The sequence below is a fragment of the Variovorax sp. MSC1_012 genome, from assembly GCF_023667525.1.
GTDB classification, from domain to species: Bacteria; Pseudomonadota; Gammaproteobacteria; order Burkholderiales; family Burkholderiaceae_C; genus Variovorax; species Variovorax beijingensis_B.
This window is the reverse complement of sequence record NZ_CM174443.1, coordinates 57,672-111,250: the sequence shown is the minus strand read 5'-3', so window position 1 is coordinate 111,250 and position 53,579 is coordinate 57,672. Positions and strand designations below refer to the sequence as shown.

Annotated in this window: 60 protein-coding genes (2 of these 60 cut by a window edge); 25 read left to right on the top strand and 35 right to left on the bottom strand. The window is 68.0% G+C overall.

What is annotated here, in order from left to right:
* The 11 genes from L1081_RS00580 to apbC all read right to left on the bottom strand — a co-directional run.
* Positions 1-1,250, bottom strand: partial view of a 4Fe-4S dicluster domain-containing protein gene (locus L1081_RS00580; protein WP_489414709.1) — the 5' portion only. The gene continues 889 nt to the left of window position 1, outside the view; the window shows 1,250 of its 2,139 coding nt (coding positions 1-1,250); its start codon is at positions 1,248-1,250; its stop codon lies off the left edge, out of view.
* Positions 1,174-1,827 carry a DUF3306 domain-containing protein gene (locus tag L1081_RS00575; protein ID WP_489414708.1) on the bottom strand — a complete coding sequence of 218 codons (654 nt, stop codon included), beginning with the start codon at positions 1,825-1,827 and terminating at the stop codon, positions 1,174-1,176. Before L1081_RS00575 ends, L1081_RS00580 begins: the two co-directional genes overlap by 77 nt.
* Complete coding sequence (locus L1081_RS00570) at positions 1,820-2,389, bottom strand: DUF3305 domain-containing protein (protein WP_489414707.1); 570 nt, start codon at positions 2,387-2,389, stop codon at positions 1,820-1,822. The genes L1081_RS00575 and L1081_RS00570 overlap by 8 nt, the downstream gene beginning before the upstream one ends.
* 19 nt (positions 2,390-2,408) lie before the next feature.
* Positions 2,409-3,194 (bottom strand): ATP-binding cassette domain-containing protein, encoded by a 786-nt coding sequence (locus L1081_RS00565; RefSeq protein ID WP_489414706.1) that lies wholly within the window; start codon positions 3,192-3,194, stop codon positions 2,409-2,411.
* Positions 3,191-3,940: a molybdate ABC transporter substrate-binding protein gene (gene modA / locus L1081_RS00560; RefSeq protein ID WP_489414705.1), complete on the bottom strand. Its 750-nt coding sequence runs from the start codon at positions 3,938-3,940 to the stop codon at positions 3,191-3,193. The genes L1081_RS00565 and modA overlap by 4 nt, the downstream gene beginning before the upstream one ends.
* Positions 3,941-3,968: 28 nt before the next feature.
* Entirely contained in the window at positions 3,969-4,652 is a 684-nt protein-coding gene (modB, locus tag L1081_RS00555; protein WP_489414704.1) for a molybdate ABC transporter permease subunit, read from the bottom strand.
* 111 nt (positions 4,653-4,763) lie between these two features.
* Positions 4,764-5,111: a winged helix-turn-helix domain-containing protein gene (locus tag L1081_RS00550; RefSeq protein WP_018906443.1), complete on the bottom strand. Its 348-nt coding sequence runs from the start codon at positions 5,109-5,111 to the stop codon at positions 4,764-4,766.
* 81 nt (positions 5,112-5,192) lie between these two features.
* Positions 5,193-8,066, bottom strand: coding sequence for a formate dehydrogenase subunit alpha (gene fdhF, locus L1081_RS00545; RefSeq protein ID WP_489414703.1), 2,874 nt, complete (start codon positions 8,064-8,066; stop codon positions 5,193-5,195).
* The gene (locus tag L1081_RS00540) at positions 8,063-9,808 is read right to left on the bottom strand and encodes an NAD(P)H-dependent oxidoreductase subunit E (RefSeq protein ID WP_489416842.1); all 1,746 of its coding nucleotides are present in this window, start codon (positions 9,806-9,808) and stop codon (positions 8,063-8,065) included. The genes fdhF and L1081_RS00540 overlap by 4 nt, the downstream gene beginning before the upstream one ends.
* Positions 9,809-10,049: 241 nt before the next feature.
* The gene (locus L1081_RS00535) at positions 10,050-10,994 is read right to left on the bottom strand and encodes a LysR substrate-binding domain-containing protein (RefSeq protein WP_489414702.1); all 945 of its coding nucleotides are present in this window, start codon (positions 10,992-10,994) and stop codon (positions 10,050-10,052) included.
* Positions 10,995-11,008: 14 nt separating this feature from the next.
* Positions 11,009-12,100: an iron-sulfur cluster carrier protein ApbC gene (gene apbC, locus L1081_RS00530; protein ID WP_489414701.1), complete on the bottom strand. Its 1,092-nt coding sequence runs from the start codon at positions 12,098-12,100 to the stop codon at positions 11,009-11,011.
* Positions 12,101-12,202: 102 nt separating this feature from the next.
* Between apbC and L1081_RS00525 the strand changes: the two genes are divergently transcribed.
* Positions 12,203-13,396 carry a patatin-like phospholipase family protein gene (locus tag L1081_RS00525; RefSeq protein WP_489414700.1) on the top strand — a complete coding sequence of 398 codons (1,194 nt, stop codon included), beginning with the start codon at positions 12,203-12,205 and terminating at the stop codon, positions 13,394-13,396.
* 6 nt (positions 13,397-13,402) lie between these two features.
* Here L1081_RS00525 and L1081_RS00520 read toward each other — a convergent pair whose 3' ends face one another.
* Positions 13,403-14,053: a TetR/AcrR family transcriptional regulator C-terminal domain-containing protein gene (locus L1081_RS00520; protein WP_489414699.1), complete on the bottom strand. Its 651-nt coding sequence runs from the start codon at positions 14,051-14,053 to the stop codon at positions 13,403-13,405.
* A gap of 77 nt (positions 14,054-14,130) precedes the next feature.
* On the opposite strand from L1081_RS00520, the gene L1081_RS00515 reads away from it, so the two are divergent.
* A complete protein-coding gene (locus L1081_RS00515) occupies positions 14,131-14,706 on the top strand; it encodes a redoxin domain-containing protein (RefSeq protein WP_489414698.1) in 576 nt (191 codons plus the stop codon).
* A 10-nt stretch (positions 14,707-14,716) separates the two neighbouring features.
* Here L1081_RS00515 and L1081_RS00510 read toward each other — a convergent pair whose 3' ends face one another.
* The 5 genes from L1081_RS00510 to L1081_RS00490 are packed head-to-tail and all read right to left on the bottom strand — an operon-like array spanning position 14,717 to position 18,402.
* Positions 14,717-15,505 (bottom strand): phytanoyl-CoA dioxygenase family protein, encoded by a 789-nt coding sequence (locus tag L1081_RS00510; protein ID WP_489414697.1) that lies wholly within the window; start codon positions 15,503-15,505, stop codon positions 14,717-14,719.
* Positions 15,506-15,511: 6 nt separating this feature from the next.
* Positions 15,512-15,868, bottom strand: coding sequence for a hypothetical protein (locus tag L1081_RS00505; protein ID WP_489414696.1), 357 nt, complete (start codon positions 15,866-15,868; stop codon positions 15,512-15,514).
* A 24-nt stretch (positions 15,869-15,892) separates the two neighbouring features.
* Positions 15,893-16,579, bottom strand: coding sequence for a DUF480 domain-containing protein (locus L1081_RS00500; protein WP_489414695.1), 687 nt, complete (start codon positions 16,577-16,579; stop codon positions 15,893-15,895).
* Positions 16,580-16,625: 46 nt separating this feature from the next.
* Positions 16,626-17,342: a phosphodiester glycosidase family protein gene (locus L1081_RS00495; RefSeq protein WP_489414694.1), complete on the bottom strand. Its 717-nt coding sequence runs from the start codon at positions 17,340-17,342 to the stop codon at positions 16,626-16,628.
* Positions 17,343-17,370: 28 nt separating this feature from the next.
* Positions 17,371-18,402, bottom strand: a complete 1,032-nt coding sequence (locus L1081_RS00490) for an isocitrate/isopropylmalate family dehydrogenase (RefSeq protein ID WP_489414693.1) — start codon at positions 18,400-18,402, stop codon at positions 17,371-17,373.
* Between the two features lie 252 nt (positions 18,403-18,654).
* Here L1081_RS00490 and metG point away from each other — a divergent pair, with 252 nt between their 5' ends.
* Entirely contained in the window at positions 18,655-20,751 is a 2,097-nt protein-coding gene (metG, locus tag L1081_RS00485; protein WP_489414692.1) for a methionine--tRNA ligase, read from the top strand.
* A 24-nt stretch (positions 20,752-20,775) separates the two neighbouring features.
* On the opposite strand, the gene L1081_RS00480 is transcribed toward metG, so the two are convergent.
* Positions 20,776-21,447 carry a GntR family transcriptional regulator gene (locus L1081_RS00480; protein ID WP_369663398.1) on the bottom strand — a complete coding sequence of 224 codons (672 nt, stop codon included), beginning with the start codon at positions 21,445-21,447 and terminating at the stop codon, positions 20,776-20,778.
* A gap of 58 nt (positions 21,448-21,505) precedes the next feature.
* Between L1081_RS00480 and L1081_RS00475 the strand changes: the two genes are divergently transcribed.
* The 5 genes from L1081_RS00475 to L1081_RS00455 all read left to right on the top strand — a co-directional run bounded on the left by L1081_RS00475 (position 21,506) and on the right by L1081_RS00455 (position 26,441).
* Entirely contained in the window at positions 21,506-22,261 is a 756-nt protein-coding gene (locus L1081_RS00475; protein WP_489414691.1) for an enoyl-CoA hydratase-related protein, read from the top strand.
* A gap of 44 nt (positions 22,262-22,305) precedes the next feature.
* Positions 22,306-23,280 carry a tripartite tricarboxylate transporter substrate-binding protein gene (locus L1081_RS00470; protein ID WP_489414690.1) on the top strand — a complete coding sequence of 325 codons (975 nt, stop codon included), beginning with the start codon at positions 22,306-22,308 and terminating at the stop codon, positions 23,278-23,280.
* A complete protein-coding gene (locus L1081_RS00465) occupies positions 23,277-24,449 on the top strand; it encodes a CoA transferase (protein WP_489414689.1) in 1,173 nt (390 codons plus the stop codon). Before L1081_RS00470 ends, L1081_RS00465 begins: the two co-directional genes overlap by 4 nt.
* A gap of 23 nt (positions 24,450-24,472) precedes the next feature.
* Positions 24,473-24,697, top strand: a complete 225-nt coding sequence (locus L1081_RS00460) for a hypothetical protein (protein WP_489414688.1) — start codon at positions 24,473-24,475, stop codon at positions 24,695-24,697.
* A gap of 70 nt (positions 24,698-24,767) precedes the next feature.
* Positions 24,768-26,441 carry a SulP family inorganic anion transporter gene (locus tag L1081_RS00455; RefSeq protein ID WP_489414687.1) on the top strand — a complete coding sequence of 558 codons (1,674 nt, stop codon included), beginning with the start codon at positions 24,768-24,770 and terminating at the stop codon, positions 26,439-26,441.
* Here the strand turns inward: L1081_RS00455 and L1081_RS00450 are convergent.
* Positions 26,438-26,920 carry an outer membrane protein assembly factor BamE gene (locus tag L1081_RS00450; RefSeq protein WP_489416841.1) on the bottom strand — a complete coding sequence of 161 codons (483 nt, stop codon included), beginning with the start codon at positions 26,918-26,920 and terminating at the stop codon, positions 26,438-26,440. The two genes, L1081_RS00455 and L1081_RS00450, sit on opposite strands and share 4 nt — an antisense overlap.
* Positions 26,921-26,989: 69 nt before the next feature.
* Between L1081_RS00450 and L1081_RS00445 the strand changes: the two genes are divergently transcribed.
* The 7 genes from L1081_RS00445 (at position 26,990) to L1081_RS00415 (ending at position 32,541) form a co-directional block, all read left to right on the top strand.
* On the top strand, positions 26,990-27,196 hold the full coding sequence (locus L1081_RS00445; protein ID WP_489414686.1) for a DUF3460 family protein: 207 nt from the start codon (positions 26,990-26,992) through the stop codon (positions 27,194-27,196).
* A gap of 68 nt (positions 27,197-27,264) precedes the next feature.
* On the top strand, positions 27,265-28,101 hold the full coding sequence (locus L1081_RS00440) for a segregation and condensation protein A (protein WP_412511685.1): 837 nt from the start codon (positions 27,265-27,267) through the stop codon (positions 28,099-28,101).
* A 29-nt stretch (positions 28,102-28,130) separates the two neighbouring features.
* Positions 28,131-29,702 (top strand): L-aspartate oxidase, encoded by a 1,572-nt coding sequence (gene nadB, locus L1081_RS00435; RefSeq protein ID WP_489414685.1) that lies wholly within the window; start codon positions 28,131-28,133, stop codon positions 29,700-29,702.
* A gap of 74 nt (positions 29,703-29,776) precedes the next feature.
* The gene (gene panB / locus L1081_RS00430) at positions 29,777-30,670 is read left to right on the top strand and encodes a 3-methyl-2-oxobutanoate hydroxymethyltransferase (protein WP_489414684.1); all 894 of its coding nucleotides are present in this window, start codon (positions 29,777-29,779) and stop codon (positions 30,668-30,670) included.
* A gap of 16 nt (positions 30,671-30,686) precedes the next feature.
* Positions 30,687-31,526, top strand: a complete 840-nt coding sequence (gene panC, locus L1081_RS00425) for a pantoate--beta-alanine ligase (protein WP_489414683.1) — start codon at positions 30,687-30,689, stop codon at positions 31,524-31,526.
* Positions 31,523-32,161 (top strand): 7-carboxy-7-deazaguanine synthase, encoded by a 639-nt coding sequence (gene queE, locus L1081_RS00420; RefSeq protein WP_489414682.1) that lies wholly within the window; start codon positions 31,523-31,525, stop codon positions 32,159-32,161. Before panC ends, queE begins: the two co-directional genes overlap by 4 nt.
* A 17-nt stretch (positions 32,162-32,178) precedes the next feature.
* On the top strand, positions 32,179-32,541 hold the full coding sequence (locus L1081_RS00415) for a 6-carboxytetrahydropterin synthase (RefSeq protein ID WP_489414681.1): 363 nt from the start codon (positions 32,179-32,181) through the stop codon (positions 32,539-32,541).
* Positions 32,542-32,670: 129 nt separating this feature from the next.
* On the opposite strand, the gene nadA is transcribed toward L1081_RS00415, so the two are convergent.
* The 6 genes from nadA to L1081_RS00385 form a co-directional block, all read right to left on the bottom strand.
* Positions 32,671-33,795 (bottom strand): quinolinate synthase NadA, encoded by a 1,125-nt coding sequence (gene nadA / locus L1081_RS00410; RefSeq protein WP_489414680.1) that lies wholly within the window; start codon positions 33,793-33,795, stop codon positions 32,671-32,673.
* Between the two features lie 8 nt (positions 33,796-33,803).
* On the bottom strand, positions 33,804-34,682 hold the full coding sequence (nadC, locus tag L1081_RS00405) for a carboxylating nicotinate-nucleotide diphosphorylase (protein WP_489414679.1): 879 nt from the start codon (positions 34,680-34,682) through the stop codon (positions 33,804-33,806).
* A 62-nt stretch (positions 34,683-34,744) separates the two neighbouring features.
* Positions 34,745-35,758 (bottom strand): NAD(P)H-dependent glycerol-3-phosphate dehydrogenase, encoded by a 1,014-nt coding sequence (locus tag L1081_RS00400; RefSeq protein ID WP_489414678.1) that lies wholly within the window; start codon positions 35,756-35,758, stop codon positions 34,745-34,747.
* Between the two features lie 24 nt (positions 35,759-35,782).
* A complete protein-coding gene (gene secB / locus L1081_RS00395) occupies positions 35,783-36,247 on the bottom strand; it encodes a protein-export chaperone SecB (protein ID WP_015866874.1) in 465 nt (154 codons plus the stop codon).
* A gap of 128 nt (positions 36,248-36,375) precedes the next feature.
* Positions 36,376-36,636 (bottom strand): glutaredoxin 3, encoded by a 261-nt coding sequence (grxC, locus tag L1081_RS00390; RefSeq protein ID WP_015866875.1) that lies wholly within the window; start codon positions 36,634-36,636, stop codon positions 36,376-36,378.
* Between the two features lie 20 nt (positions 36,637-36,656).
* Complete coding sequence (locus L1081_RS00385) at positions 36,657-37,040, bottom strand: rhodanese-like domain-containing protein (protein WP_405549461.1); 384 nt, start codon at positions 37,038-37,040, stop codon at positions 36,657-36,659.
* Between the two features lie 105 nt (positions 37,041-37,145).
* Between L1081_RS00385 and gpmA the strand changes: the two genes are divergently transcribed.
* The 3 genes from gpmA to L1081_RS00370 all read left to right on the top strand — a co-directional run bounded on the left by gpmA (position 37,146) and on the right by L1081_RS00370 (position 40,235).
* Complete coding sequence (gene gpmA / locus L1081_RS00380; RefSeq protein ID WP_489414677.1) at positions 37,146-37,889, top strand: 2,3-diphosphoglycerate-dependent phosphoglycerate mutase; 744 nt, start codon at positions 37,146-37,148, stop codon at positions 37,887-37,889.
* A gap of 104 nt (positions 37,890-37,993) precedes the next feature.
* Positions 37,994-39,436: a carboxyl-terminal processing protease CtpA gene (ctpA, locus tag L1081_RS00375; protein WP_489416840.1), complete on the top strand. Its 1,443-nt coding sequence runs from the start codon at positions 37,994-37,996 to the stop codon at positions 39,434-39,436.
* 40 nt (positions 39,437-39,476) lie between these two features.
* Positions 39,477-40,235, top strand: coding sequence for a molybdopterin-synthase adenylyltransferase MoeB (locus L1081_RS00370; protein WP_489414676.1), 759 nt, complete (start codon positions 39,477-39,479; stop codon positions 40,233-40,235).
* A 15-nt stretch (positions 40,236-40,250) separates the two neighbouring features.
* Here the strand turns inward: L1081_RS00370 and L1081_RS00365 are convergent, their stop codons facing one another.
* On the bottom strand, positions 40,251-42,260 hold the full coding sequence (locus L1081_RS00365; protein ID WP_489414675.1) for an AsmA family protein: 2,010 nt from the start codon (positions 42,258-42,260) through the stop codon (positions 40,251-40,253).
* Positions 42,261-42,493: 233 nt separating this feature from the next.
* Between L1081_RS00365 and L1081_RS00360 the strand changes: the two genes are divergently transcribed.
* On the top strand, positions 42,494-42,907 hold the full coding sequence (locus L1081_RS00360) for a response regulator (RefSeq protein WP_489414674.1): 414 nt from the start codon (positions 42,494-42,496) through the stop codon (positions 42,905-42,907).
* Positions 42,908-42,935: 28 nt separating this feature from the next.
* Here the strand turns inward: L1081_RS00360 and L1081_RS00355 are convergent, their stop codons facing one another.
* The gene (locus L1081_RS00355; RefSeq protein ID WP_007837167.1) at positions 42,936-43,568 is read right to left on the bottom strand and encodes a response regulator; all 633 of its coding nucleotides are present in this window, start codon (positions 43,566-43,568) and stop codon (positions 42,936-42,938) included.
* 131 nt (positions 43,569-43,699) lie between these two features.
* Here L1081_RS00355 and L1081_RS00350 point away from each other — a divergent pair, with 131 nt between their 5' ends.
* The 6 genes from L1081_RS00350 (at position 43,700) to L1081_RS00325 (ending at position 47,275) form a co-directional block, all read left to right on the top strand.
* Positions 43,700-45,019: a CHASE3 domain-containing protein gene (locus L1081_RS00350; RefSeq protein WP_489414673.1), complete on the top strand. Its 1,320-nt coding sequence runs from the start codon at positions 43,700-43,702 to the stop codon at positions 45,017-45,019.
* Positions 45,020-45,210: 191 nt separating this feature from the next.
* On the top strand, positions 45,211-45,375 hold the full coding sequence (locus L1081_RS00345) for a DUF1328 domain-containing protein (RefSeq protein ID WP_015866884.1): 165 nt from the start codon (positions 45,211-45,213) through the stop codon (positions 45,373-45,375).
* 53 nt (positions 45,376-45,428) lie between these two features.
* On the top strand, positions 45,429-45,803 hold the full coding sequence (locus L1081_RS00340) for a hypothetical protein (protein WP_319427390.1): 375 nt from the start codon (positions 45,429-45,431) through the stop codon (positions 45,801-45,803).
* 47 nt (positions 45,804-45,850) lie between these two features.
* A complete protein-coding gene (locus tag L1081_RS00335; protein WP_018906413.1) occupies positions 45,851-46,234 on the top strand; it encodes a TMEM134/230 family protein in 384 nt (127 codons plus the stop codon).
* On the top strand, positions 46,221-46,718 hold the full coding sequence (locus L1081_RS00330) for a hypothetical protein (RefSeq protein ID WP_489414672.1): 498 nt from the start codon (positions 46,221-46,223) through the stop codon (positions 46,716-46,718). Before L1081_RS00335 ends, L1081_RS00330 begins: the two co-directional genes overlap by 14 nt.
* Complete coding sequence (locus L1081_RS00325; RefSeq protein ID WP_489414671.1) at positions 46,715-47,275, top strand: ferritin-like domain-containing protein; 561 nt, start codon at positions 46,715-46,717, stop codon at positions 47,273-47,275. Before L1081_RS00330 ends, L1081_RS00325 begins: the two co-directional genes overlap by 4 nt.
* 84 nt (positions 47,276-47,359) lie before the next feature.
* On the opposite strand, the gene L1081_RS00320 is transcribed toward L1081_RS00325, so the two are convergent.
* The 8 genes from L1081_RS00320 to aspS all read right to left on the bottom strand — a co-directional run.
* Positions 47,360-47,860 carry a BON domain-containing protein gene (locus L1081_RS00320; protein WP_489414670.1) on the bottom strand — a complete coding sequence of 167 codons (501 nt, stop codon included), beginning with the start codon at positions 47,858-47,860 and terminating at the stop codon, positions 47,360-47,362.
* A 127-nt stretch (positions 47,861-47,987) separates the two neighbouring features.
* Positions 47,988-48,830 carry a DUF429 domain-containing protein gene (locus L1081_RS00315; protein ID WP_489414669.1) on the bottom strand — a complete coding sequence of 281 codons (843 nt, stop codon included), beginning with the start codon at positions 48,828-48,830 and terminating at the stop codon, positions 47,988-47,990.
* 5 nt (positions 48,831-48,835) lie between these two features.
* A complete protein-coding gene (locus L1081_RS00310; RefSeq protein ID WP_489414668.1) occupies positions 48,836-49,717 on the bottom strand; it encodes an EamA family transporter in 882 nt (293 codons plus the stop codon).
* Between the two features lie 16 nt (positions 49,718-49,733).
* Positions 49,734-50,156 carry a BLUF domain-containing protein gene (locus tag L1081_RS00305; RefSeq protein WP_489414667.1) on the bottom strand — a complete coding sequence of 141 codons (423 nt, stop codon included), beginning with the start codon at positions 50,154-50,156 and terminating at the stop codon, positions 49,734-49,736.
* Between the two features lie 2 nt (positions 50,157-50,158).
* A complete protein-coding gene (gene folE / locus L1081_RS00300; RefSeq protein WP_489414666.1) occupies positions 50,159-50,890 on the bottom strand; it encodes a GTP cyclohydrolase I in 732 nt (243 codons plus the stop codon).
* Positions 50,891-50,954: 64 nt separating this feature from the next.
* Complete coding sequence (locus L1081_RS00295) at positions 50,955-51,707, bottom strand: endonuclease/exonuclease/phosphatase family protein (RefSeq protein ID WP_319427396.1); 753 nt, start codon at positions 51,705-51,707, stop codon at positions 50,955-50,957.
* Entirely contained in the window at positions 51,704-52,177 is a 474-nt protein-coding gene (gene nudB / locus L1081_RS00290; RefSeq protein WP_489414665.1) for a dihydroneopterin triphosphate diphosphatase, read from the bottom strand. Before nudB ends, L1081_RS00295 begins: the two co-directional genes overlap by 4 nt.
* Positions 52,178-52,296: 119 nt before the next feature.
* Positions 52,297-53,579 carry the 3' portion of an aspartate--tRNA ligase gene (gene aspS, locus L1081_RS00285; protein WP_489414664.1) on the bottom strand. The gene runs 520 nt beyond the window's last position, so the window shows 1,283 of its 1,803 coding nt (coding positions 521-1,803); its start codon lies beyond the right edge, outside the window; the stop codon is at positions 52,297-52,299.

Below are 53,579 nucleotides of genomic sequence, written 5' to 3'. Positions count from 1 at the left end.
AGCTGGGCCACACGGCCCAGTTGTTCGACGAGCGCCTGCCCGCCCTCTTCGTTGTGCAGCAGCACCGTGGCGTCGCGGCCGCCGGCGCCGAGATAGGTGGCCAGCAGCGTGCGCAGCTTGCGGCCCTGGTCGGGCGTGCGCGGATAGGTGTAGCCCAGCGCGCCGGTCGGGCACACGGTGGTGCAGGCACCGCAGCCCACGCAGAGCTGCGGATTGACGACGATGCGCTGGCGCTCCTTGTCGCTCGAGATGGCATGCGCCGAGCAGACCTCGACGCAGGCGTTGCATCCCACCACCTCGTTGCGGCTGTGGGCGCAGAGCTTCTGCTTGTAGTCGAAGAACTTCGGCTTCTCGAATTCGCCCACCAGCTCGCGCAGGCGCAGCACGGTCGACAGGCCCTCGGCATGCGCGAGCCCGCCCGCCAGGTGGAAGTAGCCTTGCGGCGGCGCATGCCAGTCGATCAGCGCGCTCGCGCCCAGGTCGAGCACCAGGTCGAACTCGGCATCGAGCACCTCGGGCGCGCGGCCGAAATGGATGGCGCCGGCCACGCTGCAGGCTTTTTCGCAGTCGCGGTGCGAAGTGCACCTGGCCATGTCGATCTGGTAGTCGAGCCCGATCGCCTGTTCGGGGCAGGCGCCGAGGCACGCATTGCAGCGCGTGCACAGGTCCAGGTCGATGGGGTTGTCGCGCGTCCACTTCAGCGAGAAAGCGCCGAGCCATCCCGTGAGCGATGCGATGCGCCCCGCCATCACGGGCCAGCGGCGTTCCTGCGCGCCGCCGGCCGCGCCCGGGCCGGTGGAAAAGATCGAGACCTGCAGCGAATCGGCGACCAACGCCGCGGCCTTCTCTGCCGCGTCGAGCGGGCCGACGATCAGGAGCCGACCCTGGCTCGCGTAACTCACGGTCGAGACCGGGTCGGGCTCGGGCAGGTGGGCCACGGCCAGCAGCGCGGCGATCTTGGGGCTGGCGCTCTTGGCGTCGCGGCTCCAGCCGCCGGTTTCGCGGATGTTCACGAAGCGGATCGGCGAGGTCGCGCCTTCGGTCTGTTCGGCCAGCTCGGTGAACAGCCGGCGCTCCTGCGTGCAGGCCACCACCACCTCGTCGCCCGAGCGGATGGCGCGCTGGAAAGCCGGCGCCTCGCGGCGGCACAGGGTGGAATGAAGGGGCAGCGACTCAGCCAGCGCCGCGCCGAGCGTCTTCGGCTCGAGCGGCATCGTCTGGTTGCAGTCGCAGATCAGCGTTGTGGTCATCGGTCTTCTGGCTTGCGGGCTGCACGTTTGCAACCTGCTGGCTGGGGAGGAATTCCTCCGGAGGCTCGGACTGTGCCACGTCCGGCGGCGCGGCGGCTTGCGGGGTTTCCGCGGGTGCGCCGGATTCGTGTTGCACCTCGGCTTCTTCCTCGTGCTCGAACAGCCTGAGGAACTTGGCGCTGGCCATCTGGCGCAGCACGCTGTCGGGGATCGGCGTCGATTGGGAATAGTCGTCGACGTAAGTGTCCATGCCGTCCATTACGTTGAACTGCGGATCGGCAAAGAGCTTTCTGAAAGCAGTGTTTTTGACCTCGGGCGCGACGTTCCTGGCCACGAAGGGCCGGAAATCGGACTCGGGCGTGAGCGCCTGTGCGTCGGCGAGCGTGGGCGGGGGGATTTCCCCTTGCGCTTCGGAGGGAGGGCCGGCTGCGGGGTCAGCAGCCGCAGGCAGAGGCGCTGCCGTATCGATGCGCGCTACGGCCGCCTCTTCCACCTCTTGCACGGCGGGTGGCGGCGGCACCTCTTCGCGCGCCTCCTGCTTGCGCCGCGACCAGCGGCCGAAGAAATTCTCAGACATCGCCCGCTCCGCGTCCGCGCTTCTTCTCGGTCGACACGCTGGCCGCATTGCCGAAGCGATCGACCAGCGGACGGAAACTCTCGGGCCGCTTGCGGCGCTTGGGCTCGATCACGTAATGCGCCTGCACGAAGCCGCGCATCCACTCGATCACCTCGTCGGGCGCGGGCACCTGCTCCACCGTTTCCTGCGCGTCGAGCCATCGGCCGGCCTCGTTGTAGCTGAGGCTCACCACCACCGGTCGCGCGATCGGCTCGTCGGCGACGGTGGGCTCTTCCTCCATGCGCCACAGCACGAACCAGCAGGGCGCAGGCGTGGTGGCATTCAGGTGATAGCCCTCTACGTCGTCGCGGAACAGCTCGGTCTTGAAGCCGGGGTGCAGCCAGCGCTGCGCGCTCTCGTTCGCCTCGAGCAGGCGCGGCTCGGTGCCGAAGCCGGGCTGGTCGGGGCCGACGTTTTCGAGAATCCAGCGCCAGGACTGCCAACGGCTGTCCACGCGCTCGCGGCGCATCACGACGGCAACATCGATGGAAGGATTCATGTGGCGATCGTAGCGCCGCCGCATGCCGCTTTCGCGCCGAGGGTCATCCCGCGTCCTGCATCAGCAGGCCGCGCAGCTTGCGATGCAGCGGCGAAGCCTCGGCGGCCGGTACGCCGCCCGCCTCGCGCAGCGCGAAATCGCGGCTCTGCGCGTTGTGCAGGTCGATCTCGCGCACCACCTGGCCGTCGCTGTAGACGAAGGCCACGTCGGCCAGCGCCAGCACGTCCTCGATGTCGTGCGTGATCATCAGCACCGGAATGCCCCACTGGCGGCGCACCTGCGCGAGTTCGTGGCGCAGTTCGCTGCGCAGCATGGGGTTGAGCGCGGCAAAGGGCTCGTCGAGCAGCAGCACCTGCGGCTGGCAGGCCAGCGCGCGGGCCAGCGCCACGCGCTGCTGCTGGCCGCCCGAGAGCTTCTGCGGCCGGCTGTCGGCCAGCGCCGCCAGGCCGAAGCCTTCGAGCAGCGCCTGCACCCTCTCGGCCTCGCGCGGCGGCAGCCGGCGCCGGTGCCACGCGGTCAGGCCGAAGGCCACGTTCTCGCGCACCGACAGGTGCGGGAACAGCGCGTAGTTCTGGAACAGGTAGCCGATGCGCCGCGCCGGCGCGGGCACGTCGATGCCGCGGGCGGAGTCGTAGAGCGTGCGGCCGTCCAGCCGCACATGGCCCGCCGACGGATGCAGCAGCCCCGCGATGGCCTGCAAGGTGAGCGTCTTGCCCGCGCCCGAGGGGCCGTAGAGCGCCGCAAAGGGCACGTCGGTCGCGAAGCGCGCCGCCAGGTCGAAGCGGCGCGTGCCATCGGTGACGGTGAGCTTCAGGTCGACGTCGATCATGGCTTGCCGAAGCCGTGGCGCGCGAGCACCTCGCGCGCCGCATCGCTGGAAAGAAAAGCCACGAAATCGCCGGCCAGCGCCTTCTGGCGGCTGTCGGCGACCACCGCGACCGGGTAGGTCACCGGCATGGTGGCCGTCGGCGCAAAGGCGACCCGGACCTTCTGGCTCATCACGGCCGCATCGGTGCGGTAGACGAAGCCGGCTTCGACCTCGCCGCGGGCCACGTAGTCGAGCACCTGGCGCACGCTGTCGGCCTGCACGAACTTCGGCTCGAGCACGCTCCAGAGCCCCGCGCCTTCCAGCACCTGCCGCGTGTAGCGGCCGACCGGCACGGTGGCTGTCTTGCCGACGGCAATCCTCCGGATGCCCGCGCCGGAAAGGTCCTGCAGCGACTTGACGCCGACCGCGCCCTTGGCCGGCTCGATCAGCACCAGGGCGTTGCTCGCGAAGTTGCGGCGCGTGGCCGCATCAATGAGCTTCTGCTCGGCGGCGCGGCCCATCGTCTCCTGGTCGGCGCTCGCGAACACGTCGACCGGGGCGCCCTGTCCGATCTGCTGCAGCAGCACGCCCGAGGCCGCGAAATTGAAGCGAACCGTGGCACCCGGCTTCGCGGCCTCGAACTTCGGGCCGAGCTCCTTGAACGCGTCCGTCAGGCTCGCGGCTGCGGACACGGTGATCTGCTGGGCCGTTGCGGCCAGCGGCAGCGCCACGGCCAGGACAAGGGACAGGAGACGGAGCGAACGCATGCTGGTTTTCAGATTGGGGGTGAGGCGGTCAGCGCAGCGAGAAAAACCGGTTCGACAGCACCAGCACGGTGACCGACAGCAGCGAGGTCACCAGCACGAGCAGTAGCGCGAGGTCGTCGTGGCCGGCCTGCACCGCGTCGTAGATGGCCATCGACAGGGTCTGGGTCTGCTGTGGAATGGAGCCCGCCACCATCAGCGAAGCGCCGAATTCGCCCATGGCGCGCGCGAACGCGAGCAGCGTGCCGGCCAGGATGCCGGGCCAGGCCAGCGGCAGCGTCACGCGCAGGAAAACCGAGAATGGCGACTGGCGCAGCGTGCTGGCGGCGGCTTCGAGCGAGCGGTCCACGCCCGCAAAGGCGGCGCTGGCCGACTTCAGCACCAGTGGCAGCGCCACCACGGCCGACGCCACCACGGCGCCATGCCAGCTGAAGATGATGCTGTAGTCGAAGTGCTCGCGCAGCCAGCTGCCGAGCGGGCTGTGTCGCCCCGCCGCCACCAGGATGGCGTAGCCGATGACCGTGGGCGGCAGCACCAGCGGCAGCATGAACACCGCCTCGAGCACCGTGCGGCCCGGAAAGCGCTTGCGCGCGAACACCCAGCCCAGCGCCACGCCGGCGACGAGCGCCAGCAGGGTCGCGACCGCGGCCACCTTGAGCGACAGCACCAGCGGGAACCAGTTGGCCGAGGCAATGAGGGAGTTCGTCGTATTCATGAAGATACAACGCAATTGTTGCACGAACGGGCGCTTCCCCCCTGAAGAGGCGCGCGTGGCGGGTGCGGGAGGATGGCGCCGATATCCCTTCGGATATAGCGCGGGAACGGATCAGGGCGCCAGCAGGCGCGTCAGCGCGCGCACGTCGGCCGCCGTGGCCAGGCGCGCGGCGTTCTCGATGGCACGGTAGTGCTTGACGATTTCCTCGCCCACGGGCGTGAGCGCGGTGCCGCCGCCGCGCGAGCCGCCGGCCGCGGTGTTCACGGCCGGGGAGCTGAGGGCGTTGTTCATTTCATCGATCAGCATCCAGGCACGCCGGTACGACATGCCCAGCTGGCGCGCCGCAGCAGAGATCGAGCCGGTTTCCGCCACCGCCTCCAGCACGGCGACCTTGCCGGGGCCGAAGGCGATGCTGTCGTCCCTGTAGATGCGCAGGCGGAACTGGACTCTGGTTTTCATGCCGGTGGTGATGCGAAGGAACGGTGCGGAAGGAGCTTGGCGCCAAGGTTAAACCATGGCCCCGCCCCTGCCGCCCCGCCCTCAGTCCACCGCCGCGAGCACGCCGGAGCCGGTGCCGTAGCCGGCCGCCGCCATCGGCTGGCCGCCGCGCGCAATGCGCACCGCGCAATACTTGAACTCCGGGATCTTGCCCATGGGATCGAGCGCGGCATTGGTCATCAGGTTGGCCGCTGCCTCGTAGTAGGCGAAGGGAACGAACACCGCGCCGCTGGGCGTGCCGTCGTCGCGTCGCACGTGGATGGCGACCTCGCCGCGGCGCGACTGCACGGTGATCACGTCGCCGGCCTCGAGCCCGAGCTTCAGCAGGTCGGCCTGGTTCATCGAGGCCGTGGCCATGGGCTCGAGCGCATCGAGCACAGAGGCGCGGCGCGTCATGCTGCCGGTGTGCCAGTGCTCGAGCTGGCGGCCGGTGATGAGCACGAAGGGGTACTCGGCATCGGGCCGCTCGTCGGCCGGGATGATGTCGGCCGGCACCAGCTTCACGCGCCCGTCGGCCGTGGGGAAGTCGTCGATGAACACCGTGGGCTGGCCCGGGTCTTCCTCGCTGAGGCAAGGGTAGGTCACGCTCGAATCGCGCTGCAGCCGCTCCCAGCTGATGCCGCTGATCACCGCATGCATGGCCTGGCGCATTTCCTCGTAGACCGCGGCCACGCCCGACTCCTCGCCCTCGTAGTTCCACGCGAGGCCCATGCCCTGGGCGATCTGCTGGATGATCCAGAGATCGGGCCGCGCATCGCCCGGCGGATTGAGCGCGCGCTTGCCCAGCTGCACCATGCGGTCGGTGTTGCTGACCGTGCCGGTCTTCTCGGGCCAGGCGCTCGCGGGCAGCACCACGTCTGCGAGCCAGGCGGTCTCGGTCATGAAGATGTCCTGCACCACCAGGTGCTCCAGGCTCGCGAGCGCATGGCGCGCATGGTTCAGGTCAGGGTCGCTCATGGCCGGGTTCTCGCCCATGATGTACATGCCGCGCACCTTGTGCGGATCGCTGTCGGGCGCCAGCGCCTTGTGCATGATCTCGACCACGGTGTAGCCCGGCGTCGCGTCGAGCGGCGTGCCCCAGAAGTTTTCGAACCACGCATGCACCGCCGGGTTGTCGACGCGCTGGTAGTTGGGGAACATCATCGGGATCAGGCCCGCGTCGCTCGCGCCCTGCACGTTGTTCTGGCCGCGCAGCGGATGCAGGCCCGAGCCCGGCTTGCCGATCTGGCCGGTGACTGTCGCCAGCGCAATGAGGCAGCGCGCGTTGTCGGTGCCGTGCACGTGCTGGCTCACGCCCATGCCCCAGAGGATCATCGAGCCCTTGGCCGTGGCAAAGGCCCGCGCCACTTCGCGCAGCGTTTCGGCCGGCACGCCGCAGATGGGCGCCATTGCCTCGGGGCTGTAGCCCTTCACGTTCTCGCGCAGCGCCTCGTAGTTGCTGGCGCGCGTGCGCACGAACTCCTGGTCGACCAGGCCTTCGTCGATCACGGCATGGATCAGCGCATTGAGCATGGCCACGTCGGTGTCGGCCTTGAACTGCAGCGTGCGCCAGGCATGGCGGCTGATGTCGGTACGGCGCGGGTCGGCCAGCACGATCTTGGCGCCGCGCTGGGCCGCGTTCTTCATCCAGGTGGCGGCCACCGGGTGGTTGGCCGTGGGGTTGGAGCCGATGACGAAGATCAGCCCCGCATGCTCCACGTCGTTGACCTGGTTGCTCACCGCGCCCGAGCCCACGCCTTCGAGCAGTGCGGCCACACTGGAGGCGTGGCACAGCCGCGTGCAGTGGTCGATGTTGTTGCTGCCGAAGCCCGTGCGCACGAGCTTCTGGAACAGGTAGGCCTCTTCGTTGCTGCCCTTGGCCGAACCGAAGCCCGCGAGCGACTTGGGCCCGTAGCTGTCGCGCAGGCCCGAGAGCTTGCCGGTGGTGAGCGCGAGCGCCTCTTCCCAGGTGGCTTCGCGGAAATATTCGCTCCAGTCGTCCGGCCGCGGCGTGTCGCCAAGATCCTTGGGCATGCCGGCCTTGCGGATCAGCGGCTTGGTCAGGCGCTGCGGATGGTGCGCGTAGTCGAAGCCGAAGCGGCCCTTCACGCACAGGCGGTTGTGGTTGGCCGGGCCGTCGCGGCCATCGACGCTGACGATCTTCTCGTCCTTCACGTTGTAGGTGACGAGGCAGCCCACGCCGCAGAACGGGCACACCGAATCGACCTTGCGGTCGACCTCCTGCGAGCCGATGTGGCTCTTGGGCATGAGCGCGCCGGTCGGGCAGGCCTGCACGCATTCGCCGCAGGCCACGCAGGTGCTGTCGCCCATCGGGTCGTCAAGGTCGAACACGATCTTGCTGTCGCCGCCGCGCAGCGCGTAGCCGATGACGTCGTTGACCTGCTCCTCGCGGCAGGCGCGCACGCAGCGGTTGCACTGGATGCAGGCATCAAGGTTGACGGCCATCGCCGGGTGCGAGATGTCGGTCTTCGGCTGCTCGCGGCGCAGCGCCTTGAGTTCGGGCCGCACCGCGATGTCGAGCTTCTTGGCCCAGGCGCTGAGCTCGCCGTGCTGCTGGGTGGCGTCGTCGCCGATCCATTTGTAGCCCTGGTCGGGCATGTCGGACAGCAGCATCTCGACCACCATCTTCTGGCTCTTGAGCGCGCGCTCGCTGGTGGCCTTCACTTCCATACCGGCCGTCACGTTGCGGCAGCAGCTGGGCGCGAGCGTGCGCTCGCCCTTCACCTCGACCACGCAGGCGCGGCAGTTGCCGTCGGCGCGGTAGCCGTCCTTGAAGCACAGGTGAGGAATCTCGACGCCGTGGCGCTCGGCCGCCTTGTAGATGGTTTCGCCGTCGAAGGCCTGGATGGCCTGGCCGTCGAGCGTGAATTCGATGGTTTGCGGCATCAGCTCCGCGAGCTTGGTCGGGGCGTTCATGCCACCTCCTCCGGAAAATATTGCTGGATGCAGCGGATCGGGTTGGGGGCCGCCTGGCCGAGCCCGCAGATGGAGGCATCGCCCATCACCTGCGCGAGGTCTTCGAGCGTGGCGTTGTCCCACACCGGCGCATGCATCAGCGCCGCGGCCTTGGCGGTGCCGACGCGGCAGGGCGTGCACTGGCCGCAGCTTTCGTGCTCGAAGAAGCGCATCACGTTGAGCGCGGCGTCGCGGGCGCGGTCGTGCTGGCTCAGCACCATCACCGCGGCCGAGCCGATGAAGCAGCCGTAGGGCTGCAGCGTGTCGAAGTCGAGCGGAATGTCGTTCATGCGCGCCGGCAGGATGCCGCCCGACGCGCCGCCCGGCAGGTAGGCATAGAGCGAGTGGCCGTCGAGCATGCCGCCGCAGTATTCGTCGATGAGCTCCTGCACCGTGATGCCTGCGGGCGCGAGCTTGACGCCCGGGTGCTTCACGCGGCCGCTCACGCTGAAGCTGCGCAGACCCTTGCGGCCGTGGCGGCCGAAGCCGCTGAACCAGGCCGCGCCTTTTTCGACGATGTCGCGCACCCAGTAGAGGGTTTCGAAGTTGTGCTCCAGTGTCGGGCGGCCGAACAGGCCCACCTGCGCGATGTAGGGCGGGCGCATGCGCGGCTCGCCGCGCTTGCCCTCGATGCTTTCGATCATGGCCGACTCTTCGCCGCAGATGTAGGCGCCCGCGCCGCGCCGAAGTTCGATACGCGGCAGCGCGCACGGCGGATCGGCCTGCAGCCGCGCCAGCTCGGTTTCGAGCAGCGCGCGGCAGTCGTGGTATTCGTCGCGCAGGTAGATGTAGCACTGCTCGATGCCGACGATCTGCGCCGCCACCACCAGGCCTTCGAGAAAACGGTGCGGGTCGCGCTCGAGGTAGGTGCGGTCCTTGAAGGTGCCGGGCTCGCCTTCGTCGATGTTCACCGCCATGAGCCGGGGCGCCGGCTGGTCGCGCACGATGCGCCACTTGCGCCCGGCCGGAAAGCCCGCGCCGCCCAGGCCGCGCAGGCCCGAGTCTTCCATGGTCTTGATGATGGCCTCGGCGTCTTCCTCGCCGTTGACGAGCGCGGATGCGAGCGCGTAGCCGCCATGCGCGCGGTAGGTGGCGTAGTCGGTGAAGGCCGGCATGCGCTCGATGGCACCGGGCAGCGGCGAGATGCTTTTCTCGGCGAACGCGGCCGCGTCGAAATACGCGACCGTGGCTTCGTCGGGATCGGACTTCAGCGCCTGCAGCACCTTCGCCGTGGTCGCGAGCGGCACGGCCTGCCGGTCGACGGCCACCGCGGGTGCCTGCTCGCAGCGGCCGATGCAGGGCGCCGCAATCACGCGCACGTCGCCGCCCTCGACGCCGAGCAGTTCGGGCAGCCGCGCCAGCAGGTCCCTGGCACCGGCCAGTTCGCAGGCCAGGCCGTCGCACACGCGGACCGTGAGGCCCGGTGCCGCTTCGTCGCCGCGCACCACCTCGAAGTGGTGATAGAAGGTCGCGACCTCGTAGACCTCGGCCATGGGAATGTTCATTTCCCGCGCCAGCGCCACCAGGTGGCGGTCGTGCAGGCAGCGGAAGGCGTCGTTGAGCTTGTGCAGGTGCTCGATGAGCAGGTCGCGCCGATGGCCCTCGGCCGGACGCGCGCCGATCAGCGTGCGCACTTCGAGCAGTGCCGCTTCTTCGGGCTGGCGGCCCTTGAGCTTGCTCTTGCGGCGGATGCGCTCGCGCATCTCGTCGGCGGTGGCGAGCGGCACGATGGTGTGCGTGCTGGCCGCTGCCTTTGTCGTTGTCTCGCGGGTCGTGGCTGGGTGGTTGTTCACTGCCTGGGCCTTTTTTCGATGTCTCGGAAATGCCCCAGCAATGCTTGAGGCTGACCGAGTGTGTGGGGCGGCCCTGGGCGCGTCAAATTCGATCGGCACATCGATCGATTCAATAACTAAATGGCCGTCCGGGACGGCCGCCGCACCGAGGCTATTCGCCGAGCGCGCCGCTGTGCAGCCGCACCTGCTCACGCCATGCCGGCGTCTGCAGGAACACCAGCGCGGCATCGAGCGCGCGCGAGGGGCGCACGCCGGTCTGGGTCATGAAGCCCAGCGGGGTCTTGACCTCGGGGGCGACCAGCGGCAAGGCCTCCAGCTCGCGGTAGCTGCGCACGGCCGCGACCATCGATCCCGGCAGCACGCTGCTGACGGTGCCGGCGAGCACGGCCAATGCAAGGGTAAGTACCGAGTTGGTCTCGATGGCCGGCTCCAGCGCGATGCCGGCGTCGCGCAGCGCCTGGTCGATGATCGAGCGGTTGTGCATGTCGGGCGTGAGCAGGCACAGCGGCAGCTTGCCGGCCTCGGCCCATGACATCGGCTGGCCGATGCGCAGCCGGTCGGCCGATGGCCTGGCCGCGCGCCGCAGCAGGAAGTAGTGCTCCACGCTCTGCGGCCAGGCCGTGAGCTTGATGCCCGGCAAATGCATGCGCTCGGTATAGCCGAGCGCGAGATCGACCGAGAGGCTTTCGAGCCCCGTTTCCAGGTCTTGCGAGCTCATCGAGAGCACCGCCGGCACGATGCCCGGGTGCAGCTCGTGCAGCATCGCGGCAAAGCGCGACAGCATCGGAATGGCGGTGGGCACCGCCGCCATGCGCAGCCGCCCGCGCGGATGGCCCTCTTCGCTTCGCAGCTCCTGCTGCAGCACCTCGTTGTCGCGCAGCATGCGCTGGGCCGTGGCCAGCACCCGCTCGCCTTCGTGCGTGAGCCCCACGTACACGCGCGCCCGCTTGACGATGACCACGCCGAACTCGCTTTCGAGCGAGCGCAGCGCGTTCGACAGCGCCGGCTGCGTGATGTGGCAGGCCTGCGCCGCGCGTCCGAAATGCTTGTGCTCGCTGAGCGCAACGAGATAGCGCATCGACGCGAGAAGATTCACGGGCGCGCCGCCGATCAGGTGTTCTTGCTGATGGAGATGGTCGGGAACTTCGCCGAGAAGTCCTTGGCCTTCTCGGCGATGCCCACGGCCACCTGCCGCGCGACGGCCTTGTAGATGCCGGCCACTTCGCCGTCGGGGTCGGCCACCACGGTCGGCTTGCCGCTGTCGGCCTGCAGCCGGATGTTGATGTCCAGCGGCAGCGCGCCCAGGTATTCCATCTGGTACTGCTCGGCCATCTTCTTGCCGCCCTCGGAGCCGAAGATGTGCTCGACGTGGCCGCAGTTGGAGCAGATGTGCACCGCCATGTTTTCCACGATGCCCAGGATCGGCACGCCGACCTTCTCGAACATCTTGATGCCCTTCTTGGCATCGAGCAGCGCGATGTCCTGCGGCGTGGTGACGATCACCGCGCCGGTCATCGGCACGCGCTGCGAAAGCGTGAGCTGGATGTCGCCGGTGCCGGGCGGCATGTCGACGATCAGGTAGTCGAGGTCTTTCCAGTTGGTCTGGCGCAGCAGCTGCTCCAGCGCCTGGGTGGCCATGGGGCCGCGCCAGATCATGGCCTCGTCCTGGTCGACCAGGAAGCCGATCGACATCACCTGCACGCCGTGGTTCTCGAGCGGCTCCATGGTCTTGCCGTCCTCGCTCTCGGGCCGGCCCTCGATGCCCAGCATCATCGGCTGGCTCGGGCCGTAGATGTCGGCGTCCAGCAGCCCGACGGCCGCGCCTTCGGCGGCCAGCGCCAGCGCCAGGTTGGCGGCCGTCGTGCTCTTGCCCACGCCGCCCTTGCCGGACGCCACCGCGATGATGTTCTTCACGTTGGGCATCAGCTGCACGCCGCGCTGCACCGCATGGCTGATGACCTTGGTCGTGATGTTGACCGAGACGTTGCTCACGCCCGGCGCCATCTTGGCCGCCGCCACCAGCGCCTTGCGCATGGCCGCGTGCTGGCTCTTGGCCGGGTAGCCGAGCTCGAGGTCGAACGACACGTCGCCATCCGATATCTGCAGGTTCTTGAGCGACCGGGTCGCCACGAAATTCTTGCCGGTGTTGGGATCTGCGACGGCCTTGAGCGCGTCCATGATGCCTTCTGGGGTGAGTGCCATTGATCTAACTCCTGAATGGCGGGTAGTCTAGTGGGTCTCATGGCTCGCCCCCGGGTGCGCACGCATCGCCTTTCCCCCACCGGGGACAACAACACCAATCAAATGCCAGAGACACCCCCCGCCACCGGCCTCCTGCTCACCGGCGGCGGCGCCCGGGCCGCCTACCAGGTCGGCGTGCTCGAGGCCATTGCCGGGATCCGGCGCGCAGCGGGCCTGGCCGGCCGACGCAATCCCTTCGACGTGATCACGGGCACCTCGGCCGGTGCCATCAACGCGGCTGCGCTGGCCTGTGGCGCCGACGACTTCGACGAAGCCGTCGAGCGCATCGCACAGGTCTGGCGCGACTTCCACGCCGGGCAGGTCTACCGCGCCGATTCGCTCTCGGTGCTCGGCAGCGGCACGCGCTGGCGCATGCTGCTCGGGCTCGGACGCTTTGCCGCCAACTGGATGCGCATCAAGCCGCGCTCGCTGCTGGACAACGCGCCGCTGGCCGACCTGCTGGCCCGCATGGTGCCGCTCGAGCGCCTGCCGCAGCTCATGCAGGAAGGCCACCTGCAGGCGCTGGCCGTGACCGCCTCGAGCTACAGCTCGGGCGAGCACGTCACCTTCTTCGAGGCCGCGGTGCCGATGGAGCCATGGGTGCGCTCGCAGAGGCTGTCGGTGCGCGACCGCATCAGCCACGCGCACCTGCTGGCCTCGTCGGCCATTCCCTTCGTGTTTCCGGCCACCGCGCTGCCGATGCAGGGGCACACCGAATACTTCGGCGACGGCTCGATGCGCCAGTCGGCGCCCATCGCGGCGGCCATCCACCTCGGCGCCAAGCGCATCCTGGTGATCGGTGCCGGCCGCATGCACGAGCCGCGCGACGCCGACGCGCCCAACACCTACAGCGGCTATCCCACCATGGCGCAGATCGCGGGCCATGCGCTGTCGAGCATCTTTCTCGACGCGCTGGCGGTGGACATCGAGCGGCTTCGGCGCATCAACCACACGCTCGGCCTGATTCCCGAGGAAGCGCGCGCATCGAGCTCGCTGCGCCCGCTCGACCTGCTGGTGATCGCGCCGTCGGAACGCCTCGACGTGATCGCGGCGCGCCATGTCGATGCGCTGCCCGGCGCGGTGCGCCACCTGCTGGGCGGCTCCAGGGTTGCGGCCGATGTGAAAGGCGGCGCGCTCGCGAGCTACCTGCTGTTCGAGGCTGGCTACACGCGCGAGCTGATGGCCCTTGGGCGGGCCGACGCAATGCGCCAGCAGGGCGAGGTGCTGCGGTTCTTCGGGTGGGATGCGGCTGTCTGAAGCAGATCAGCGCGCGCCACCGCGGTCTGCGGACAGCCCCGCCAGCAGCAGATCCAGGCTCGCCTGGAATTCGCCGTCCGCCGTGCTGCCCGCGGCCGCATTGGCAATGTCGATCAGGTGCGCAAAGCGCTCGGGCGGCAAGGCCCGGAACCGCGCGATCGTGAGCTCCGCCGATTCCTCGGCCTGCAGCGCCAGCGGCCCCGCCAGCTCCGATTGCGCAAGCCCCGTGATCAGCCCGGACACCGCGCGGAAAGCAACGAGCAGGGCCGGTCCCGAGCGCCCGCTGCGAGCCAGCGCGCGCAGCAGGGCTTCGGTCACCTCGAACACGGCCGGCGAGCGGCTGCGGCGCGTGAGGATCAACGGGATGGCATGCGGATGCGCCCGTACCGCCTGCCAGAGCGCCGTGGCAATGGCCCGGACTTCGTCCTGCCATTGCGCATAGCCGGAAAGCGGCCAGCGCGCTTCGCCGATCACCGCCTCCACCACCAGCAGGTCGATGTCCTCGCGCTGCGACACATAGTTGTAGAGCGTCATGGCGCCGGTGCCGAGCTCGCCGGCCAGTGCGCGCATGGAAAGGCCTGCCAGTCCTTCCCTGTCGACCAGCGCCAATGCGGCGGCCTGGAGCTGCGAGTGCGTGAATTTGGCGGGTCGTCCCATGAAAGCGGATGTTGACGCAGTTTCGAAGCTGCGAGTATAGTCAATTACGTACGATGTACGTTAAAGGAACCGGATTCATGAAACTCGCACCTGGGGACACGGCTCCCGCCATTGCCGCAAGCACCATCCACGGCAAGCCCGTCCGTGTTCCGGACCCGGTGCCGGGCTACGTGCACCTTCAGTTCCGGCGTTTCGCAGGCTGCCCCGTGTGCAACTTCCACCTGCTCACCATGGGCAGGCGCCAGGCGGAAATTGCCGCGGCGGGCATCCGCCAGGTGGTCTTCTTTCATTCGTCGCGCGAAGAAATGCTCAAGTACCAGGCGCAGCTGCCCTTCGATTGCGTCGCCGACGCGGGCAAGAAGCACTTCAAGGCGTTCAGGGTCGAGACCTCCGTACGGGCGTTCCTGCATCCCCGCGTCTTCTGGAGCGGGCTGCGGTGGATCCTGGCCGCCAGGCGCTTCTACACCCGGGCCGAGAACGGCATCCTGGGCCTGCCGGCGGACTTTCTCGTCGACGCGCACGGGCGCATCGCGGCCTGCAAGTACGGTGCGCATGCCGACGATCACTGGGAGGTGGACGAACTGCTGCAGCTGGCCCGCAAGGCGCAGCCCGCGCCAGCGAATCCGGGCGATGCGCCGGTCGTGCCGGCCTGACCGGGCGCGTTCAGCCATTCAGCGCCCGCCATATCGCCTCTTCCACCGGGTAGCGCACCGGCGACTCGAGCGTGAAAGGCTGCGCCGGCAGCAGCGGCGGCTGCGCCATGAAGCGCGGATGCGTGCCGCGGTGCGGCTGCGCCGAATGCACGAGGAACGGATGGCACAGGTACACGGTGCCCGCCGCGCCTGTTGCCAGCACCTCGGGCCGCCCGGCGGATTCGGCAAAACCATTGCGCGCCAGTTCCCCCAGCGACAGGCCTTCCTCGCCCGCCGGCGCCAGCATGCGGGCGATGTCGGCATGCGAGCCGGCGCGGATGCGCGTGGGTGCATCGTCGTCGGCCACGTCCGAGAAAAGAAAGAGCATCAGCAAGGCACGCCCCTTCGAGTGGATGTTCGCCCGCCAGGTCATGAAGTCAGGGTTCTCCAGCCCGAAGCTCACGTCGATGTGCCAGCCGGTGTCTCCCGGATTTTCGGCCGAGGGAAAGCGCACGGGGAAGGTGCCCATGCTGAAGCACGGCTGCCACCGCCCTGGGCCGACGAGCAGGTCGAAGGCGCTGTGCAGAAGCGGCGTGTTCGCCGCCTCTGCGAAGGGCCGCTGCGGGTACATGCCGAGCCGGATGACGGGCTTTGTCCACGTCGACGGATCGTCCGGATCGCATCCGGTGTCTCGCCACAGGATCGCGCGGGCCTCGGCCGCGAGTTCGCGCGAAAAGGCGTTGTCGATGCGCAGGAAGCCGTCGCGGATGAAGGCATGCGCGCGTGCATCGTTCGCCGAAAGATCCGAATGCTCAGTCATGGGCTGCTAGTTGAGTCCGAAGAGCACGAAGATGCCCGCGACGAACCAGTTCGCCTTTGCTGCGCGGGTCGCGCTCTCCTTCGAGATCGGCACCAGCTTCGCACGCTTCCAGGCCCGTAGGTTGCAAGCAATGGCAAGCACCAGCCCGCTGAAGAAAAGCAAAAAGGAATGCAGGCCGAGCGCACCGATCAGCGACACCACGACGATCACCACGCCCACCGCCCAGATGCCGCTCGAAGTGCTTGCCAGCACATGGCTGAAACCGCCGCAGGCTTCGCAGGTGGCGGGGGCGCCGCGGCTGGACCAGCGCTTGGCCATGCCGTCGATTCCCGGCTTGCGGCAGCTCGGACAGGTGTACTTCATGAAAAGTAGATCGCCATCTACCCGCTACCCCGCCTCGGAAATCCCGAGCTCCGAGCACACCCGCCCCACCAGCGCCTTCAGCGACGCGAGTTCGGCCTCGAGCCGCGCCACGTTGGCCTTGAGCGCGGCCACCTCGCCGAGCGATGCATCGTGCGATGCATGCGCCCCCTCGGACGATGCGCCGCCCGGCCCGGCCAGCTCTTCCGCCGGCGCGCCGCTCAACAGGTGCGCCCAGCGGCTTTCGCGCGCACCCGGCAGGCGCGCGAGCTTGACCACCAGCGCGCCGGCCGGGCGCTCGGCGAGCTCGTCGAGAAAACCCTCGACCGACGAGATGTCCGCGAAGTTGTGCATGCGGTCGCAGGCGATGCGCAGTTCGCCCGCCGTTTGCGGGCCGCGCAGCATCAGCACCGTGAGCAGGATCACCGACTGCGACGGAATGCGCAGCACGCGGTCGATGTTGTGCTCGTAGCGGAACGCCCGGCCGCCGCTGGTTTCGGCCACCAGGCTGTAGCCCTTCAAGCTGTCGATGGCGGCCTGTACCTGGGCCTCGCTCAGTTCGAGCACCGGATTGCGGCTGGTCTTCTGGTTGCAGCCGGACACCAGCGAATTGAGCGTCAGCGGATAGCTGTCGGGCACGGTGCGCTGCTTCTCGGCCAGCACGCCGAGCACGCGGGTTTCGACGAGCGAAAGAATGGGAAGGGCCTGGGTCATTGCGGAAGGAATCCTGAATGAAAACGCTGGCGGAAGGGCCGCTTGTTCACGGCACCGCCACGCCGAGTATCGGTCCCAGCTCCCTGGTGAAGTCGCTGCGCCGCAGCGCGAGCGAATGCAGCGCGGAGACGGTGCCGTCGAGATAGAGCGCGTCGCGGCAACGCAGCACGTCACGAAAGTAGAGCGCGAACTCGTAAAAGTTCACCGGCTGCTCGCTGATCACGAAGATTGCCGTGTGGCCCGATACGCCCACGCCGTTGCGGATCTTGCGCGAATCGGAATCCGGAATGAAGGCGGGATGCACCACGCCGCGGCGCAGCAGCAGCGGGCCCGACTGGGTCGCCAGCCGGACGCCCCTGGACAGCGCCGGGTACTCCGACGACTCGACCACGCGCGGCCGCCCCTCGTCCGACACCAGGAACACGCCGTTCGGCCTGAGGAAGAAGTTGCCCGTGCCGGCCGCCAGGTTGAGCGGCGCCACCTCCTGCCCCTCCTGCACCAGCAGGCCGACGGGGGAAAAATCGGCGTGGTACATGCCGGCGTTCATCGCGAACACGAGTTGCCGGTTGCGCGCGGCGAGCCAGGCTTCGAGGCGGTCGAGGCGCTTGAACTCGATGCCCGTGTCGTCGCGCAGGAACAGTTCGAGCCGTTCCCGGCGCAGATCGATCTTCACGACGGTATAGCGCGGTTCGGCGGCTGCCGCGGAGGCCAGGCTGGCCGCGCCGGCCACGCACAGGGCCAGCAGGAGCAGCAGTTTTCTCATCGAACCCCGCAGCCGCGGCGCACCTGCATCAGCCGTTCTGGATGCGGCTGACCAGCGCCTTGGTGAACGCCGCCGTGCCAGCGCTGCCGCCGAGGTCGCCGGTGCGCACCTTGTCGAGGTTGAGCGTGTCGTCGATGGCCTTGCGCAGGCGCGTGGCCATCTCGGGCAGCCCGACGTGCTCGAGCATCAGCGCGGCGGCCAGCAGCAGTGCCGTGGGGTTGGCGATGCCCTTGCCGGCGATGTCGGGCGCCGAGCCGTGCACGGCCTCGAAGATCGCCGCATCGGCGCCGATGTTGGCGCCGGGCGCCATGCCCAGGCCGCCCACCAGGCCTGCCACCAGGTCGGACAGGATGTCGCCGAACAGGTTGGTCGTCACCAGCATGTCGAACTGCCACGGATTGAGCACCAGCTTCATCGCGCAGGCGTCGACGATGATGGTGTCGAGCTCGAACTTGCCCTTGTACTTTTCTTCGTAGAGCCGCAGGCCCGTCTCCAGGAACAGGCCTGTCAGCACCTTCATGATGTTGGCCTTGTGCACCAGCGTGACCTTCTTGCGGCCGGCGGCAATGGCGGTCTCGAAGGCGTATTCGAGCAGGCGCAGGCACCCCTGGCGCGTGTTGATGCCGGTGGCCATGCCGACGGCATGCGGATCGCCGTCGATGCGCACATAGTGCTCGTGGCCGATGTACAGGCCTTCGAGGTTCTCGCGCACGACCATCAGGTCGATCTTGTCGAAGCGGCCGCCCGGAATGATGGTGCGCGCGGGGCGCAGGTTGGCGTAGAGCTGGAACTCCTCGCGCAGCCGCACGTTCGACGAGCGGTAGCCGCCGCCCGAGGGCGTCTCGAGCGGGCCCTTGAGGGCCAGGCGGGTGCGGCGGATGCTGTCCAGCGTGGCCTGCGGCAGCGGATCGCCCGAGGCCTGCACGCCGCCAAGGCCGGCGATCTGGCGGTCCCACTCGAAGGGCGCCTTCAGCGCATCGAGCGCGGCCAGGGTGGCGTCGACGATCTCGGGGCCGATGCCATCGCCGGGAATCAGGGTTGCGGGAATGGGGGTGGTCATCGGAAACTCGCTTTCTGTATATCCATCTTGTATATCTCTTCGCCCTATCAGCAGAGAGCGTTCGCGAAACGCGCGGCATGGAGCATACGTCGCGCCGGAGACACCCCGGCGCCTTGCGGGTCACTGGTCCGCCCGGCGCGGCAAAACCGCCGATGCAGGCGCCCGGATCGCCGGCATTCGGCATGGTGCGGTGCTGCCACCTAAAATGCCCGGTTCCCGCAAGTCCGCCACTCCCCGAAAGCGCCCTCCCCGATGTCCGCCCCGCGCAAGCTCTTCGTCACCACCGCCCTGCCGTATGCCAACGGCAAGTTCCATATCGGCCACATGATGGAATACATCCAGGCCGACATCTGGGTGCGGAACCAGCGAATGAATGGCGCCGAGGTCAACTTCGTCTGCGCCGACGACGCGCACGGCGCGGCCATCACCATCGCGGCCGACAAGGCCGGCGTGACGCCACAAGCCTTCGTGGCCGAGATCGCCGCGGGCCGCAAGCCATATCTCGACGGCTACTACATATCGTTCGACAACTGGCACTCGACCGACGCGCCCGAGAACCACCAGCTCGCGCAGGACATCTACCGCGACCTGCGCGCCAACGGCCTGATCGAAACCAAGAGCGTCGAGCAGTTCTACGACCCCGCCAAGGGCATGTTCCTGGCCGACCGCTTCATCAAGGGCGAATGCCCCAACTGCCATTCGAAGGACCAGTACGGCGACAACTGCGAGGTGTGCGGCGCCGTGTACGCGCCCACCGAGTTGATCAACCCCTACTCGGCGCTGTCGGGCGCCAAGCCCGAGCTGCGCAGTTCCGACCACTTCTTCTTCAAGCTCTCGGACCCGCGCTGCGAGGCCTACCTGAAGGAATGGACCGCCGCGCCCGGCCACGTGCAGTCCGAGGTACAGAACAAGATCCGCGAATGGCTCTACAAGGACGACGAAGGCAAGGGCGGCCTCGGCGACTGGGACATCAGCCGCGACGCGCCCTACTTCGGCATCGAGATTCCCGATGCGCCGGGCAAGTACTTCTACGTGTGGCTCGATGCGCCCGTGGGCTACCTGGCATCGCTGAAGAACCTGCTCGACAAGCGCTGCATCGAGCTCGGCGGCGACGGCATCTCGTACACCGAGTACATGGCCGACCCCGACCTGGAACAGGTGCACTTCATCGGCAAGGACATCATCACCTTCCACACCCTCTTCTGGCCCGCGATGCTGCACTTCAGCGGCCGCAAGGCGCCCGATGCGGTGTACGTGCACGGCCACCTCACGGTCAGCGGCGAGAAGATGAGCAAGAGCCGCGGCACCGGCATCGACCCGCTCCGGTACCTGTCGATCGGCCTGGATCCCGAATGGCTGCGCTACTACATCGCGGCCAAGCTCAACGGCCGCAACGAGGACATCGACTTCAACCCCGAGGACTTCGTGGCGCGCGTCAACAGCGACCTCGTGGGCAAGTACATCAACATCGCGAGCCGCGCGGCGGGCTTCATCGGCAAGCGCTTCGGCGGCAAGCTGGGCGAGGTGTCGGCCGATGGCGACGCACTGCTGTTCGCGCTGCGCGATGCGGCGCCGCAGCTGCATTCGCTCTACGACGGCCGCGACTACGCCCGCGCGCTGCGCGAGGTGATGGCGCTGGCCGACAAGGTGAACGAGTTCGTCGACCAGAACAAGCCCTGGGAACTGGCCAAGAAGGAAGGCCAGGAAGCGCGGCTGCACGACGTGTGCACCGTATGCATCGAGGCCTTCCGCCTGCTCACGCTGTACCTGAAGCCGGTGCTGCCGGCGCTCGCCACCAATGTCGAGGCCTTCCTCAGGATCGAGCCGCTCGCCTGGGCCGACGCCGCGCAGTCGCTGCCGGCCGGCCACGCGATCGGCGAATACAAGCACCTGATGCAGCGCGCCGATGCCAAGATCGTCGACAAGCTGTTCGAACCCGCCGAGCCCGCGCCCGCGCCCGCCGTGGAAACGGCGACCGATGCGCTGCCGGGCGGCGAAGCCATCGCGCCCGCCATCACCATCGACGACTTCGCGAAGATCGACCTGCGCATCGCAAAGATCGTCGCCTGCGAGAAGGTCGAAGGCTCGACCAAGCTGCTGCGCCTCACGCTCGACGCGGGCGAGGGAAAGACCCGCAACGTGTTCAGCGGCATCGCCTCGGCCTACCAGCCCGAGCAGCTCGTGGGCAAGCTCACGGTGCTGGTCGCCAACCTGGCGCCGCGCAAGATGAAGTTCGGCCTCAGCGAAGGCATGGTGCTGGCCGCGAGCCATGGCGACGAAAAGGCCAACCCCGGCATCCACGTGCTCGAGCCCTGGCCGGGCGCGACGCCGGGCATGCGCGTTCGCTGAGAAACAAAGGCTGAGGCTGGTTCGCTAGCCGAGCTTGTTGACCAACACCAGGTCGGCAAACACCTTGCCGCCCACCGAGATGTGGTCGCGCATCGCCTCCGCGGCGTTGTCCGCGTGGCCCTTCAGGATCCACTCCACCACCCGCTCGTGCTCGCGCTGCGATGCGGCCAGGCGTCCGGGCTTCTCGAACATCCGCCCGCGGTAGGCCGCGATGCGCAGGCGCACGGTCTGCGCCTGCTCGACGATGAACGGGTTGCCGCTCGCGCGGTAGATCACGTCGTGCAGCGCGGCATTGGCGAGCTGGTAGCCCTCCGCGTCGTCTGCCTGCGCACGGGCGGCCGTGCCTTCGAGCGCGCGCTGCAGTTCGATGCGCAGCGCCGGCCCGATGCGCAGCGCCGCCAGCCGCGCCAGCACCCCTTCGAGTTCGCCAAGCGCTTCCATCATGGCGACGAGTTCGTTGGCGCGCAGCTGGCGCACGTAGATGCCGGTGCGCGGAACGATGTCGACCAGCCCGCGCGCGCTCAGCAGCAGCAAGGCCTCGCGTACCGGCGTGCGCGAGATGTTGAAGCTCGCGGCCAGCGCCTTTTCGTCGATCGGCATGCCGGGCGACAGCGTGCCGTCCAGGATGTCTTTTTCAAGCCGGCCGCGGATCTGGTCCTGCAGGCTGCTGGCGTCGAGGGTTTTCGCGGGTTGCATGGGTGCGTGGATATTAGCTAACCTTGTAGATATATCAATTGATCTCTTTGGTACATCAATGCTTCCCACCCTCCAAATCGACGGCCACGTCGCCTACCTCACGCTTCGCCGTCCGCAGGCCGCCAACAAGCTGACGCCGGAAGACCTGCCGGCCATCGTCGGCCACCTGGAGACGGTGAACGGCTCGCCCGGCGTGCTGGTGCTGGTGGTCCGCTCGGAGGGCAAGTACTTCTGCAGCGGCTACGATATATCAGAGGTCGCCGCCAGCAGCCAGACCGAGGGCCGCAGCTTCGGCGAGATGGTCGATGCGCTGGAAAACTGCCGCGCCGTCACGATTGCGGCGGTGCATGGCGGCGTGTTTGGCGGCGCCACCGACCTGGTGCTGGCCTGCGACTTCCGCGTGGGCGTGCGCGCTGCCGAAATGTTCATGCCCGCGGCCCGGCTCGGCCTCCACTACTACCAGAGCGGCATGGAGCGCTATGTCTCGCGGCTCGGGCTGGACACGGCCAAGCGGCTCTTCCTGACGGCCGAGAAGCTCGACGGCAGCGCGATGCGCGAATGCGGATTCCTCACGCAACTGGTCGACGACGCGGCAGCGCTCGACGCCGAAGTGCTGCGCCTGCGCACCACGCTCGCCGGCATGGCACCGCTCGCGCTCCTGGGCATGAAGAAGCACCTGAACCAGATCGCGCGCGGCACGGCCGATGCCGCCTCGATCCAGCGCGAGGTGCAGCGCACCGTCGCATCCGAAGACCTGGCCGAGGGCGGCCGCGCCTGGCGCGAGAAGCGCCCGCCAGTCTTCAAGGGCCGCTGAGCGCGGCCCTCCCCGGCGCCCCGACAAGACACAGGAGACAACGCATGAAAAAAGAAATCCGGGCCGTTTCGCTCGCGGCCGTGGCATGGCTCGCCTCGGCCGGCGCGCTCGCGGACAGCTACCCCTCGCGCCCGATCACGCTGGTGGTGGGTTTCCCCGCCGGCGGCGGCGCCGACGCGGTGGCGCGCATCGTGAGCGACAAGCTGGCCAAGATCCTCGGGCAGCCGATCGTCATCGACAACAAGCCCGGCGCGGGCACCACCATCGCGTCGGACCAAGTCGCGCGCGCGGTGCCCGACGGCTACACGCTGCTGCTGGGCAGCGGCAATCTCTACGGCAGCGACAAGCTGCTCTACAAGGCCGTGAAGTACGACGGCGCCAGGAGCTTCGTCCCCATCTCGCGCTGGAGCTCCGCGCCGATGCTGCTCGCGGTCAACAAGGACGTGAGTGCGCAGAACGTGCAGGCGCTCATCGCCCAGGCACGGCACAGCCCGGGCAAGCTGGCCTATTCGTCGTCGGGCACCGGCGTGGTGACGCACCTGGCGGGCCTGTCGTTCGAGAAGGCCGCCGGCGTGACCATGCTGCACGTGCCGTACAAGGGCGGTGCGCCGTCGATCCAGGCCGTGGCCGCCGGCGACGTGCAGCTGACCTTCGGCACGCCGCCCTCGGTGCTGCCGATGGCGCAGGGCCAGAAGCTGCGCGTGCTGGCCGTCACCTCGGGCCAGCGCTCACCGCTCTTTCCCGACGTGCCGAGCGTCGCCGAGGCCGGCGTGAAGGGCTACGACTTCACCTTCTGGTTCGGCCTGTTCGCACCGGCCGGCCTGCCGCCCGAGTTGGCGCAGAAGCTGTTCGACGCCAGCGTGGCGGCGCTCACCGATCCCGAGGTGAAGGCGCGGCTCGAGAAATCGGGCAACGAGGCAGCGCCCTCGAAGTCGCTGGCCGAGTTCCGCACTTGGGCGCTGGCCGAGGGCGCAAAATCGAAGGAACTCACCGAGCGCTCCGGCGCGACCGTCGAATGACGCCGGCCGCACCGCAAGGATCGCCAGGCGGCCCGCTGCAGGGCTTCACCGTCATCGACCTGACGCGCGTGCTTGCGGGGCCCTATTGCACGCTGCTGCTCGCCGACCTGGGCGCGCGCGTGATCAAGGTGGAGCAACCGGGCCTGGGCGACGACGCGCGGCAGATCGGCCCCTTCGTCGACGGCGACTCGGCCTACTTCATGTCGGTCAACCGCAACAAGGAATCGATCGCGCTGGACCTGAAGGCGCCGGCCGACCGCGCCGTCTTCGAGCAGCTGCTGGCCACGGCCGACGTGCTGGTCGAGAACTTCCGGCCCGGCACGATGGAGAAGCTCGGCTACGACTGGCCCGCGCTGCATGCGCGCTTTCCACGGCTGGTGTTCACCTCGGTCTCGGGCTTCGGCCAGACCGGCCCCTACAGCCGGCGCCCCGCCTACGACATGGTGGTGCAGGCGATGGGCGGCATCATGAGCCTGACCGGCCACCCGGGCGCGCCGCCGACGCGCGTGGGGGTGTCGATCGGCGACCTGGGCGCCGGCCTGTACGCGGCCATCGGCACGCAGGCCGCGCTGTTGCAGCGCGGGCGCACCGGCCTGGGCGACCGCGTGGACGTGGCGATGCTCGACTGCCAGGTCGCGCTGCTGGAGAACGCGATTTCGCGCATGGAAGCGGATGGGCGCGCGCCAGGGCCGATCGGCTCGCGGCATCCGTCGATCACGCCGTTCGACGTGTTCCGCGCGGCCGACGGCTGGTTCGTGATCGCGGCGGGCAACGATGCGCTGTTCCAGCGCCTGTGCGCGGCGCTCGAACTGCCGGCGCTGCCCGCGGATGCGCGCTTTGCCACCAACCCCGAGCGCTGCCGGCACCACGAGGCGCTGAAGCAGTTGCTGGAGCAGCGCCTGGCCGCGGCGCCCTGCGCGCACTGGCAGGCGCTGCTGATGCAGCACAACATTCCCACGGGCGGCTACAACGACGTGGCCGCGGTGGTGAACGACCCGCAGGTGCAGGCGCGCGAGATGCTGGTGCAGGTCCGCACGCAGGGCGGCCGGCCGCTCACGGTGGCGGGCAATCCGGTGCACGTGGGCGCACACCGCACGCAGGTGGCCAGGCAGCCGCCGCGGCTGGACCAGGACCGCGAGGCCATCCTGGCGGGGTTGGCGCGGCAGTGAGCGCACGGGTGCAAAATCCGCGCATGCAAAGCCCTCGCCCCCGCTTCCGACCTTTCGTTCCCGCGGCCCTCGGCCTCGCCGGCGCCCTGCTGCTGGGCGGCTGCGCCGTGGTCACCGTCGCCAGCACCGCCGTGGGCGTGGGCGCCGGTGCGGTCGGCCTCGCGGCCGATGCCGCCATCGGCACCGCGCGCATCACCGGCAAGGCCGTGGGCGCGGCCGCCGACGCGGTGATTCCCGACAGCGACTGAGCCGGCGGCGCCTCGGCGCTGCCCGCAAGCCTTCCTGCGCGCGCAGCGCGCGGGTCACAATGGGTGCCACATGCAGTCACCGCTGAACATCACCCGCTTCCGCCCGCGCCTGCTGGACGCCATGGCGAGCTACAGCCGGGAGCGCTTCTTCAAGGACCTGGGAGCCGGCGCCACGGTGGGCATCGTGGCGCTGCCGCTGGCCATGGCCTTTGCCATCGCCTCCGGGCTCAAGCCCGAGGCCGGCATCTGGACGGCGATCATCGCGGGCTTCCTGATCTCGCTGCTGGGTGGCTCGGCGGTGCAGATCGGCGGGCCGGCCGGCGCGTTCATCGTGATCGTCTACGGCATCGTCGAACGCTATGGCGTGGCCAACCTGCTGATTTCCACCGCCTGCGCCGGCGTGCTGCTGTTCGCGGCGGGGCTGTTCGGGCTCGGCCGGCTGGTGCGCTTCGTGCCGCTGTCGATCGTGGTCGGGTTCACCAACGGCATCGCGGTGCTCATCCTGCTGTCGCAGCTCAAGGACCTGCTCGGGCTTACGGTCGCCAAGATGCCGGCGGACGTGTTCTCGCAACTGCATGCCATGGCGCTGCAGATCGGCACCTTCAATCCCTATGCCTTTGCGCTCGGGCTGGCATGCCTGGGCGGCCTGGTGATCTGGCCGCTGCTGCTGAGCGACGAATCGAAGGTGGGCCATGCGGTGCAGCGCCTGGCCGGGCGCATGGCGCGCACGCGCGCGGTGCAGGTGGGCGCGCGCATGCCGGGGCCGATCGTGGCGCTGGTCACGCTCACGCTGGTGTCATGGGGCTTCGAGCTGCCGGTGGAAACCATCGGCACGCGCTTCGGTGGCATTCCCGAAGGCCTGCCGGGCTTTGCGCTGCCCGACTTTTCATGGGAAACGGTCAAGCAGCTGGTCACGCCGACGCTGACCATCGCGCTGCTCGGCGCGATCGAGTCGCTGCTGTGCGCTCGCGTGTCCGACCAGCTCAGCGGCCAGCCGCGCCACGATCCGAACCAGGAGCTGATGGCGCAAGGCATCGCCAACGTGGTGACGCCCTTCTTCGGCGGCATGCCGGCCACCGGCACCATCGCGCGCACCGTGACCAATATCCGCTCGGGCGGCAGTTCGCCGATCGCGGGCATCGTGCATGCGCTCACGCTGATGGTGGTGGTGCTGCTGGCCGCGCCGCTCGCGCGCCACGTGCCGCTCGCGGTGCTGGCGGGCATCCTGGTTTTCGTGGGCCTGAACATGGGCGAATGGCGCGAGTTCACGCCGGGGCAGCTGCGCCACTTCAGCCGCCACTACCGGCTGCTGATGCTCGGCACCTTCTTTCTCACGGTGGTGTTCGACCTGACGGTGGCGGTGCAGGTGGGCATCGTGCTGGCCTGTGCGCTCTTCATCCGGCGCATGAGCGGGCTGTTCAGCGTCGAGCTGGTCACGATGCAGCCGCCGGTGCTCACCTACCGGCTCTATGGGGCGCTGTTCTTCGGGGCGGCAGCCAAGCTGGACGAGGCCGTCAACGCAGCCGAAAGCGCACCGCGCGGCATGACAGTGGTGCTCGACGCCACGCACCTCATCTACCTGGACGCCACGGGCGTCGATGCGCTGCGCCAGCTGCACCGCGCGGTGCTGGCGCGCGGGGGGCTGCTGCGGGTGGAGTCGCTGCAGCCGCAGCCGCTCGAGGTGATCGTGCGTTCGGGGTTTGCCGACGAGCTGACGAGCGGCCAGCCGCACGCGGCGGACTAGGAGCCGGAGTTCGCCTCGGTGCTCCGATCGGGCGAAGAGCCGCTGCGCACCACGCGCTGGTCGTCGTTCAGCGTGGCGGTGAACACCATGGGCGAATTCGGCGGCTGGACCCAGCGCCACTCCCACTCGGTTTCGCGCTTGAGCGCATAGGGCGTGATCTTCGCGGGCTTGCCGAGCATCTTGCGCAAGTCTTCCATCATCATGCCCGGCTGCACCCTGGCGAAGTTCTCGGGCGTCAGCACCTGGCGCAGCGCGCTCATCTTGCCGTCGGCGCCGATGGTGATCATGTAGTTCTTCTGGCCCTGCGGCTGGCGGTTGTACTCGAACACGCGGCCGTTCGGTGCGTCCCAGATGTTCTCGGGCTGGCCGAACCTGGCGCGCACATCGGCTTCGGTGGAGACGCCCTCCTCCAGTTCGCTGATGCGCTGGTTGTCGCAGCCCGCAAGCCCGACCACACCCGCCAGCAGTGCCGCCGCCATGCCGATCCGCCACTGTTTTCGCTGCTTCATTCCATCCCCGGTAAAATTCGCGCCACAAAGGTCCAGTCTATGTCCATCTTCCGCCGCCCCCACTACACCTCCGAGATCACCAACTTCATCGAGGAGATGAAAGCCAAGAAGCCGACGCTGGAAGCCGAACAGCGTGCCGGCCGCGCCCTGCTCTGGGACAAGCACCTCGACCGCGGCCTGCTCGAGGAGTACAGCGAAGCCCGCGTGCCGCAGCAGCCGTACGTCTACCAGACCCAAGTGAAGTAATGGTGCCCAGCCGGCATCCATCGTTTGCCGCCGTCGTGCGCAGCTATTGAAATGATAGCAAGCACCCGATGAAGGACAACGAGGACAGCGACACGCTCGTGGCCAGCATGCCCGAAGTGGTCGACCAGGTCGCGCTCGCCAGGCTCTATGGCGAGCCGTTGTTCGCGATGCCGAAGGACCTGTACATCCCGCCGGAGGCGCTGCAGGTCTTTCTCGAGGCCTTCGAGGGCCCGCTCGATTTGCTGCTCTACCTGATCAGGAAGCAGAACTTCAACATCCTCGACATCCCGATGGCGGGGCTCACGCGGCAGTACCTGAGCTACGTCGACGAGATCCGCCAGACCAACCTGGAGCTCGCGGCCGAATACCTGCTGATGGCCGCGATGCTGATCGAGATCAAGTCGCGCATGCTGCTGCCGCCCAAGAAGGTGGCCGACGGCGAAGAGGCCGAAGACCCGCGCGCCGAGCTCGTGCGCCGCCTGCTCGAGTACGAGCAGACCAAGCTGCAGGCCGCCGCCATCAGCGCGCTGCCGACCTACGGGCGCGACTTCTGGAAGGGACAGGTCTACATCGAGCAGTCGCTCAAGCCGCGCTTTCCCGACGTGAACGTGATCGAGCTGCGCGACGCCTGGGCCGACATCATGAAGCGCGCCAAGCTCGTGCAGCACCACAAGATCTCGCGCGAGGAGCTCAACGTGCGCGAGCACATGAGCATCGTGCTGCGCCACCTGCAGGGGCAGCGCTTCGTCGAGTTCGAGAAGCTGTTCGACGTGACGCGCGGCGCGCCGGTGCTGATCGTCACCTTCATCGCGATGCTCGAACTCGCGAAGGAAACGCTGATCGACATCACGCAGGCCGAAGCCTTCGCGCCGATCTACGTGCGGCTGGCGTACTCGCCAGCCTGAGCCTCTCCCCTACTTTCAAGAATTCCGCCGTGCACGACTTCGACGTCCTCATCGTCGGCAGCGGCCTCGCAGGCCTCTCCGCCGCGCTGCACCTGGCGCCCACGCACCGCGTGGCCGTGTTGACCAAGCGCGCGCTGAACGACGGTTCCAGCGCCTGGGCGCAGGGCGGCATCGCGGCCGTGCTGGCCGCGGGCGACAGCTTCAACGCCCATGTGGAAGACACGCTGATTGCCGGCGCCGGCCTCTGCGACCCCGAGGCCACGCGCTTCGTCGTCGAGGGTGCGCCGCAGGCCATCGGCTGGCTGCGCGAACTCGGCGTGCCGTTCTCGGAGGAAGGCGGCGGCCTGCACCTGACGCGCGAAGGCGGCCACAGCCAGCGCCGCATCGTGCACGTGACCGACGCCACCGGCGCGGCCGTGCAGCGGACGCTGATCGAGCAGGTGCGCCGCACGCCCAGCATCTCGCTCTTCGAGCACCACACGCTGGTCGACCTCGTCACCGGTGACAAGCTGGGCCTGAAGGACCCCGCCTGCGTGGGCCTCTATGCGCTCGACGACGAAACCGACGAAGTGCTGACCTTCCGTGCGCCGCACACCATCCTGGCCACCGGCGGCGCGGGCAAGGTGTATCTCTACACCACCAACCCCGACACCGCCACCGGCGACGGCATTGCCGCAGCCTGGCGCGCGGGCTGCCGGGTGTCGAACATGGAATTCATCCAGTTCCACCCGACCTGCCTCTACCACCCGCATGCCAAGTCCTTCCTGATCAGCGAGGCGGTGCGCGGCGAAGGCGGGCTGCTCAAGTTGCCCGATGGAACGCGCTTCATGCCCAGGCACGACGAGCGCGCCGAACTCGCGCCGCGCGACGTAGTGGCGCGCGCCATCGACTTCGAGATGAAGAAGCACGGGCTGGACTGCGTGTATCTGGACATCTCGCACCAGCCGCCGGCGTTTCTCCAGGAACACTTCCCCAACATCCTCGCGCGCTGCGCCGAGCTGGGCATCGACATCACACGCGAGCCCATTCCCGTGGTGCCGGCCGCGCACTACACCTGCGGCGGCGTGCTGAGCGATCTGGCCGGACGCACCGACCTGCCCGGCCTCTACGCCATCGGCGAGACCGCCTGCACCGGGCTACATGGCGCCAACCGCCTCGCGAGCAATTCGCTGGTCGAATGCATGGTGTTCGCGCGCGCCGCGGCCGCCGCCATTGCCACGGCACCGGCGCGCGAGCGCATCGAGCTGCCGGCCTGGGACGAAAGCCGGGTCACCGATGCCGACGAGGCCGTGGTCATCTCCCACAACTGGGACGAGCTGCGCCGCTTCATGTGGGACTACGTCGGCATCGTGCGCACGAACAAGCGCCTGGAGCGCGCGAGCCACCGCATCGCACTGCTGCAGGCCGAAATCCAGGAGTTCTACGCGAACTTCCACGTCACGCGCGACCTGCTCGAACTGCGCAACCTGGTGCAGGTGGCCGAGCTGATCGTGCGCTCCGCGCAGGCCCGCCACGAAAGCCGCGGCCTGCATTTCAGCCGCGACTATCCCTCGCTCGCCGAGCCGACCGCACCGACCGTGCTGGTGCCCTCGGCGGACTGAAACCCACCCGCTTTTCACGTTTTTCTTCATTCAAGGATGCCCGGCCACCGACGCCCGCAGGGAGAAACCCAACCATGTCGAACACCACCACCCCGCAGCCGGAAACCACGCCAGCCTCGCCCTACGGCACGCTGCCGCCGGCCTCGCTGCCCGCCTCGCGCAAGCCCCTGAGCCTGCCGCGCCTGGCCGACATGCATGCGCGCGGCGAGAAGATCACCATGCTCACCGCCTACGACGCCACCTTTGCGGCCATGGCCGATGCGGCCGGCATCGACTGCCTGCTGGTCGGCGATTCGCTCGGCATGGTCTGCCAGGGCCTGAACAGCACCGTGGGCGTGAGCCTGGACACCATGCGCTATCACACCGACAGCGTCTCGCGCGGCCTGCGCCGCGTGCAGGGCACGGCCTGGCTGATTGCCGACCTGCCCTTCGGCAGCTACCAGGAGTCGCGCGAGCAGGCCTTGCGCAGCGCCACGGTGCTGATGCAGGCTGGCGCCCACATGGTCAAGCTCGAAGGCGGCGGCTGGACCACCGAGACGGTGCGCTTCCTGGTCGAGCGCGGGATTCCGGTGTGCGCGCACCTGGGCCTGACGCCGCAGACCGTGCATGCGCTGGGCGGCTACCGCGTGCAGGGCAAGGGCGATGCCGGCGCGCTGCTCAAGCAGCAGGCCCATGCGCTGCAGGACGCGGGCGCGACGATGCTGGTGCTTGAGATGGTGCCGGCCGCGCTGGCCGCCGAGCTCACCGCCGAGCTGAAGCACTGCGCCACCATCGGCATCGGCGCCGGCAAGGGCACCGCCGGCCAGGTGCTGGTGCTGCACGACATGCTGGGCATCAACCTCGGAAAGATGCCGAAGTTCGTGCGCAACTTCATGGCCGATGCGCCGGGCGTGCTGCCCGCCCTCAAAGCCTACGTGCAAGCCGTCAAGGACGGCAGCTTCCCCGACGACCAACTCCACGCCTGGTAAGGAAGGAACCGAGACCATGTACATCGCACACACCATCGACGAGCTGCGCAGCCACCTGGCCGCCTTCGAGCGCCCCGCCTTCGTCCCCACCATGGGCAACCTGCACGACGGCCACCTGGCGCTCGTGAAGCAGGCCAGGCCGCTGGGCGACGTGACGGTGGCCAGCATCTTCGTGAACCGCCTGCAGTTCCTGCCGCACGAGGATTTCGACACCTATCCGCGCACCTGGGACAGCGACTGCGAGAAGCTGCGCACGGCCGGCTGCGACGTGCTCTTTGCGCCCGACGAAAAGGCGCTCTACCCCGAGCCGCAGACCTGCAAGGTGCATCCGGATCCGGCGCTGGCCGACATCCTCGAAGGCCATTTCCGTCCGGGCTTCTTCATTGGCGTGTGCACGGTGGTGATGAAGCTCTTCCAGTGCGTGCAGCCGCGCGTGGCGGTGTTCGGCAAGAAGGACTACCAGCAGCTCATGATGATCCGCCACATGGTGCGGCAGTTCGCGCTGCCCATCGAGATCGTGGGCAGCGAGACCTTCCGCGCCGACGACGGGCTCGCCCTGTCGTCGCGCAACGGCTACCTGAGCGAGGCCGAGCGCGCGGAAGCCGTGCAGCTCTCGAAGGCGCTGAAGGCCATGGCCGAAGCCGTGCAAGCCGGCGAGCGCGACTTGGCCGCGATCGAAGCGCGGGCAATGCAGGCGCTGGCGCAGCGCGGCTGGCAACCGGACTATCTTGTGCTGCGGCGCCGTTCCGACCTGCAGGCGCCCTCGGCTGGCGAGCCGCTGGTGGCACTGGCCGCGGCGCGGCTGGGCGGCACGCGGCTGATCGACAACCTCGAAATCGACGCAATGCCCTCATGACCTACAGCGTCAAGGAAATCTTCTACACCCTGCAGGGCGAAGGCGGCCAGGCCGGCATGCCGGCTGTGTTCTGCCGCTTCGCGGGCTGCAACCTCTGGACCGGCCGCGAGGAAGACCGCGCCACGGCCGTCTGCCGCTTCTGCGACACCGATTTCGTCGGCACCGACGGCACGCTGGGCGGCAAGTTCAGGAACGCCGGACTGCTGGCCGACACCATCGCCGCGCAATGGCCGGCCGACGATGCCGAGCACCGGCTGGTGGTGCTGACCGGCGGCGAACCGCTGCTGCAGGTGGACGCCGCACTGGTCGACGCGCTGCATGCGCGGCGCTTCCGGATCGCGGTGGAGAGCAACGGCACGGTCGCCGCGCCCGAGGGTATCGACTGGCTCTGCATCAGCCCCAAGGCCGGCGCGCCGTGGGTGCAGCAGCGCGGGCAGGAACTCAAGCTCGTGTGGCCTCAGACCGAGTTCGATCTCGACACCATGGCGCGCACCGGCGAGTTCACGCACCGCTTCCTGCAGCCGATGGACGGGCCCGACCGCGTGGCCAACACCGAGCTGTGCATTGCCGAATGCATGCGCCATCCGGCGTGGCGACTCAGCGTGCAGACCCACAAGATCACCGGCATCCGCTGAGCGCGGAGACTTTTCAGATGCGATTCACCATCAGCCAACGCTTTTTCTTCGACGCCGCGCACACGCTCAAGCGCGAGATCGAAGCCGAAGGCAGCCGCCGTATCCACGGCCATACCTACCACGCCGAAGTCTGGCTCGCGGGCCAGCGCGATCCCATCACGGGCATGGTCGTCGACCTGGGGTTGCTGCGCCGCCGGCTGGAAGATGTGCGCGAGCAGCTCGACCATCACCTGCTCGACGACGTGGCGGGGCTGCATCCGCCGACGCTCGAGAACCTGTGCCTGTTCATTGCGGACGCGCTGCCGGAATTCAGGCCCTCGCTCGCGCGGGTGCGCGTGTGGCGCGAGGCGCTGGGGGACAGCTGTACGCTGGAGTTCTAGGTTTTGCTCCCTCCCCTTCCGGGGGAGGGTCGGGGTGGGGGCACGGCGGCCTTCATTCCCACGCAGCCTCGAAAGCGGGGGCAGCCCCCATCCCCGCCTTCCCCCAGCGGGGAAAGGAGCAATACGAGATCAGGCCGCGCCGATGCCTGCAACCAGGCTGCCGGGCGCCTGCCCATTCTTGAGCCCCGCCGTGAACGCCAGCATCCGGTCGATCGGCACCCGGGCGCGCAGCCCCAGCGCCGGGTCGACGTGGATCTCGCCCGCGCCGGTTTCCAGCGCGTTCGCCAGTTCCACGAGCCCGTTCATCGCCATCCACGGGCAATGCGCACAGCTCTTGCAGGTGGCGCCATTGCCGGCCGTGGGCGCCTCGATGAAGGTCTTGCCGGGGTTCAGCGTGCGCAGCTTGTGCAGCATGCCGGTGTCGGTGGCCACGATGAATTCGCTCGCATCCATGCGCCGTGCCGCGTTCAGGATGGCCGAGGTGGAGCCCACCGCGTCCGCCAGCGCGATCACGTCGGCCGGCGACTCGGGATGCACCAGCACCTTGGCGGCCGGATGCGCCTTCTTGAGCAGCTCGAGCTCGAGCGACTTGAACTCGTCATGCACGATGCAGGCGCCGTTCCAGCTCACCATGTCGGCGCCGGTCTGGCGCTGGATGTAGTCGCCCAGGTGGCGGTCGGGGCCCCAGAGGATCTTGCGGCCCTGAGCGTGCAGCGCGCTCACCACGTCGAGCGCGCAGCTCGAGGTGACGAGCCAGTCGGCGCGCGCCTTCACGGCTGCGCTGGTGTTGGCGTAGACCACCACGGTGCGGTCGGGATGCCGGTCGCAGAACGCACTGAACTCATCGACCGGGCAGCCCAGGTCGAGCGAGCAGTTGGCGTCCAGGTCGGGCATCAGCACGCGCTTCTCGGGCGAGAGGATCTTGGCGGTCTCGCCCATGAAGCGCACGCCCGACACCACCAGCGTCTGCGCCGCGTGGTCGCGGCCGAAGCGCGCCATCTCGAGCGAATCGCTCACGATGCCGCCGGTTTCCTCGGCCAGGTCCTGCAGGTCGGGGTGCACGTAGAAGTGCGACACCATCACGGCATTGCGTTCGCGCAGCAGGCGGCGGATGCGTTCCTTGAGCGCGATGCGTTCGCCGGGCGCGGGCTCGGGCGGCACGCGGGCCCAGGCGTGGCGCGTGTCGCAGGCCGCGCCGGCCCCGGCCGCGGGTTGTTCGTAGTCGACGTCGATGACGAAGGAAGGGGCAGCCATGCACGCGCTCAGCCTTCCTGGAAACGCATCGAAAAGTCGATGGCCTTCACGTCCTTGGTGAGCGCACCGACGGAGATGCGGTCCACGCCGGTGTCGGCCAGCGTGCGCAGGCCCTCGAGCGTCACGCCGCCCGAAATTTCGAGCACGGCCTTGCGGCTCTCGCCGGCCTCCGCGTTGATGCGGACGGCTTCGCGCAGGGTCGGCAGGTCCATGTTGTCGAGCAGCACCATGCGCGCGCCCGCCTCCAGCGCCTCGCGCAGCTGCGCCAGGGTTTCGACCTCGACCTCGACGAAGGCCGCGCGCTGCGCCACCGGTGCCACCGCACGCAGCGCCGCGGCCACGCCGCCAGCCGCGGCAATGTGGTTTTCCTTGATGAGCACCGCGTCGTAAAGGCCGATGCGGTGGTTCACGCCGCCGCCCGTGCGCACCGCGTACTTCTGCGCAAGACGCAGGCCCGGCAGGGTCTTGCGGGTGTCGACGATGCTCGCGCGCGTGCCGCGCACCGCGTCGGCGTAGATGGCCGTCTTGGTGGCGACCGCGCTCAGCAGCTGAAGGAAATTGAGCGCGGTGCGCTCGGCCGTCAGCAATGCGCGCGCCGTGCCCTCGATCTCGAGCACGGTCTGGTCGGCCGCGCAGCGCTCGCCCTCGCCGCACAGCCAGCGGATGCGGGCCTGCGGATCGAGCTGCCGCACGGTGGCTTCGACCCAGGGCGCGCCGCAGAGCACGGCCGCCTCGCGCGCCAGCACGCGGGCATGGGCGCGGCGGCCGGGGTCGACCAGCGAGGCGGTCAGGTCGCCGTCGGCCACGTCTTCCTGAAGGGCGCGGGCGGCGTCGGCCTGGGTCAGCGCGGCCACGGCCGGCGCCGAAAAATCAAAGCGAAGGCTCATGGCGGTCTTGTCTCTTCAGTCTTGTGTGTAATTCATGGTCATGGCACGCGACCCGGACGCATCTAGGGTCGCACCGACTCGGGCACCGGATCGCGGCCGGTCAGCGAGGCCACCGCCTCCTGCGGGCTCAGCCGGCCGTCGAGCAGCGCGACCACGCCTTCGGCAATCGGCATTTCCACGCCCAGGCCGCGCGCGCGCTGCACCACGGTGCGCGCGCAATAGACGCCTTCGGCCACATGGCCCAGCGAAGCCACGGCCTGCGCCAGCGTGTGGCCCTGCGCCAGCAGCAGGCCCACCTTGCGGTTGCGCGAGAGGTCGCCGGTGGCCGTCAGCACCAGGTCGCCCAGGCCGGAAAGGCCCATGAAGGTTTCGGCGCGGGCGCCGAGCGCCAGTCCGAAGCGCGTCATTTCGGCCAGGCCCCGCGTGATGAGCGCCGCGCGCGCATTGAGCCCCAGCGCCAGGCCGTCGCAGAGGCCGGTGGCAATGGCCAGCACGTTCTTGACCGCGCCGCCGACTTCCACACCCACGATGTCGTCGTTGGCGTAGACGCGCAGGGCCGGGCCATGGAAGGCATCGACGAGTGCGTCGCGCACCGCGGCATGCGGGCTCGCGGCCACCAGCGCCGTCGGTCGGCCTTCGGCGACTTCCTGCGCAAAACTCGGGCCGCTGAGCACGCCGGCCATCAGTTCAGGGGCGACCTGTCCCCAGATTTCATGGGCCAGCAGGCCGTAGGAAGTGGGAGAAGAAGCATCGAGCGCGGGTTCGACGCCCTTGCACAGCCACGCGACCGGCGCGGTCGTGCCCCGCAAGGCGATGAGCTGCTGGCGCAAGGCGGCCATGGGCGTGGCCACGATGACGAGTTCGGCGCCCGCCTGGGCCTGGTGCAGATCGCCAGCGCGCACCTCGAGTGCGGGCGGCAGCGCCAGGCCAGGCAGGTAGCGGACGTTTTCGCGCGCCCTGGAGATGGCCTCTGCCTGGGCCGCATCGCGCGCCCAGAGCGTGACCTCGTGGCGTCCCGCCGCGTTGACAGCCAGCGCCGTGCCCCAGGCACCGGCGCCATGAACGCAGATCTTCATCGGCGTTGCGGCGCTATGCCGGCTTTACTGCGTGACGATCGGCGAGGGCTGGCCGGCGGCCTGCGCCTGCTGCTGCTCATACATCGCCTGGAAGTTGATTTCCGCCAGGTGCACGGGCGGGAAGCCGCCGCGCTGGATCACGTCCGCCACGTTGCCGCGCAGGTACGGATAGACGATCTGCGGGCAGGCGATGCCCAGGATCGGACCCATCTGGTCTTCGGGCAGGTTGCGGATCTCGAAGATGCCGGCCTGCTTGGCTTCGACCAGGAACACGGTCTTGTCCTGGATCTTGGTCTGCACGGTGGCCGACACGGTGATCTCGAAGATGCCTTCGGCCACCGGCTGGGCGTCCACGCCAAGCTGGATGTCGACCGTGGGCTGCTCCTGCTCGAGCAGGATGGCGGGCGAATTGGGCTGTTCGAGCGACAGGTCCTTGAGGTAGACGCGCTGGATCTGGAAAACGGGATCTTGGGCTTGCTGGTCGGCCATGGCTGAACTTTCGAGGATCAAAACAATGCCCGCCGGGGAGAGGTTCCCGCAGCGGGCTGCAGATGAATGAGCAGGCGATTATCGCCCCGCGGCCGGACCACTTCCGTGACGCCCGGCTGCTTTGTGTTTCAGGCGCCCTGCAAGAGCGGAACCAGCCCGCCGCGGCCGTCCAGCGCCACCAGGTCGTCGCAGCCGCCCACGTGGGTGTCGCCGATGAAGATCTGCGGCACCGTGCGGCGCTGGGTGATCTCCATCATCGTGCTGCGGGCCGCGGGATCGCTGTCGATGCGAATTTCTTCGATCTCCTCGACACCCTTGGACTTGAGGATCTGCTTGGCGCGAACGCAATACGGGCAGAAGGCGGTGGTGTACATCTTGACGGCTTGCATACGCTGTACCTTGGGAAGACTCAGGCTTTTTCAACCGGCAGGTTAGCCTCTTTCCAGGCCTTCAGGCCGCCGGAAACCGCTTGGGCCTGCTCGTAGCCGAGTTTCTTGGCCATGGCCACGGCGCGCTGGGCGCGGGCGCCGGTGGCGCACACCAGCAGCAGCGGCACGCTCTTGTTCTTGACCGCGCCGGTCAGTTTTTCCTCGAGCTGGTTCAGGGGCACGTTCTTGGCGCCGATCATGTGGCCGGTGGCGAACTCTTCGGGTTCGCGCACGTCGACCAGCACCGCGCGTTCCCGGTTGATAAGCTGCACCGCCCCCTGGGCCGTGAGCGTGCCGCCGCCGGCGCCGCGCACGAGCGGCCAGGCCAGCATGCCACCCGAGCTGAGTGCGATCAGGATCAGCATCCAGTTCGCGGTGACGAATTCGATCAATTTCACGGGGGTTCCTTGGATGGCAAACCCGGGATTTTAGAATGCTGGTTTTCCCAAGCGCTGCCAAAGGCTTCCCACATGCACAAACTGGTACTGATCCGCCATGGCGAATCGACCTGGAATCTCGAAAACCGCTTCACCGGCTGGACCGACGTCGACCTCACCGAAACCGGCATCGAACAGGCCAAGCAGGCCGGCCGGCTGCTCAAGGCCGAGGGCTACGACTTCGACGTGGCCTACACCAGCGTGCTCAAGCGCGCCACCCGCACGCTCTGGCACACGCTGGACGAGCTCGACCGCACCTGGCTGCCCGTGGTGCATTCGTGGCGCCTGAACGAGCGCCACTATGGCGGCCTGCAGGGGCTGAACAAGGCCGAAACCGCCAAGAAGTACGGTGACGAGCAGGTGCTGGTCTGGCGCCGCAGCTACAGCACCCCGCCGCCGCCGCTGGAAGCCGACGATCCGCGTAGCGAACGCTCCGACGTGCGCTACGCCAAGCTGTCGCCCGATCAGATCCCGCTGACCGAGTGCCTGAAGGACACGGTGGCGCGCGTGCTGCCGTTCTGGAACGAGTCGATGGCGCCGGCCATTCGCACCGGGCGCCGCCTGGTGGTGGCGGCGCACGGCAACTCGATCCGCGCGCTGGTCAAGTACCTCGACGGCATCTCCGACGACGCCATCGTCGGCCTGAACATCCCGAACGGCATTCCGCTGGTCTACGAGCTCGACGACGAGCTCAAGCCGCTGCGGCACTACTACCTCGGCGACGCCGCGGCCGCCGAAAAGGCCGCCGCAGCGGTGGCCTCGCAGGGCAAGGGCTGAAAAAAGAAAGCCCCTCGGCGGCGCTCCCCCGTGGAACCCCGGCAGGCAATTTGCTTCCAAGCTGTGTATATTGGTTCGACAGCCGACAAGGACAATCACTCATGATGGGTCAGAAACTGAAGATTACCGGCTGGGTTGCCGCCGGCGCCGTTGCCGGCGTCTTGACCACCGTCTCGTTGCAGACGGTTGCACGCGGTTCGCTTGCACCGCTCCCGCTCGAAGAATTGCAGCAGCTCGCCGCGGTGTTCGGCATGGTCAAGAGTGACTATGTCGAGCCGGTCGACGAGAAAAAGCTCATTTCCGACGCCATCTCGGGGATGGTGGCCGGGCTCGACCCGCATTCCCAGTACTTCGACAAGAAGTCCTTCAAGGAATTCAGGGAAGGCACCACCGGCCGCTTCGTCGGCGTGGGCATCGAGATTTCCCAGGAAGACGGGCTCATCAAGGTGGTGTCGCCGATCGAGGGCTCGCCGGCCTTCCGCGCGGGCCTGAAGCCCAACGACCTGATCACCAAGATCGACGACACGGCCGTGCGCGGCCTGTCGCTCAACGAAGCCGTCAAGCGCATGCGCGGCGAGGCCAACACCAAGGTGCTGCTGACCATCTTCCGCAAGGACGAAAGCCGCACCTTCCCGGTCACGATCACGCGCGAGGAAATCCGTACCCAGTCGGTGCGCGGCAAGGTCATGGAGCCGGGCTACGGCTGGATCCGGCTGTCGCAGTTCCAGGAGCGCACGGTCGACGACTTCGTGAAGAAGGTCGAGGACATCTACAAGGAAGAGCCCAACCTCAAGGGCCTGGTGCTCGACCTGCGCAACGACCCGGGCGGCCTGCTCGACGCGGCCGTCGCCATCTCGGCCGCCTTCCTGCCCGAGAACGTCACCGTGGTTTCGACCGACGGCCAGCTGGCCGAGAGCAAGTCCGTCTACAAGGCGGCGCCCGAGTTCTACCAGCGCCGCTCCGGCAACGATCCGCTGCGCAACCTGCCCGCGGCCCTCAAGAACGTGCCGCTGGTGGTGCTGGTGAACGAAGGTTCGGCCTCCGCGAGCGAGATCGTGGCCGGTGCGCTGCAGGACCACAAGCGCGCCACCGTCATGGGCAGCCAGACCTTCGGCAAGGGCTCGGTGCAGACGGTGCGCCCGCTCGGACCGGACACGGGCCTGAAGATCACCACGGCGCGCTACTACACGCCGAGCGGCACCTCGATCCAGGCCAAGGGCATCGTGCCCAACGTGCTGATCGACGAAAGCGCCGAGGGCAGCCCCTTCGCCGCCCTGCGCATGCGCGAGGCCGACCTCGAAAAGCACCTGGCGAGCGGCCAGGGCCCCGAAACGAAGGATCCGGAACGCGAAAAGGCCCGCGACGAAGCCCGCAAGCGCCTCGAGGAAGAAGCCAAGAAGCCGCCGCAGGATCGCAAGGTGCCCGAATTCGGCACCGACAAGGACTTCCCGCTGATGCAGGCGCTCAACCGCCTCAAGGGCCAGCCGGTGCTCGTGAGCAAGACGCAGGTCATCGTCGACAACAAGGAAGAGAAGAAAGAAAACTGAAGCCACGTCGCTACCCAAGGTAGTGCGGGCCGAGGGGCGCATGGACGATCACGACCTGCTGCGCTACTCGCGCCACATTCTTCTCGAGGAGTTCGGCATCGACGGGCAGGCGCGCGTCGGTGCCGGCCATGCGCTGGTGATCGGCGCAGGCGGCCTGGGGTCTCCCGTGGCGCTGTATCTCGCGGCCGCCGGCGTCGGGCACATCACGCTGGTGGACGACGACGAGGTCGATCTCACCAACCTGCAGCGCCAGGTCGCCCATACGAACGCGCGCGTGGGCCGGCTCAAGGTCGAATCGGCCGCCGAGGCCATGCGCGACATCAACCCGGACATCGCCATCGAGACGCACGCCCAGCGTGCCGACGAGGCGCTGCTTTCACGCCTGGTCGAGGCCGCGGACGTGGTGGTCGACTGCTGCGACAACTTTGCCACCCGCCACGCGGTCAACCGCGCCTGCGTGGCGCATGGCAAGCCACTGGTGGCGGGCGCCGCCATCCGCTTCGACGGCCAGTTGAGCGTGTACGACACGCGCGACGAAGCCTCGCCCTGCTATGCCTGCATCTTTCCGCCCGACGCGGCCTTCGAGGAAACACTCTGCGCGGTGCTCGGCGTGTTCGGCCCGGTCGTCGGCACCATTGGCACGCTGCAGGCCAGCGAAGCGCTGAAGCTGCTCGCCGGCATCGGACCGTCGCTGGCCGGAAAGCTCCTGATGTTCGATGGGCGGCGCACCGCATTCGATACGCTGAAGATTGCACGCGATCCGCACTGCAGCGTGTGCGCGCAGCGTGGGGGCGCCTGAGCGGGCGCCGTTCAGTCAGGGCTTCTTCGCGCCTTTCGCCTTGGCCGCACCCGCGGCTGCCGCGCCGGCGCTGGGCTTTTGGGCCTCCGCCAGCACGCCCTTGCAATCCGCATCCTGGCCCGGACCGGTCTCGATGGTCGCGACCAGCGCCAGCAGCGGATTCAGCGCGCCGAGCACCAGTGCGGCCAGGCCGCGCTCGGCCAGCGGGCCGGCCTGCACGCCGCCGGAAGGCGCGCCGAAGCTGCCACCGATGACCAACGGCGAGCGCAGCGACAGGATGCTGGCGTCCTTGGGCTCGGGCCGGACCACGAAGTCGAGCTTTTCGGTCGCCAGGTTGGCCTGGCCGGTGGCGTAGAACACGGTGTCGGCCGTGTCGAGCACCATGCTGCGGCCGGTCATGACGCCCTTTTCGACGTCGAAGGCCATGGCGGCGCAGCGCAGCTCCACGTTCTGGTCGCCGCGCAGCAGGAACTTGATGATCTCGGCGCCATCCAGCCCCATGAACTCCAGCAGCAGGTTGCTGAACCGCCCCCGCCCCGTGAGCGCCGCCACGTCACCGGAGGCGCCGCCAAGCCAGCTGGCCACCGAGTTGCCCCGGCCCGACAGGTTGATGCGGCCATCGAGCCTGCTGAAGCTGCTGCGCATGGTTTCGATCTTCGGGACCAGACGGTTGAGCTGCACGTTGCGCAGGTCGAGCGAGGCACGAATGTCGGCCGGGTTCTGGGTGGCGTCGATGCGGATCGCGCCGGCCAGCTTGCCGCCGCCCACGCCCAGGTCGAGCGGGTCGAGCGCGAGCACGCCGTTGTTCAGCTTGATCTGCACGCTGCCGCGGTCGAGCGGCACGTTGCGCACGTTGCGGATGCGATCGGCCGCGTATTTCACGTCGGCGTTCATGGCGCGCAGGCGGTCGAAGTCGAGCGTGGCGCCGGGCAGCACCTTGGCACCCGCGGCGCGCTTCGCCTTGATGGTGGGCGGCGGCGCGACGCCCTCGACCGCCTTGGCCGAGCGCTCGGTGGGCGGCAGGCCGATGAGCGGGCCCAGGTCGTCCATGTCCATGACCTTGGAGCGCAGTTCCCCGGCCAGGTGCGGCACCTGGCCGGCCTTGTCGAAGCGCATGTCGCCGGCAATGTCCGAAAGGCCGAGCCTGCCCTTGAGTCCCGCCACTTCCCACAGCTTGCCGCGCTTGCGCAGGTCGCCGCTCAGTGCATAGGGAGAGGTTTCGGGCAGCGCGATGCCCAGCAGCGGAAACAGGGCGCCTAGCGTCTGGCCCTTGAGATCGAACCTGGCCTCGATGCCGTCGAGGTCGGCAAAGTCGGTCACGGTGCCCGAGGCCTTCAGCCGCGTCTGGCCGGCCGCGGCATCGACCTCCAGCGGAAACGGCGGCTGGCCGGCCGCCTTGAGCTGCAGCACGTTGCCGGTGCGGCCCTCCGCGCTCAGCGGCTGGCCCTTGTAGCGGCCCTTGATGCGAAAGCTCAGGGGAAGCGTGCCGCGGCTGGTGTCGTAGTTCACGTCCGCATGCAGGTCCACCCCCAGGTGCGTGGCCAGAAAGTCGACCACGCCGCCGTCCACCTGCATCAGGCCGATGACGGGCACGGTGCCGGGATCCGAGGTGTCCTTGCCGAGCGCCCAGGTGCGGCGGCCGTCCGGCTCCATTTGCAGGCCCAGCGTGGGCGAGGAAAGCGCCAGGCGCGGGATCACGACCTTCTGCGTGATGAGGGGCCAGAGCCGGATGTCGAACTCGGCGCGCTCGGCCTTGACCAGGTAGGGGTCGCGGGCCCAGGACGGATTGGCAAATTCGATGCCGTCGGCCTTGACGGTGGCGCCGCGCAGGCCGATGCCCACGTCGAGCCGGCGCGTGATCTCGAACTTGCGCCCGGTCTTCTCGCTGACGTAGCGATTGACCGGTTCGCGCAAGGTGTCCCATGGGAAGAACGCCAGCAACACCGCCAGTGCGGCAAGCAGCAGCACGAAAGCCGCAAGCAGCTTGAGCCAGAGCGGCCGGTTGCGAAGGACGTTCGTTGCCATGCCAACTGGATATATCCGATGCAGCGCATCGCAGGTCGGCAACGAACCGCAGAAACCGTGAGGCATTGCCTACGGAACGGCCTCGCCAGCACCTTCGTCAGAACCCGCCTACAACACCCTTCCTCCGAACCTTGCATGATGCTCGTCGGCGGCGCCTCAAATTTCCGGTGTGCAGGCATTCGCCAGCGGGGCGTCGAAGACACCTGCCAACGTCAGAGGAAGCGCGGTTCGGCATGGAGACAAGATTGCAGACATACATCGTCGAAGACAACCTCACGATCCGTGAAAACCTCATTGGCACCCTGGAAGAACTTACCTGCACGACGGTGGTCGGCTTTGCCGAAACCGAAGCCCATGCAAGGCAATGGCTGCACGACCACAGCGAAGAGTGGGACTTGGCGGTGGTCGATCTCTTCCTCAAGCAAGGCAGCGGCCTGGGCGTGCTGCAGGCCTGCACCTCGCGGCGGGCGAACCAGAAGGTGGTGGTGCTCAGCAACTATGCGACGCCCGACATCCGGCGGCGATGCGCCGAGTTCGGCGTGGATGCGGTGTTCGACAAGTCGAACGAGATCGACGCGCTGGTCGACTTCTGCATCCTGGAGGCGGTGGCTCACCGCCCCATCAGCGGCACCGGTGGCACCGGCTGAAGAAAAAGCCGGCAGCCGGCTGCCGCCGTCAATCGATCAGCTTGTTCTTCAGCGCGTAGTACGTGAGGTCGCTGTTGGAGGACAGGTTCATCTTCTCCATCAGGCGCGTGCGGTAGGTGCTGACGGTCTTCACCGACAGCGACAGCGTCTTGGCGATGTCGCCCGCGGTCTCGCCCTTGGCGAGCTTCAGGAACACCTGGAATTCTCTTTCCGACAACTGCTCGTGCGGTGCCGCGTCGTCCTTGCGGTCGAGCTGGCGCGCCAGCAATTCCGCGACGGCCGGCGTGATGTAGCGGCGGCCGAGCGAGATGGTGCGGATGGCGTTGACGATCTCGATCGGATCGCACTCCTTGTTGAGGTACCCGCTCGCACCCTGGCGGATGAGATTCATCGCGTAGTGCTCTTCGGGATAGCCGCTCAGGATGAGGATGCCCACGTCCGGCGCCTTGGCACGGATCATGGCGAGCGCGTCGATGCCGCTCTGCCCCGGCATGGAAAGATCCATCACCAGCACGTCGAGTTCCGTGGTGCGCACGAGCTCGATGGCCTCGCGCCCGCTGGCGGCTTCGCCGGCCACGCGCAAGTCCACGTGTTCGGAGAAGAACTGCCTCAAGCCGGATCTCACGATGGCGTGGTCGTCCACAATTCCAATTTTGATCATCTGTTACTTTCTTCGTTGTGTCGCGTCTGTGGAAGCCGCGGCATGCCGGTCCCCTGGTTGTTGTCAATTATTCACGAACTTGTGTTGAAAGCACCTTCGAAAGTTTCATGCATTGGTTAGCCCCTCCAAAAATGGCCGTGAGTCTGCTGCTCGCGGCGCTGGCTGCGCTGGCCCTCGTCGGCATCAACGAGGCCGGATACCGCCAATCGAGCCGCGCTCTGGCAGACATCGACGCGGCGCTGAAAGTGCGCGGTACGCTCAACCAGATCCTGCAGAACATGCTCGATGCCGAAACCGGCCAGCGAGGCTATCTCCTGACCGGTGAAGCCAGCTACCGGCAACCCTACGACACAGCGGTCAATCAGGTCGACGGCCATCTTGCGGCGTTACGCCAACTGTACGCCGAACGCCCGGTCGAGCGCACGCGGCTGGCGGAGCTTTCGAAACACGTCCTGCGCAAGATCGCTGAAATGGACATGAGCGTGCGGCTGCGGCAGGACGGCAAGGACGAGGCCTGGAAATTCGTCATCACGACGGACGTGGGGCGCGAGGAAATGGATTCCATTCGCAAGACCGCCGGCGAATTGGCGGAGATCAGCAACCAGACCCTGCACCAGAGCCAGATCCAGGTGATGAAGTCGCTGCGGCTCGCGCGCATCGGTACCGCCATTGTCGCGCTTGCCGCGTTCCTGGCCTTCTTCCTGTACCTGCGGCAGGCGCACGCGCTGCGCACCATCGGAGAGCGCCAGCAGGAAACACTGCAGCGCGAGCGCAATGCGCTCGAAGACGAGGTGCGCGAGCGCACCGCATCGCTGGCCGAACTGGCCACGCATCTGCAGGACGTGCGCGAAACCGAGCGCGGCTATCTCGCGCGGGAGCTGCACGACGAGCTCGGCTCGCTGCTGACCGCCGCCAAGCTGGATGTGGCCCGCCTCAAGTCGCGGCTGCTGGAGGCGCCTGATGCCACCCAGCGGCTGCAGCACCTGACCGAGCTGCTCAACAGCGGCATCGCGCTCAAGCGGCGCATCATCGAGGATCTACGGCCATCGTCGCTGTCGAACCTCGGGCTGGTCGCGTCGCTCGAGATCCTCGGGCGCGAGTTCGCCGAGCGCTCGGGCATCCAGGTCCAGATGGCGCTCGAACCGGTAGTCATGGACGAGTCGCGACAGCTCACGATCTACCGCATGGTGCAGGAGAGCCTGACCAACATCGGCAAGTACGCCGATGCCAGCGAAGCGACGATCGTGCTGAAGAACTACGAGAACCACGCGGTCGTGGAAGTGGCCGACAACGGAAAGGGCTTCGACCCACAGCGCATCCGTCCGTCGACGCACGGCCTGGCCGGCATGCGCCACCGCGTCGAGGCGGCCCGGGGCAAGCTCACGATCTCTTCGACGCCGGGCCGCGGAACCCGCGTGAGCGCGATGCTGCCCATCGCGAAGCCGCTCTGAGCGCTTGCCGGCGCCCCTGCGGTATTTCTGCACGGATCGGCGCGCAAGGAACTCGGCCATCTCCTACGCTCCGCGCGCCCAGCCGCTGACAGCCCCTCGCAGGGGGGTCCACTTAAGGTTGCCGACGTGCCGTTCATTTCCTCTTGGACGAGCAATTTCACAACAACGAGCAAAGCCTCGAAGGAGTCCACATGTTGTATTACGCAGTGGTGTTTCTGGTCATCGCGCTGATTGCCGCCGTGTTCGGCTTCGGCGGCATTGCGGCCAGCGCGGTAGGGATCGCCAAGATCCTTTTCGTGATCTTCGCCGTGCTTGCCATTGCCAGTTTCCTGGCCGGCTTGCTACGACGCAAGTAGCGTAGGTACGATCCACAGGCTCCCGCAATTCATCCCCCCGGAAAGGAAAATTCATGAACACGACCAAGACTCCCTCGCAAGTTGCCGACGAGGCCCGCCAGACCGCCAACGATGCGGTGGAAACGACCCGGGCCTATGCACAGAACGCGGTGAATGCGGCCGGCGAGAAGGTCCGCGAATTGCGCCGCGACGCGGAACCCGCGGTCGAACAACTGGCCGCACGCGTGCAGCAGGCAGTGCAGCGCGGCCTCGATGCCGCCTCCACCACCAGCGCGCGCGCACAGCGCCGGCTGGAACAGGCGGCCGACGTCACCGGACGCTATATCTCCGACCAGCCCGTGCGCTCCGTGCTGATCGCCGCCGCAGCCGGCGCCGCAATCACCGCCCTCATCGTGCTGGCCAGCCGCAACCGCCGGGACGACTATTGATTTGATCCGCTGAAGGCACGCACGCAGTTCCACCCGTTCCGCGCACCATGCTTCATCCGATTTTTTCCACGGTGCTCGGGCATCCGGAACTCATCGCCGACCACGCCGCCAACTACGCGGCACTGGTAAGACAGGAGGCCTCGGAAGCGGGGCGCGGGATCGTTGCCCGCATCGTGGCCGGCGTGCTGGCGGTCGGCAGCGCCCTGCTGGCCCTGGGGCTCATCGGCGTGGCCGTGCTGATGGGCGTGCTCCACGGCAGCTTCCACTGGGTGCTGGTGGCGGTGCCCGGCGTTGCGCTGGTGATCGCCGCGATCTGCGCCTGGATGGCCGCCCGGCCGTTCCCCGGCTATGGATTCGACGATCTGCGCGCCCAGGTCGATGCCGACCTGAGGGCGCTGCACGAAGCAGGAGTTCGCCATGGACGGCACTGAGCGCAGCTTCCTGACGCCACAGGAGCGGCTGGCCATCTCGCGCCGTGCGCTCGTCAGGCAATTGAATGGCGAGGACGAGCCGGAGGACGACGGCGGTCGCGGCAAGCGCCGCGCAGCACAGGAACGTCCGGAAGCAATGCACGCCACCGGCGAAGCGGGGGACCACCGGCGAGCCTCGTCGACGCGCGGCCGCAACCAGTGGGTCTCGATGGCACGCAGCATGACCGAGCGCTGGTGGCGCCGCCATCCGGCCCATGCGGTGGGCCAGCTCGCCCGCCCCCTGCTCGAACACTATACCCGCAAGGAGCCCGCCAAGCTCATGGCGCTGGCGGCCGCCACGGGGGCGGTGATCGTGCTGACAAAGCCGTGGCGCCTGCTCTCCTTCACGGCGGTGCTGGCGGCTGTGCTCAAGACATCCGACGTGGCTGACGTCGTCAACACGTTGATGCAGAAAAACACCAGCCCACGAAAGGATTCTCCATGAATGCCAATGCTTCCACCGCCACGGGCGCGGCACAACATCAGCGCCTGGTGCTCGACGAGCAGGCCATCGGCGCCGCCGCCAAGAGCCTCGACGAAGGCGCGGTCACGCCGAGCTACGGCCCCTGGCGCGACGATGTACTCAAGCTGCTGAACGACGCGCTGGCCACCGAACTGGTTTGCGTGCTGCGCTACAAGCGCCACTATTTCACCGCCAACGGCGTGTCGTCGCCCAAGATCGCCGAGGAATTCCTGGTGCACGCCAACGCGGAGTCGGCCCATGCCGACCGCATCGCGGAACGCATCGTGCAACTGGGCGGGGAGCCGGACTTCGCGCCGACGCACCTGCTCGACCGCAGCCACGCGAGCTACGACGAATCCACCGACCTGCAGGCCATGGTGCGCGCCAATCTCGTGGCCGAGCGCATTGCCGTGGAAACGTACCGGCAGATGATCGCGCTGATCGGCGACAAGGATCCGACCACCCGGCGCATGCTGGAAGACATCCTTTCCGACGAGGAAGAGCACGCGGACGAGCTCAAGGACTGGCTCAGCCACTGAAGCGCGGTCTCTGGGGCAGAAAGCAGCCCTCTCTCCCAGCAAAAAGCCCGGACGAACCGGGCTTTTTGCTGGGCAAGCGAAAGGTCAGCTTCTGACCTCGAGCTGGTTGTTCACCGAGGTCACACCTTGCACGCCCTTGGCGATTTCCTCGGCGCGCGCCTTGGCGGCCGCCGTGGGTGCGGGGCCCTTCAGGCTCACGACGCCGCCCTTGGTGTCGACGTCGATCTTGATCGCGCTCAGGTCCGGATCCTTGGCAAGGCCCGCGGACACCGACGAGGTGATCGCGGCATCGTCCACCGTGGCACTCACGGCCGCGCCGGCACTCTTCGCGGCGTCCTTCACCTCGGCGGCGGTGCCGGAGGCGTCGATCTTCGCCTTCGCGTCCTTCAGGGCTTCCGCGGTCTTGGCGGCGGCGGTGTCCGCCGCCTTTTCGGTCTTTTCGATGGCGCTGTCCAGCTTCTCGCCCGCGGTGCGGTTGCCTGCGTCATCGCACGCGGCGAGGGTCAGCGCGGTACCGGCCAGCAGCACGGTGAGCCATGCGCGCGAAGGCGGCATGGCGATGGTTGTTCGACGAATATTGTTCATTTGAAATCCTCCAGTCGCTCGCAGGGAGCAGGAAAAGGCGTGGTCCGAAGGGACCACGGCTCACTCTAGCTTTCGGATCGAACCGGCAGGGATGGCCGTCGGCGCGAAACCCTGTAGGACGGAAGGGTCAAGCCGTGACGATCCAGCCTTCGAGCGGATCAAACCGCTCCGGCAAGCCGTAGCCCGGACCGGGCGTGGAAGCGCGCTGCGCGCTCCAGGCGGCCTGCACGAGGCAAAGCACCGCATCGATGTGGTCGCCGCGGGCATCGCCGAGCAGCTCGGCGCGCTGAGCGCCGCTGAGCGCCAGCCGCAGGCCGAGCCGCGTGGTGCCGGCTTCGAGCGCCGCGAGCAGGTCGGTGCGCGCGGCCAGCCGCTCGGGCGTCTGCTTTGCGGATTCGTCGTTCTTGTAGCTGCGGCGGCCGATCAGCTCGCGCGCGAGCAGCCCCGGATAGGCCTCGAGTGCCACGCGGCTGCCGTTGCTGCCGACGTGCAGCCCCGGCAGGCTCGCGCCCGCATCCAAGAGCGGCGGCACGCCCGCATGGAGCATGAAAGCCACGGGCGGATTGACCCATTTCATCGACGTGCTCGAACCCGCAGGTCCGTCGGTCGCCCGGTGTGCAAACTTGCCTCCGACCGGGCGGGCGGCGCAGAAGGCCGCGAAGGTGGCGCGGATCTCAGCGCGGCTCAGGCTCGCATAGTGGCTCATGAGCGCATTCCATTCCCGCGGCCAATGCAGATGCTCCGCCAGCTCGCGCGGAAGCCCGAACGGAAAATCGAAACCGCCGATCCATGCGGGTTCGCTGCGCAGCCACGCGGCCCAGGCATCGAGCGCCGTGAAGCGCTGCAGGCCGACCAGCACCAGTTCGCCCGCATCGCCGATGCTGCCTGCACGGCCGGCAGCCACGACGATCGGCTTGCGCGCCGTGGGTGCGCAAGAGAAATCGCAGCCGAACAGCAGCGCCGGGCTCATCGTCCTCACCCCAGCGCGAGCGCCACCACGCCGGCCGCGATGAAGCCGGCGCCCAGCAGCCGCAGCAGGCGGTCGCCCTCGCGCAGCAGATGGCCACCGATCAGCGCAGCGAACAGCATCGAGACTTCGCGCGCCGGCGCGACGTGGGAAATGGGCGCCTGCTGCACCGCGTAGAGCACCAGCACGTAGGAAACCGGGCTGATCGCCGCCACCAGCAGTGCGTACTTCCACTGCGCGCGCCACATCCGCGCGGTGGCGGCGCGGTCGTGCAGCGCCGCGGGCAGCAGCAGCCCCACGCGCACGAAGTTGCTGAAGTAGTCGAGCAGGATCGGCGACATCGCCAGGAACTTCACGGCATAGCTGTCGGCCACCGTGTAGGCCGCGATGAAGGCGCCGGTCAGCACGCCGTAGCGGATGCCCTTGTGCACCCGCGCGCGCTGAGCAGGGTCATGCGTCTTGCGCCAGAGGCCCGGGCCGCCCGCCACCAGGAACACGCCGAGCACCACGCCGGCGATGCCCGCCACGCCCACCAGGCTGATGCGCTCGCCAAGGAACAGGATCGCGATCAGCGACGACAGCAGCGGGCCCGAGCCGCGCGCGAGCGGATAGACCACCGTGAGGTCGGACTTGCGGTAGCCGCGCAGCAGGATGACGTAGTAGAAGACGTGCAGCACGCCGCTCAGCGCGACGAAGCCCCACTCCCGCAAGCCCCAGCCCGGCACCACGCGCCAGCCCAGCGCGATGCCCACGGGCGCCCACACAATGGCCATGAACACGCCGCTCTGGAACGCGAAGCGCGCATCGCCGTTCGCCTTCTTGGCGGCGATGTTCCAGCTGGCATGAATGATCCCGGCGAGCAGGATCAGAGCGAAGGCGGAAAGCGGCACCCCGGAAAAACGGGGTTCAGTGGCGCCCGACGATGGCGGCGGTGGCCATCAATTCTTCGAGCAGCGCGAGCGAGACCTTGCCCGACACCGCGTAAGGATTCAGCTCGGGCTTTTCCGAGTACTTGAGCAGCGTCGAAGCATTGAGCTTGGAGAGGTTGACCTGCCCCATGGTCCAGCCGCCGAAGCGGCGCTCGGAGATTTCCTCGTAGTGCAGCAGCACCACGTCCTTGTGGCGCGCATCGCGCTGGATGTGACCGTAGAGCTCGCTGATGGCCATGCGCCCGCCTTCGATGGCCTGCAGGAAGGTGCCCGCGCCATAGCAAAGAATGCCGGTGATGCCGCAGGCTGTGTTGTGCGCGCGCGATTGCGCGAGGATGGCTTCGACGGCCTCGGGGCTGGTATCGACGGCGCGGCTGGCGTAGAGAAGTCGGACCAGCATGTTCAGCTCCGTCTCGGCAAAAGGGAAAGGAATTCGCGGCGCAGGCTCGGGTCCTTCAGGAACACGCCGCGCATGACGGAGTTGATCATCTTGCTGTCCATTTCCTTCACGCCGCGCCAGGCCATGCAGAAATGCTCGGCTTCCATCACGAGCGCAAGGCCGTCGGGCTGCGTCTTTTCCTGGATCAGGTCGGCCAGCTGCACCACCGCCTCTTCCTGGATCTGGGGCCGGCCCATCACCCATTCGGCAAGGCGCGCGTACTTCGACAGGCCGATGACGTTGGTGTGCTCGTTGGGCATGATGCCGATCCACAGCTTGCCGATGATCGGACAGAAGTGGTGCGAGCAGGCGCTGCGCACGGTGATCGGGCCGACGATCATCAGCTCGTTCAGGTGCTCGGCGTTCGGGAATTCGGTGAGCGAAGGCGGCGCCACGTAGCGGCCCTTGAACACTTCGTTCAGGTACATCTTGGCCACGCGGCGCGCGGTGTTGCCGGTGTTGTGATCGTTCTCGAGGTCGATCACCAGGCTCTCGAGCACGCCCTTCATCTTGACCTCGACCTCGTCGAGCAAGGCTTCGAGCTCGCCGGGTTCGATGAACTCGGCGATGTTGTCGTTGGCATTGAAGCGCTTGCGCGCGGCGGCCAGCCGCTCGCGGATCTTCACCGAGACGGGCGTGCCCTCGTCGTCGTTGTTGCCGTCAGGGCGCGGTTCCACGTCGGTTTTCCTCAGCATCCGCGCATGGTATCAGCGAACGCATTCCAGCCGGGGCCGGCGGGGAACACTGCGCAAGCGCCATTCATGCCAGCGCAAAATCGGCCACCAGCGGCAGGTGGTCGGACATGCGCGCCCAGATCGGGCCGCGCGGCACCGAGCAGGCCACCGGCTCGAGCTGGCGCCCGTAGACGAAATCGAGCTGCGCCACCGGCAGGCGCGAAGGGTAAGTGAGCGTTCGCGGCCCGCGCAGGTCGCTGGTGTCGCGCAGGCCCATGGCGTTCATGGCGTAGCGCATGCGTGCGCCCCAGTCGTTGAAGTCGCCGGCAACGACCACCGCCTCGCCGGCCGGCACCTCGCGTTCGATGAACTCGCGCAGCCGCGCAACCTGCCGCACGCGGCTGCCCTTGATGAGCCCCAGGTGCACCACGATGGCATGCACCGGCCGCCCCTCCACCTCGATGACGACGTGCAGCAGGCCGCGCTGCTCGAAGCGGTGGTCGGAGATGTCCTGGTGGCCGGTGCGGATCACCGGCCAGCGGGTCAGGAGCGCATTGCCGTGCTCGCCGTGGCGCGTGATGGCGTTGGTTTCGTAGACGGCGGTATAGCCCTCGGGCGCGAGGAAGTCGGCCTGCGGAAGCTCGGGCCAGCGCTCGAAGCGAAGCGCCGCCTGCCGGTTCATCTTGCGCACCTCCTGCAGGCAGACGATGTCGGCATCGAGCTGCTCGATGGCATGCCCCAGGTTGTGGATCTCCAGGCGCCGGGCCAGCCCGATGCCCTGCACACCCTTGTGGATGTTGTAGGTGGCGACCCGAAGGTTGTATGCCGGGAGGTTCATCGTGCAAATTCTGGCAGCAACAGAATGGCTTCGGCGTTCGACGGGGAAAAGCAGGCATCGGCCGCTTCGCGGTAGGGCAGCCACTTCCAGTGGGTGTGCTCGCGCGGCGCCAGCGTGGGCACCACGCGCTCGGGCACGCACAGGCCGAACAGGTGCTCGGTGTTGTGCGTCACGCCGGGCGCATAGCGCGAGCGCCAGCGCGGATAGATCTCGTAGACGTTGCGCAGCTGCCAGTCGACCAGCTGCGATGCGAGCGGGCTGCCCTCCCCGCACTGGATGCCGGTTTCCTCGGCCACCTCGCGCGCCGCGGTGAGCGCCAGCGGCTCGTCGGCCAAGTCCTTGCTGCCGGTGACGGACTGCCAGAAGTCCTCGGCATCGGCGCGGCGGATCAGCAGCACCTCGAGCGCCCGCGTATGGATGACGACCAGCACCGACTCCGGAATCTTCCAGGGCCGAGAACCAGTCGTCATCGGAGACGCTCAGTTTTCTTCGCGGAACACCGAGGAACCGGCTTCGCCGGGCCTCTGGTGTTGCCCCCGGTAGGGGGTTGGCGAAGCGACACGAAGTGCGCGCAGACTGGGGGCGAGCATCATGCTGTCTGGACGTTGCGCAGCCGGATGTGCAGTTCGCGCAGCTGCTTCTCGTCGACCGGGCTCGGCGCCTGCGTGAGCAGGTCCTGCGCGCGCTGGGTCTTGGGGAAGGCGATCACGTCGCGGATCGACTCGGCGCCGGTCATGAGCATGACCAGGCGGTCCAGGCCGATGGCGATGCCGCCGTGCGGCGGCGCGCCGTACTGCAGCGCGTCGAGCAGGAAGCCGAACTTGAGCTGCGCATCCTCGGCGCTGATCTTGAGCGCGCGGAACACCTTGCTCTGCACTTCCTCGCGGTGGATACGCACCGAACCGCCGCCCATTTCGATGCCGTTGAGCACCATGTCGTAGGCCTTGGCAATGCACTTTTCGGGCGCGGTGTCCATGAGGTCTTCATGGCCGTCCTTCGGCGCGGTGAACGGGTGGTGCACGGCGCTCCAGCGCTGGCCTTCCTCGTCGAACTCGAACATCGGGAAGTCGACCACCCACAGCGGCGCCCAGCGGTCGTCGAACAGGCCGGCCTTCTTGCCGAAGGCGCTGTGGCCGATCTTCACGCGCAGCGCGCCGATGGCGTCGTTGACGACCTTTTCCTTGTCGGCGCCGAAAAACAGGATGTCGCCGTTGCGGGCACCGGTGCGGGCGATGATCTCGGCCAGCGAAGCATCGTCGAGGTTCTTGACGATGGGGCTCTGCAGGCCCTCGCGGCCGGCCGCGGCGTCGTTGACCTTGATGTAGGCCAGGCCCTTGGCGCCGTAGATCTTGACGAACTCCTGGTAGGCGTCGATCTCGCCGCGCGAGAGGCCGCCCTCGGCGCCGCCGCCCGGCACGCGCAGCGCGACCACGCGGCCGCCCTGCATGGTGGCGGCATTCGAGAACACCTTGAACTCCACGCGCTTCATGAGTTCGGTGAGTTCGGTGAACTCGAGCTTCACGCGCAGGTCGGGCTTGTCCGAGCCGTACTTGAACATCGCGTCGCCGTACGTCATGGTCGGGAACACCGGCAGGTCGATGCCTGCGGCGTTGCGGAACACAGTGCGGATCATGCCTTCGAACATCTCGCGGATTTCTTCTTCGGCGAGGAACGAGGTCTCGATGTCGATCTGCGTGAATTCGGGCTGGCGGTCGGCGCGCAGGTCCTCGTCGCGGAAGCACTTCACGATCTGGTAGTAGCGGTCGTAGCCGGCCACCATCAGGAGCTGCTTGAAGAGCTGGGGCGACTGCGGCAGCGCGAAGAAGCTGCCGTCGTGCACGCGGCTGGGCACGAGGTAGTCGCGCGCGCCTT

Excerpts from the sequence above, each read along its gene's own strand:
- L1081_RS00505 (WP_489414696.1), bottom strand. The coding sequence starts at position 15,868 with ATGAAGTACACCTGTCCGAGCTGCCGCAAGCCGGGAATCGACGGCATG.
- nadC (WP_489414679.1), bottom strand. The coding sequence starts at position 34,682 with ATGAGCCTTCGCTTTGATTTTTCGGCGCCGGCCGTGGCCGCGCTGACC.
- nadA (WP_489414680.1), bottom strand. The coding sequence starts at position 33,795 with ATGGCTGCCCCTTCCTTCGTCATCGACGTCGACTACGAACAACCCGCG.
- L1081_RS00415 (WP_489414681.1), top strand. The coding sequence starts at position 32,179 with ATGCGATTCACCATCAGCCAACGCTTTTTCTTCGACGCCGCGCACACG.
- L1081_RS00575 (WP_489414708.1), bottom strand. The coding sequence starts at position 1,827 with ATGTCTGAGAATTTCTTCGGCCGCTGGTCGCGGCGCAAGCAGGAGGCG.
- fdhF (WP_489414703.1), bottom strand. The coding sequence starts at position 8,066 with ATGAACGCCCCGACCAAGCTCGCGGAGCTGATGCCGCAAACCATCGAA.
- nudB (WP_489414665.1), bottom strand. The coding sequence starts at position 52,177 with ATGACGACTGGTTCTCGGCCCTGGAAGATTCCGGAGTCGGTGCTGGTC.
- ctpA (WP_489416840.1), top strand. The coding sequence starts at position 37,994 with ATGGGTCAGAAACTGAAGATTACCGGCTGGGTTGCCGCCGGCGCCGTT.
- L1081_RS00330 (WP_489414672.1), top strand. The coding sequence starts at position 46,221 with ATGGACGGCACTGAGCGCAGCTTCCTGACGCCACAGGAGCGGCTGGCC.
- L1081_RS00490 (WP_489414693.1), bottom strand. The coding sequence starts at position 18,402 with ATGACCACCCCCATTCCCGCAACCCTGATTCCCGGCGATGGCATCGGC.
- L1081_RS00570 (WP_489414707.1), bottom strand. The coding sequence starts at position 2,389 with ATGCGGCGGCGCTACGATCGCCACATGAATCCTTCCATCGATGTTGCC.
- L1081_RS00350 (WP_489414673.1), top strand. The coding sequence starts at position 43,700 with ATGGCCGTGAGTCTGCTGCTCGCGGCGCTGGCTGCGCTGGCCCTCGTC.
- L1081_RS00475 (WP_489414691.1), top strand. The coding sequence starts at position 21,506 with ATGCTTCCCACCCTCCAAATCGACGGCCACGTCGCCTACCTCACGCTT.
- L1081_RS00385 (WP_405549461.1), bottom strand. The coding sequence starts at position 37,040 with ATGCTGATCCTGATCGCACTCAGCTCGGGTGGCATGCTGGCCTGGCCG.
- L1081_RS00450 (WP_489416841.1), bottom strand. The coding sequence starts at position 26,920 with ATGGCGGCGGCACTGCTGGCGGGTGTGGTCGGGCTTGCGGGCTGCGAC.
- L1081_RS00550 (WP_018906443.1), bottom strand. The coding sequence starts at position 5,111 with ATGAAAACCAGAGTCCAGTTCCGCCTGCGCATCTACAGGGACGACAGC.
- metG (WP_489414692.1), top strand. The coding sequence starts at position 18,655 with ATGTCCGCCCCGCGCAAGCTCTTCGTCACCACCGCCCTGCCGTATGCC.
- L1081_RS00520 (WP_489414699.1), bottom strand. The coding sequence starts at position 14,053 with ATGGGACGACCCGCCAAATTCACGCACTCGCAGCTCCAGGCCGCCGCA.
- L1081_RS00440 (WP_412511685.1), top strand. The coding sequence starts at position 27,265 with ATGAAGGACAACGAGGACAGCGACACGCTCGTGGCCAGCATGCCCGAA.
- modA (WP_489414705.1), bottom strand. The coding sequence starts at position 3,940 with ATGCGTTCGCTCCGTCTCCTGTCCCTTGTCCTGGCCGTGGCGCTGCCG.
- L1081_RS00495 (WP_489414694.1), bottom strand. The coding sequence starts at position 17,342 with ATGAGAAAACTGCTGCTCCTGCTGGCCCTGTGCGTGGCCGGCGCGGCC.
- L1081_RS00500 (WP_489414695.1), bottom strand. The coding sequence starts at position 16,579 with ATGACCCAGGCCCTTCCCATTCTTTCGCTCGTCGAAACCCGCGTGCTC.
- L1081_RS00345 (WP_015866884.1), top strand. The coding sequence starts at position 45,211 with ATGTTGTATTACGCAGTGGTGTTTCTGGTCATCGCGCTGATTGCCGCC.
- L1081_RS00480 (WP_369663398.1), bottom strand. The coding sequence starts at position 21,447 with ATGCAACCCGCGAAAACCCTCGACGCCAGCAGCCTGCAGGACCAGATC.
- L1081_RS00515 (WP_489414698.1), top strand. The coding sequence starts at position 14,131 with ATGAAACTCGCACCTGGGGACACGGCTCCCGCCATTGCCGCAAGCACC.
- apbC (WP_489414701.1), bottom strand. The coding sequence starts at position 12,100 with ATGGCACTCACCCCAGAAGGCATCATGGACGCGCTCAAGGCCGTCGCA.
- L1081_RS00470 (WP_489414690.1), top strand. The coding sequence starts at position 22,306 with ATGAAAAAAGAAATCCGGGCCGTTTCGCTCGCGGCCGTGGCATGGCTC.
- L1081_RS00305 (WP_489414667.1), bottom strand. The coding sequence starts at position 50,156 with ATGCTGGTCCGACTTCTCTACGCCAGCCGCGCCGTCGATACCAGCCCC.
- L1081_RS00460 (WP_489414688.1), top strand. The coding sequence starts at position 24,473 with ATGCAAAGCCCTCGCCCCCGCTTCCGACCTTTCGTTCCCGCGGCCCTC.
- L1081_RS00315 (WP_489414669.1), bottom strand. The coding sequence starts at position 48,830 with ATGAGCCCGGCGCTGCTGTTCGGCTGCGATTTCTCTTGCGCACCCACG.
- queE (WP_489414682.1), top strand. The coding sequence starts at position 31,523 with ATGACCTACAGCGTCAAGGAAATCTTCTACACCCTGCAGGGCGAAGGC.
- L1081_RS00320 (WP_489414670.1), bottom strand. The coding sequence starts at position 47,860 with ATGAACAATATTCGTCGAACAACCATCGCCATGCCGCCTTCGCGCGCA.
- L1081_RS00565 (WP_489414706.1), bottom strand. The coding sequence starts at position 3,194 with ATGATCGACGTCGACCTGAAGCTCACCGTCACCGATGGCACGCGCCGC.
- L1081_RS00510 (WP_489414697.1), bottom strand. The coding sequence starts at position 15,505 with ATGACTGAGCATTCGGATCTTTCGGCGAACGATGCACGCGCGCATGCC.
- L1081_RS00465 (WP_489414689.1), top strand. The coding sequence starts at position 23,277 with ATGACGCCGGCCGCACCGCAAGGATCGCCAGGCGGCCCGCTGCAGGGC.
- L1081_RS00400 (WP_489414678.1), bottom strand. The coding sequence starts at position 35,758 with ATGAAGATCTGCGTTCATGGCGCCGGTGCCTGGGGCACGGCGCTGGCT.
- L1081_RS00370 (WP_489414676.1), top strand. The coding sequence starts at position 39,477 with ATGGACGATCACGACCTGCTGCGCTACTCGCGCCACATTCTTCTCGAG.
- L1081_RS00295 (WP_319427396.1), bottom strand. The coding sequence starts at position 51,707 with ATGAACCTCCCGGCATACAACCTTCGGGTCGCCACCTACAACATCCAC.
- L1081_RS00445 (WP_489414686.1), top strand. The coding sequence starts at position 26,990 with ATGTCCATCTTCCGCCGCCCCCACTACACCTCCGAGATCACCAACTTC.
- folE (WP_489414666.1), bottom strand. The coding sequence starts at position 50,890 with ATGCTGAGGAAAACCGACGTGGAACCGCGCCCTGACGGCAACAACGAC.
- secB (WP_015866874.1), bottom strand. The coding sequence starts at position 36,247 with ATGGCCGACCAGCAAGCCCAAGATCCCGTTTTCCAGATCCAGCGCGTC.
- L1081_RS00325 (WP_489414671.1), top strand. The coding sequence starts at position 46,715 with ATGAATGCCAATGCTTCCACCGCCACGGGCGCGGCACAACATCAGCGC.
- L1081_RS00365 (WP_489414675.1), bottom strand. The coding sequence starts at position 42,260 with ATGGCAACGAACGTCCTTCGCAACCGGCCGCTCTGGCTCAAGCTGCTT.
- panC (WP_489414683.1), top strand. The coding sequence starts at position 30,687 with ATGTACATCGCACACACCATCGACGAGCTGCGCAGCCACCTGGCCGCC.
- L1081_RS00355 (WP_007837167.1), bottom strand. The coding sequence starts at position 43,568 with ATGATCAAAATTGGAATTGTGGACGACCACGCCATCGTGAGATCCGGC.
- L1081_RS00455 (WP_489414687.1), top strand. The coding sequence starts at position 24,768 with ATGCAGTCACCGCTGAACATCACCCGCTTCCGCCCGCGCCTGCTGGAC.
- panB (WP_489414684.1), top strand. The coding sequence starts at position 29,777 with ATGTCGAACACCACCACCCCGCAGCCGGAAACCACGCCAGCCTCGCCC.
- gpmA (WP_489414677.1), top strand. The coding sequence starts at position 37,146 with ATGCACAAACTGGTACTGATCCGCCATGGCGAATCGACCTGGAATCTC.
- modB (WP_489414704.1), bottom strand. The coding sequence starts at position 4,652 with ATGAATACGACGAACTCCCTCATTGCCTCGGCCAACTGGTTCCCGCTG.
- L1081_RS00525 (WP_489414700.1), top strand. The coding sequence starts at position 12,203 with ATGCCAGAGACACCCCCCGCCACCGGCCTCCTGCTCACCGGCGGCGGC.
- L1081_RS00540 (WP_489416842.1), bottom strand. The coding sequence starts at position 9,808 with ATGCGCGAGCGCATCCGCCGCAAGAGCAAGCTCAAGGGCCGCCAGCCC.
- L1081_RS00335 (WP_018906413.1), top strand. The coding sequence starts at position 45,851 with ATGCTTCATCCGATTTTTTCCACGGTGCTCGGGCATCCGGAACTCATC.
- L1081_RS00340 (WP_319427390.1), top strand. The coding sequence starts at position 45,429 with ATGAACACGACCAAGACTCCCTCGCAAGTTGCCGACGAGGCCCGCCAG.
- L1081_RS00360 (WP_489414674.1), top strand. The coding sequence starts at position 42,494 with ATGGAGACAAGATTGCAGACATACATCGTCGAAGACAACCTCACGATC.
- grxC (WP_015866875.1), bottom strand. The coding sequence starts at position 36,636 with ATGCAAGCCGTCAAGATGTACACCACCGCCTTCTGCCCGTATTGCGTT.